51 protein-coding genes (1 of these 51 cut by a window edge) are annotated in these 50,261 nt (G+C 68.1%); 26 read left to right on the top strand and 25 right to left on the bottom strand.

Features of this window, described 5'->3' with window-relative positions; genetic code table 11:
* Positions 1–59: 59 nt before the first annotated feature.
* The 10 genes from nuoH (at position 60) to ABZ004_RS03535 (ending at position 11,019) form a co-directional block, all read left to right on the top strand.
* Positions 60–1,352: an NADH-quinone oxidoreductase subunit NuoH gene (gene nuoH / locus ABZ004_RS03580; RefSeq protein ID WP_355678310.1), complete on the top strand. Its 1,293-nt coding sequence runs from the start codon at positions 60–62 to the stop codon at positions 1,350–1,352.
* A gap of 55 nt (positions 1,353–1,407) precedes the next feature.
* Positions 1,408–1,941, top strand: a complete 534-nt coding sequence (nuoI, locus tag ABZ004_RS03575) for an NADH-quinone oxidoreductase subunit NuoI (protein WP_355678309.1) — start codon at positions 1,408–1,410, stop codon at positions 1,939–1,941.
* Complete coding sequence (locus ABZ004_RS03570; protein WP_355678308.1) at positions 1,941–2,786, top strand: NADH-quinone oxidoreductase subunit J; 846 nt, start codon at positions 1,941–1,943, stop codon at positions 2,784–2,786. The genes nuoI and ABZ004_RS03570 overlap by 1 nt, the downstream gene beginning before the upstream one ends.
* Positions 2,783–3,082, top strand: coding sequence for an NADH-quinone oxidoreductase subunit NuoK (gene nuoK / locus ABZ004_RS03565; protein WP_355678169.1), 300 nt, complete (start codon positions 2,783–2,785; stop codon positions 3,080–3,082). The genes ABZ004_RS03570 and nuoK overlap by 4 nt, the downstream gene beginning before the upstream one ends.
* An 11-nt stretch (positions 3,083–3,093) precedes the next feature.
* Positions 3,094–4,965, top strand: a complete 1,872-nt coding sequence (gene nuoL / locus ABZ004_RS03560; RefSeq protein WP_355678168.1) for an NADH-quinone oxidoreductase subunit L — start codon at positions 3,094–3,096, stop codon at positions 4,963–4,965.
* A complete protein-coding gene (locus ABZ004_RS03555; RefSeq protein ID WP_355678167.1) occupies positions 4,962–6,485 on the top strand; it encodes an NADH-quinone oxidoreductase subunit M in 1,524 nt (507 codons plus the stop codon). The genes nuoL and ABZ004_RS03555 overlap by 4 nt, the downstream gene beginning before the upstream one ends.
* A gap of 11 nt (positions 6,486–6,496) precedes the next feature.
* Positions 6,497–8,092 carry an NADH-quinone oxidoreductase subunit NuoN gene (gene nuoN, locus ABZ004_RS03550; protein WP_355678307.1) on the top strand — a complete coding sequence of 532 codons (1,596 nt, stop codon included), beginning with the start codon at positions 6,497–6,499 and terminating at the stop codon, positions 8,090–8,092.
* 71 nt (positions 8,093–8,163) lie between these two features.
* Entirely contained in the window at positions 8,164–9,105 is a 942-nt protein-coding gene (locus tag ABZ004_RS03545) for a polyprenyl synthetase family protein (protein ID WP_355678306.1), read from the top strand.
* Between the two features lie 85 nt (positions 9,106–9,190).
* Positions 9,191–9,943: a TIM barrel protein gene (locus ABZ004_RS03540; RefSeq protein ID WP_355678166.1), complete on the top strand. Its 753-nt coding sequence runs from the start codon at positions 9,191–9,193 to the stop codon at positions 9,941–9,943.
* A 38-nt stretch (positions 9,944–9,981) separates the two neighbouring features.
* Positions 9,982–11,019: an SAM-dependent methyltransferase gene (locus ABZ004_RS03535; protein WP_355678165.1), complete on the top strand. Its 1,038-nt coding sequence runs from the start codon at positions 9,982–9,984 to the stop codon at positions 11,017–11,019.
* 26 nt (positions 11,020–11,045) lie between these two features.
* On the opposite strand, the gene ABZ004_RS03530 is transcribed toward ABZ004_RS03535, so the two are convergent.
* From ABZ004_RS03530 to ABZ004_RS03515, 4 genes are read right to left on the bottom strand one after another with little or no spacing between them, the layout of a single operon-like run.
* The gene (locus ABZ004_RS03530) at positions 11,046–12,116 is read right to left on the bottom strand and encodes a hypothetical protein (protein WP_355678164.1); all 1,071 of its coding nucleotides are present in this window, start codon (positions 12,114–12,116) and stop codon (positions 11,046–11,048) included.
* On the bottom strand, positions 12,113–12,619 hold the full coding sequence (locus ABZ004_RS03525; protein WP_355678163.1) for a SigE family RNA polymerase sigma factor: 507 nt from the start codon (positions 12,617–12,619) through the stop codon (positions 12,113–12,115). Before ABZ004_RS03525 ends, ABZ004_RS03530 begins: the two co-directional genes overlap by 4 nt.
* A 37-nt stretch (positions 12,620–12,656) precedes the next feature.
* Positions 12,657–14,126: a hypothetical protein gene (locus tag ABZ004_RS03520; RefSeq protein ID WP_355678162.1), complete on the bottom strand. Its 1,470-nt coding sequence runs from the start codon at positions 14,124–14,126 to the stop codon at positions 12,657–12,659.
* Positions 14,123–14,752, bottom strand: coding sequence for a SigE family RNA polymerase sigma factor (locus ABZ004_RS03515; RefSeq protein WP_355678161.1), 630 nt, complete (start codon positions 14,750–14,752; stop codon positions 14,123–14,125). The genes ABZ004_RS03520 and ABZ004_RS03515 overlap by 4 nt, the downstream gene beginning before the upstream one ends.
* A gap of 67 nt (positions 14,753–14,819) precedes the next feature.
* Between ABZ004_RS03515 and ABZ004_RS03510 the strand changes: the two genes are divergently transcribed.
* Complete coding sequence (locus tag ABZ004_RS03510) at positions 14,820–15,572, top strand: D-Ala-D-Ala carboxypeptidase family metallohydrolase (protein WP_355678160.1); 753 nt, start codon at positions 14,820–14,822, stop codon at positions 15,570–15,572.
* Between the two features lie 237 nt (positions 15,573–15,809).
* On the opposite strand, the gene ABZ004_RS03505 is transcribed toward ABZ004_RS03510, so the two are convergent.
* Together ABZ004_RS03505 and ABZ004_RS03500 are read right to left on the bottom strand one after the other, a co-directional pair.
* Positions 15,810–16,778, bottom strand: coding sequence for a hypothetical protein (locus ABZ004_RS03505; RefSeq protein WP_355678159.1), 969 nt, complete (start codon positions 16,776–16,778; stop codon positions 15,810–15,812).
* A gap of 80 nt (positions 16,779–16,858) precedes the next feature.
* The gene (locus ABZ004_RS03500) at positions 16,859–19,618 is read right to left on the bottom strand and encodes a BTAD domain-containing putative transcriptional regulator (protein WP_355678158.1); all 2,760 of its coding nucleotides are present in this window, start codon (positions 19,616–19,618) and stop codon (positions 16,859–16,861) included.
* Positions 19,619–19,695: 77 nt separating this feature from the next.
* Here ABZ004_RS03500 and ABZ004_RS03495 point away from each other — a divergent pair, with 77 nt between their 5' ends.
* Together ABZ004_RS03495 and ABZ004_RS03490 are read left to right on the top strand one after the other, a co-directional pair.
* On the top strand, positions 19,696–20,847 hold the full coding sequence (locus ABZ004_RS03495; protein WP_355678157.1) for an alpha-hydroxy-acid oxidizing protein: 1,152 nt from the start codon (positions 19,696–19,698) through the stop codon (positions 20,845–20,847).
* Positions 20,844–21,500 (top strand): HAD family hydrolase, encoded by a 657-nt coding sequence (locus tag ABZ004_RS03490; protein ID WP_355678156.1) that lies wholly within the window; start codon positions 20,844–20,846, stop codon positions 21,498–21,500. Before ABZ004_RS03495 ends, ABZ004_RS03490 begins: the two co-directional genes overlap by 4 nt.
* Here ABZ004_RS03490 and ABZ004_RS03485 read toward each other — a convergent pair.
* The gene (locus ABZ004_RS03485; protein ID WP_355678155.1) at positions 21,466–22,053 is read right to left on the bottom strand and encodes a hypothetical protein; all 588 of its coding nucleotides are present in this window, start codon (positions 22,051–22,053) and stop codon (positions 21,466–21,468) included. The genes ABZ004_RS03490 and ABZ004_RS03485 overlap by 35 nt on opposite strands.
* A gap of 204 nt (positions 22,054–22,257) precedes the next feature.
* Here ABZ004_RS03485 and ABZ004_RS03480 point away from each other — a divergent pair, with 204 nt between their 5' ends.
* Positions 22,258–23,505 (top strand): MFS transporter, encoded by a 1,248-nt coding sequence (locus ABZ004_RS03480; RefSeq protein WP_355678154.1) that lies wholly within the window; start codon positions 22,258–22,260, stop codon positions 23,503–23,505.
* A 75-nt stretch (positions 23,506–23,580) separates the two neighbouring features.
* Here ABZ004_RS03480 and ABZ004_RS03475 read toward each other — a convergent pair whose 3' ends face one another.
* Positions 23,581–24,039 carry a VOC family protein gene (locus ABZ004_RS03475; protein ID WP_355678153.1) on the bottom strand — a complete coding sequence of 153 codons (459 nt, stop codon included), beginning with the start codon at positions 24,037–24,039 and terminating at the stop codon, positions 23,581–23,583.
* Positions 24,040–24,052: 13 nt separating this feature from the next.
* On the bottom strand, positions 24,053–24,658 hold the full coding sequence (locus ABZ004_RS03470) for a dihydrofolate reductase family protein (RefSeq protein WP_355678152.1): 606 nt from the start codon (positions 24,656–24,658) through the stop codon (positions 24,053–24,055).
* A gap of 180 nt (positions 24,659–24,838) precedes the next feature.
* Here ABZ004_RS03470 and ABZ004_RS03465 point away from each other — a divergent pair, with 180 nt between their 5' ends.
* The 5 genes from ABZ004_RS03465 to ABZ004_RS03445 are packed head-to-tail and all read left to right on the top strand — an operon-like array spanning position 24,839 to position 29,256.
* Positions 24,839–25,909, top strand: coding sequence for a hypothetical protein (locus tag ABZ004_RS03465; RefSeq protein ID WP_355678151.1), 1,071 nt, complete (start codon positions 24,839–24,841; stop codon positions 25,907–25,909).
* Entirely contained in the window at positions 25,906–27,066 is a 1,161-nt protein-coding gene (locus ABZ004_RS03460) for a histidine kinase (RefSeq protein ID WP_355678150.1), read from the top strand. Before ABZ004_RS03465 ends, ABZ004_RS03460 begins: the two co-directional genes overlap by 4 nt.
* Positions 27,063–27,668: a response regulator transcription factor gene (locus ABZ004_RS03455; protein ID WP_355678149.1), complete on the top strand. Its 606-nt coding sequence runs from the start codon at positions 27,063–27,065 to the stop codon at positions 27,666–27,668. The genes ABZ004_RS03460 and ABZ004_RS03455 overlap by 4 nt, the downstream gene beginning before the upstream one ends.
* A gap of 44 nt (positions 27,669–27,712) precedes the next feature.
* Positions 27,713–28,960, top strand: a complete 1,248-nt coding sequence (locus tag ABZ004_RS03450) for a DUF445 domain-containing protein (protein WP_355678148.1) — start codon at positions 27,713–27,715, stop codon at positions 28,958–28,960.
* A gap of 47 nt (positions 28,961–29,007) precedes the next feature.
* Positions 29,008–29,256 carry a type II toxin-antitoxin system prevent-host-death family antitoxin gene (locus tag ABZ004_RS03445; RefSeq protein ID WP_355678147.1) on the top strand — a complete coding sequence of 83 codons (249 nt, stop codon included), beginning with the start codon at positions 29,008–29,010 and terminating at the stop codon, positions 29,254–29,256.
* Positions 29,257–29,428: 172 nt separating this feature from the next.
* Here ABZ004_RS03445 and ABZ004_RS03440 read toward each other — a convergent pair whose 3' ends face one another.
* Together ABZ004_RS03440 and ABZ004_RS03435 are read right to left on the bottom strand one after the other, a co-directional pair.
* Complete coding sequence (locus ABZ004_RS03440) at positions 29,429–30,496, bottom strand: 2-oxoacid:ferredoxin oxidoreductase subunit beta (RefSeq protein WP_355678146.1); 1,068 nt, start codon at positions 30,494–30,496, stop codon at positions 29,429–29,431.
* The gene (locus ABZ004_RS03435) at positions 30,493–32,505 is read right to left on the bottom strand and encodes a 2-oxoacid:acceptor oxidoreductase subunit alpha (protein ID WP_355678145.1); all 2,013 of its coding nucleotides are present in this window, start codon (positions 32,503–32,505) and stop codon (positions 30,493–30,495) included. The genes ABZ004_RS03440 and ABZ004_RS03435 overlap by 4 nt, the downstream gene beginning before the upstream one ends.
* Positions 32,506–32,814: 309 nt before the next feature.
* Between ABZ004_RS03435 and ABZ004_RS03430 the strand changes: the two genes are divergently transcribed.
* The 3 genes from ABZ004_RS03430 to ABZ004_RS03420 all read left to right on the top strand — a co-directional run bounded on the left by ABZ004_RS03430 (position 32,815) and on the right by ABZ004_RS03420 (position 34,586).
* On the top strand, positions 32,815–33,630 hold the full coding sequence (locus ABZ004_RS03430) for a hypothetical protein (RefSeq protein WP_355678144.1): 816 nt from the start codon (positions 32,815–32,817) through the stop codon (positions 33,628–33,630).
* A gap of 174 nt (positions 33,631–33,804) precedes the next feature.
* On the top strand, positions 33,805–34,161 hold the full coding sequence (locus ABZ004_RS03425; RefSeq protein ID WP_355678143.1) for an NADH-quinone oxidoreductase subunit A: 357 nt from the start codon (positions 33,805–33,807) through the stop codon (positions 34,159–34,161).
* A gap of 191 nt (positions 34,162–34,352) precedes the next feature.
* Complete coding sequence (locus tag ABZ004_RS03420; RefSeq protein ID WP_355678142.1) at positions 34,353–34,586, top strand: hypothetical protein; 234 nt, start codon at positions 34,353–34,355, stop codon at positions 34,584–34,586.
* 62 nt (positions 34,587–34,648) lie between these two features.
* On the opposite strand, the gene ABZ004_RS03415 is transcribed toward ABZ004_RS03420, so the two are convergent.
* The 10 genes from ABZ004_RS03415 to ABZ004_RS03370 all read right to left on the bottom strand — a co-directional run bounded on the left by ABZ004_RS03415 (position 34,649) and on the right by ABZ004_RS03370 (position 44,082).
* Positions 34,649–37,564 (bottom strand): AAA family ATPase, encoded by a 2,916-nt coding sequence (locus ABZ004_RS03415; RefSeq protein WP_355678141.1) that lies wholly within the window; start codon positions 37,562–37,564, stop codon positions 34,649–34,651.
* 158 nt (positions 37,565–37,722) lie between these two features.
* Positions 37,723–37,884, bottom strand: a complete 162-nt coding sequence (locus ABZ004_RS03410) for a hypothetical protein (RefSeq protein ID WP_355678140.1) — start codon at positions 37,882–37,884, stop codon at positions 37,723–37,725.
* A 15-nt stretch (positions 37,885–37,899) separates the two neighbouring features.
* Positions 37,900–38,031 carry a hypothetical protein gene (locus ABZ004_RS03405; protein WP_355678139.1) on the bottom strand — a complete coding sequence of 44 codons (132 nt, stop codon included), beginning with the start codon at positions 38,029–38,031 and terminating at the stop codon, positions 37,900–37,902.
* 315 nt (positions 38,032–38,346) lie between these two features.
* A complete protein-coding gene (locus tag ABZ004_RS03400) occupies positions 38,347–38,577 on the bottom strand; it encodes a hypothetical protein (RefSeq protein ID WP_355678138.1) in 231 nt (76 codons plus the stop codon).
* A 44-nt stretch (positions 38,578–38,621) separates the two neighbouring features.
* Positions 38,622–39,551 (bottom strand): PfkB family carbohydrate kinase, encoded by a 930-nt coding sequence (locus tag ABZ004_RS03395; protein WP_355678137.1) that lies wholly within the window; start codon positions 39,549–39,551, stop codon positions 38,622–38,624.
* Positions 39,548–40,657, bottom strand: a complete 1,110-nt coding sequence (locus tag ABZ004_RS03390; RefSeq protein ID WP_355678136.1) for an ADP-ribosylglycohydrolase family protein — start codon at positions 40,655–40,657, stop codon at positions 39,548–39,550. Before ABZ004_RS03390 ends, ABZ004_RS03395 begins: the two co-directional genes overlap by 4 nt.
* Positions 40,654–41,373 (bottom strand): GntR family transcriptional regulator, encoded by a 720-nt coding sequence (locus ABZ004_RS03385; RefSeq protein WP_355678135.1) that lies wholly within the window; start codon positions 41,371–41,373, stop codon positions 40,654–40,656. The genes ABZ004_RS03390 and ABZ004_RS03385 overlap by 4 nt, the downstream gene beginning before the upstream one ends.
* On the bottom strand, positions 41,370–41,903 hold the full coding sequence (locus ABZ004_RS03380; protein WP_355678134.1) for a cysteine hydrolase: 534 nt from the start codon (positions 41,901–41,903) through the stop codon (positions 41,370–41,372). The genes ABZ004_RS03385 and ABZ004_RS03380 overlap by 4 nt, the downstream gene beginning before the upstream one ends.
* Entirely contained in the window at positions 41,903–43,366 is a 1,464-nt protein-coding gene (locus ABZ004_RS03375) for a cytosine permease (RefSeq protein WP_355678133.1), read from the bottom strand. The genes ABZ004_RS03380 and ABZ004_RS03375 overlap by 1 nt, the downstream gene beginning before the upstream one ends.
* Positions 43,367–43,575: 209 nt before the next feature.
* Complete coding sequence (locus ABZ004_RS03370; RefSeq protein WP_355678132.1) at positions 43,576–44,082, bottom strand: hypothetical protein; 507 nt, start codon at positions 44,080–44,082, stop codon at positions 43,576–43,578.
* Between the two features lie 60 nt (positions 44,083–44,142).
* Between ABZ004_RS03370 and ABZ004_RS03365 the strand changes: the two genes are divergently transcribed.
* Genes ABZ004_RS03365 through ABZ004_RS03355 form a run of 3 tightly spaced genes read left to right on the top strand, consistent with a single transcriptional unit; the run spans position 44,143 to position 46,552 of the window.
* Complete coding sequence (locus ABZ004_RS03365; protein ID WP_355678131.1) at positions 44,143–44,994, top strand: alpha/beta hydrolase; 852 nt, start codon at positions 44,143–44,145, stop codon at positions 44,992–44,994.
* 5 nt (positions 44,995–44,999) lie between these two features.
* Entirely contained in the window at positions 45,000–45,605 is a 606-nt protein-coding gene (locus ABZ004_RS03360) for an NADH-quinone oxidoreductase subunit B family protein (protein ID WP_355678130.1), read from the top strand.
* A complete protein-coding gene (locus tag ABZ004_RS03355; RefSeq protein WP_355678129.1) occupies positions 45,602–46,552 on the top strand; it encodes an NADH-quinone oxidoreductase subunit C in 951 nt (316 codons plus the stop codon). Before ABZ004_RS03360 ends, ABZ004_RS03355 begins: the two co-directional genes overlap by 4 nt.
* A 139-nt stretch (positions 46,553–46,691) precedes the next feature.
* Here ABZ004_RS03355 and ABZ004_RS03350 read toward each other — a convergent pair whose 3' ends face one another.
* Complete coding sequence (locus tag ABZ004_RS03350; RefSeq protein WP_355678128.1) at positions 46,692–46,913, bottom strand: ribbon-helix-helix protein, CopG family; 222 nt, start codon at positions 46,911–46,913, stop codon at positions 46,692–46,694.
* 60 nt (positions 46,914–46,973) lie between these two features.
* Positions 46,974–47,807: an NAD(P)H-binding protein gene (locus ABZ004_RS03345; RefSeq protein WP_355678127.1), complete on the bottom strand. Its 834-nt coding sequence runs from the start codon at positions 47,805–47,807 to the stop codon at positions 46,974–46,976.
* Between the two features lie 86 nt (positions 47,808–47,893).
* Between ABZ004_RS03345 and ABZ004_RS03340 the strand changes: the two genes are divergently transcribed.
* The gene (locus ABZ004_RS03340) at positions 47,894–48,844 is read left to right on the top strand and encodes a complex I subunit 1 family protein (RefSeq protein WP_355678126.1); all 951 of its coding nucleotides are present in this window, start codon (positions 47,894–47,896) and stop codon (positions 48,842–48,844) included.
* An 11-nt stretch (positions 48,845–48,855) separates the two neighbouring features.
* On the opposite strand, the gene ABZ004_RS03335 is transcribed toward ABZ004_RS03340, so the two are convergent.
* Both ABZ004_RS03335 and ABZ004_RS03330 read right to left on the bottom strand, forming a co-directional pair.
* Entirely contained in the window at positions 48,856–49,929 is a 1,074-nt protein-coding gene (locus ABZ004_RS03335; protein WP_355678305.1) for an ABC transporter permease, read from the bottom strand.
* 194 nt (positions 49,930–50,123) lie between these two features.
* Positions 50,124–50,261: the 3' portion of an ABC transporter ATP-binding protein gene (locus tag ABZ004_RS03330; RefSeq protein WP_355678125.1), read on the bottom strand. 528 nt of this gene lie beyond the right edge of the window; 138 of the gene's 666 nt are visible here — the last part of the coding sequence; its start codon lies beyond the right edge, outside the window; the stop codon is at positions 50,124–50,126.

Raw genomic sequence — 50,261 nt, 5'->3', positions numbered from 1 at the left:
GCAACTGCAGGCGATGCGCGAGAAGCGTAGGTGCCTCGGCAAGCTCATCCGAGAGCACCCTGAGACCGGCCCGCCGATCCAACGGCTGCTGGCGGGTCGTGGGCATCAAGGTGCTGCTGATCTTCGTCTTCCTGATCGTGCTGACCCTGTTCAACATCTGGTGGGAACGCCGGGTGGTGGCCCGGATGCAGCACCGGATCGGCCCGAACGTGCACGGCCCGTTCGGTCTGCTCCAGTCGCTGGCCGACGGCATGAAGCTGATGTTCAAGGAAGACCTGATGCCGAAGGGCGTGGACAAGTTCGTCTACGTCGCGGCACCGGTGATCGTGTCGATCCCGGCCTTCCTCACCTTCGCGGTGATCCCGTTCGGCCCGACGGTGAAGATCCCGTTCACCGACACCTACACCCGGTTGCAGCTGACCGACCTGCCGGTCTCGGTGCTCTACGTGATGGCGATCGCCTCGATCGGCATCTACGGCATCGTGCTCGGCGGCTGGTCGTCCAACTCGACGTACTCGCTGCTCGGTGGTCTGCGCTCCAGCGCCCAGATGATCTCCTACGAGGTCGCGATGGGCCTGGCGCTGGTGACGGTCTTCCTGTTCGCCGGCTCGATGTCCACCTCGGAGATCGTCGCGGCGCAGGGCTCGCACCAGACCCTGAACCTGTTCGGCCTGGCGCACATCCCGGTGCCGGGCTGGTACGCGTTCCTGCTCTTCCCGTCCTTCGTGATCTACGTGATCTCGATGATCGGCGAGACGAACCGGGCGCCGTTCGACCTGCCGGAGGCCGAGGGCGAGCTGGTGGCCGGCTTCCTGACCGAGTACTCGTCGATGAAGTACGCGATGTTCTTCCTGGCCGAGTACATCAACATGGCGACCGTGTCGGCGCTCGCGACCACCCTGTTCCTGGGCGGCTGGCGGGCCCCGTGGCCGATCTCGCTGTGGGACGGCGCGAACTCCGGCTACTGGCCGGTGCTCTGGTTCGTCGGCAAGATGATGTGCTTCATCTTCTTCTACATCTGGTTGCGCGGAACGCTGCCGCGGCTGCGCTACGACCAGTTCATGAAGCTGGGCTGGAAGGTCCTGATCCCGGTCTCGCTGGGCTGGATCCTGCTGGTCGCCACGGTCCGGGCGGTCGGCCGCCAGTCGGACGGCTCCGACCGGCGCACCTACCTGCTGGTGGCCGCCGGCATCATCCTCGCGTTCGTCGTCATCTCGAGTTTCCTGCCGTCGAAGAAGACCGAGCAGACCGAGCCGGAAGCCGAGGGTGGCGAGTTCGACGCCTTCGCCGGTGGCTTCCCGGTCCCACCACCTCTCGTCGATTCCAAGAGCGAGGAAGTTAGTCGTGGCTAGCGTCAAAGAGTCCCTCTGGGACCCCGTCGCCGGGTTCGGCGTCACCTTCCGGACGATGTTCCGCAAGGTGTTCACCGAGCAGTACCCCTTCGAGAAGAAGCCGACCGCACCGCGGTTCCACGGCCGGCACCAGCTGAACCGCTGGCCGGACGGGCTGGAGAAGTGCATCGGCTGTGAGCTGTGTGCGTGGGCCTGCCCCGCGGACGCGATCTACGTCGAGGGCGCGGATAACGATGAAAGCGCAGCGGGTGGCTCCGGCCGCTTTTCTCCCGGCGAGCGGTACGGCCGGGTGTACCAGATCAACTACCTGCGCTGCATCCTCTGCGGACTCTGCATCGAGGCCTGCCCGACCCGGGCGCTGACGATGACGAACGAGTACGAGCTGGCCGACCGCAGCCGCGAGTCCCTCATCTACGAGAAGAAGGACCTGCTGGCCCCGCTCCTGCCGGGCATGGAGGAGCCGCCGCACGAGATGCAGCTGGGCAAGTCCCAGACCGACTACTACCTCGGGCTGACCGGCTCCGCGGTGGTTCCGGAGAGCGCGTCGATCCACCCCGAGAGCTCGCTCAAGGGGGGTGCTGACCAGTGATGGTTCCGCTCGTCACCGGCGGCCAGGTCGCGTTCTGGATGCTCGCACCGATCATGGTGCTGGCCGCGATCGCGATGATCCTGGTCCGCAAGGCGGTGCACTCGGCGTTGCTGCTGGCAACGGTGATGATCTGCCTGGCGGTCCAGTACGCCGCGCAGGACGCACCGTTCCTGTTCGCGGTCCAGATCATCGTCTACACCGGCGCGATCCTGATGCTGTTCCTGTTCGTGCTGATGCTGGTCGGCGTCGACGCGTCGGACTCGCTGGTCGAGACCATCAAGGGTCAGCGGCTGTGGGCCGGCATCGGCTTCCTCGGGATCGCGGTGCTGCTGATCTTCGCGACCGGCAGCTCGGTCTACGGCGACCCGGTCGGGCTGGGCAACGCGCAGCCGGACGGCAACCCGAAGGGGATCGCGCAGCTGCTGTTCGGCAAGTACGTGTTCGCCTTCGAGGTCACCTCGGCGCTGCTGATCACGGCGGCGCTCGGCGCGATGATGCTGGCGCACCGCGAGCGGCTGACCAAGAAGCTGACCCAGCGCGACCACGCCGAGGAGCGGATCCGCAAGTACGCCGAACTCGGTGTGCACCCCGGCCCGCTGCCGACCCCCGGCGTACTGGCCCGGCACAATGCCGTCGACACCCCGGCGCTGCTGCCGGACGGGTCGATCGCGACGACCTCGGTGTCGCGGGTGCTGCAGGCCCGTGGCACGGTGTTCCCCGAGACCGAGGAACGCGACGAGATCGAAACGGTCCGCAGGATCGCCGACGGCGACGCGGGCGACGAGGTCCCGCCGGAACCCACCGGTACGGACCTGACCGGATTCGGTGAAGGAGACAAGCTGTGAGTACCGAGCCGTACATCGTGCTCTCGGCGATCCTTTTCAGTATCGGGGCGCTCGGCGTACTGGTACGCCGGAACGCCATCGTCGTCTTCATGTGCGTGGAGCTGATGCTGAACGCGACCAACCTCGCGTTCGTCAGCTTCGCCCGCCAGCACGGCAACCTCGACGGTCAGATCGCCGCCTTCTTCGTGATGGTGGTGGCCGCGGCCGAGGTCGTGATCGGGCTGGCGATCATCATGGCCATCTTCCGCACCCGTCGCTCGGCCTCGGTCGACGACGCCAACCTGCTCAAGTACTGAGGTCATAACCGATGAGTCATGAGCTGACGTGGCTGCTGGTCGCGATCCCGGCGGTCTCCGCGGCGATCCTGCTTGTTGGTGGCAAGGCCACCAACAAATGGGGTCACCTGCTGGGGACCGCGGCGTCGCTGGCCTCTTTCGTCTGCGGAGTCCTGCTGTTCTTCCAGATGCAGGGCAGGTCCGGCGAAGAGCGGTCCGAGACGATCAAGCTGTTCGAGTGGTTCTCGGTCGGCAGCATCCATGTGGATGTGACCCTGCTGGTCGACCAGCTGTCCATCCTGTTCGTGCTGCTGATCACCGGTGTGGGTTCGCTGATCCACATCTACTCGATCGGCTACATGGAACACGACCCGCGGCGGCGCCGCTTCTTCGGGTACCTGAACCTGTTCATCGCGTCGATGCTGCTGCTGGTCCTGGCGGCCGACTACCTGCTGGTCTTCGTCGGCTGGGAAGGCGTCGGTCTGGCGTCGTACCTGCTGATCGGCTTCTGGCAGCACAAGCACTCGGCCGCGACCGCCGCGAAGAAGGCGTTCGTGGTGAACCGGGTCGGTGACATCGGCCTCTCGCTCGCGGTGATGAGCATGTGGGCGCTGTTCGGCTCGTCGGCCTTCACGACCGTGAACGCCGGCGCCGACGGGATGTCCAAGACCTGGGCGACGCTGGTCGGCCTGATGCTGCTGCTGGCGGCCTGCGGCAAGTCCGCGCAGGTGCCGCTGCAGTCCTGGCTGCTGGACGCGATGGAGGGCCCGACCCCGGTCTCGGCCCTGATCCACGCGGCGACCATGGTCACCGCGGGCGTGTACCTGGTGGTCCGCTCGCACGCGATCTACGCGGTCACCGACGCGGCCTCCACCGCGGTGGTGATCGTCGGCACGGTCACCGCGCTCGCCGGTGCGATCATCGGTTGCGCCAAGGACGACATCAAGAAGGGTCTGGCCGGCTCCACGATGAGCCAGATCGGCTACATGATGCTCGCCGCCGGCCTCGGCCCGGTCGGGTACGTGTTCGCCATCTTCCACCTGCTCACGCACGGCTTCTTCAAGGCCAACATGTTCCTCGGTGCCGGCTCGGTGATGCACGGCATGAACGACGACGTGAACATGCGGCACTACGGCGGCCTGGCGAAGTACATGAAGGTCACCTTCGTCACCTTCGCCTTCGGCTACCTGGCGATCCTCGGCATCCCGCCGTTCGCCGGCTTCTTCAGCAAGGACAAGATCATCGAGGCCGCGTTCGCGGACAACATCGTGATCGGTCTCTGCGCGCTGCTCGGCGCCGGTATCACCGCGTTCTACATGACCCGGATGATGCTGATGACCTTCTTCGGCGAGAAGCGCTGGGAGAAGGACGTGCACCCGCACGAGTCGCCGAAGGTGATGACGGTCCCGCTGATGATCCTGGCGGCCCTGTCGCTGGGCGGCGGTGCGCTGTACTTCGCCGGGCACTGGATCGTCGACTGGCTCGAGCCGGTGGTCGGGCACGAGGAGGAGCACGCTCCGCTCAGCGCGCTGGTGATGACGCTGATCACCCTCGCGGTCGTTGCCGTCGGCATCGTCATCGCGGTGCTGCTGTACCGCCGCGACATCCCGCGCGAGGCGCCGGTCCGGGTCTCGCCGGTCACCACCTTCGCCCGCCGTGACCTGTTCGGCGACGCGCTGAACGAGGCGGTCCTGATGCGCCCGGGCCAGTACCTCACCCGGACGCTGGTCTGGCTCGACAACCGCGGGGTGGACGGCCTGGTCAACGGGCTGGCCGCACTCTTCGGTGGGCTGTCCGGCCGGCTCCGCCGGTTCCAGACGGGCTTCGTCCGTTCCTACGCACTCAGCATGGTCTTCGGCGCCGCATTCGTGGTCGTCGCCCTCCTCGCGGTGAGGTTGTCGTGAACATCGGTTGGCTGACCCTGACACTGCTCCTGCCGTTCGTGGGAGCCCTGGCGACGATGGCGGTGCCGAAGTCGCGGACGACCCTGGCCAAGCAGGTCGCCCTCGGCTTCGCGCTGATCACGCTGGCGCTGACGATCGTGATCGCGATCGGCTACCACCGCAACGGCCCGGCCGACTACGCCGAGGACGTCACCTGGATCAAGGCGTTCGGCGCGCACTACGCGCTCGGCCTGGACGGCGTCGGGATCGTGCTGGTGGTGCTCACCGCGCTGCTCACCCCGATCGTGCTGATCGCCTCCTGGAACGACGCGAAGACCGGCCGGTGGAGCGAGAAGTCCTTCTTCGCCTGGATCCTCGGCCTGGAGATGCTGTCGATCGGCGTCTTCGCCGCCACCGACGTGTTCCTCTTCTACGTGCTGTTCGAGGCCACGCTGATCCCGATGTACTTCCTGATCGGTGGCTTCGGCGGCGCGCAGCGCTCGTACGCCGCGGTGAAGTTCCTGCTCTACTCGCTGCTCGGCGGCCTGCTGATGCTGGCCTCGGTGGTCGGCCTGTACGTCGTGTCGGCCAAGCACGGCGACCCGTCGTACCTGCTCACCGACCTGATGAAGGTCGACATGAGCCAGAACACCGAGCGCTGGCTGTTCCTCGGCTTCTTCTTCGCCTTCGCGGTGAAGGCGCCGATGGTGCCCTTCCATACCTGGCTGCCGGACGCCGCCGCCGAGGCGACGCCGGGCACCTCGGTGCTGCTGGTCGGCATCCTGGACAAGATCGGCACCTTCGGGATGATCCGGTTCTGCCTGGGCCTGTTCCCGGAGGCCTCCAAGTGGGCCACCCCGGTGGTCCTGGTGCTGGCCCTGATCAGCGTCCTGTACGGCGCGTTGGTGGCGATCGGCCAGACCGACATCAAGCGGCTGATCGCGTACACCTCGATCTCGCACTTCGGCTTCATCGTGATGGGCATCTTCGCGCTCACCTCACAGGGCCTGACCGGGTCGACGCTGTACATGTTCAACCACGGTCTCTCCACGGCGGCGCTGTTCCTGGTGGCCGGCTACCTGATCTCGCGGCGTGGCTCGGCCCGGATCGCCGACTACGGCGGGGTCGAGAAGGTGGCTCCGGTGCTGGCCGGCACCTTCCTGTTCGCCGGTCTGTCCAGCCTGGCGCTGCCGGGTCTGTCGCCGTTCATCTCCGAGTTCATGGTGCTGGCCGGAACCTTCAGCAAGCACAAGGTGATCGCGGTGATCGCCGTGCTCGGGATCGTGTTCGCGGCGCTCTACATCCTGATCATGTACCAGCGCCTGATGACCGGTCCGGTCCGGGACGGCATCGAGAAGCTCAAGGACCTGAACCCCCGCGAGGTACTCGCGATCGCACCGCTGGTCGTGCTGATCATCGGCTTCGGCATCTACCCGAAGCCGGTGGTCGACATCATCAAGCCGGCGGTCGAGTCGACGATGCAGCACGTGGGCGTCACCGACAAGGCCCCGCAGGTTCCCGTGACGGAGGGACAGAAGTGAGTGCAGTACTCATGCCGCTGGTAGCGCAGGCGTTGCCGCTGGCGGACTTCGTCAAGCCGAAGATCGAGTACAACGAGCTGGCTCCGCTGCTCGTCGTGTTCGGTGCCGGCTGTGTCGGTGTCGTCGCGGAGGCGTTCCTGCCGCGGGCCTACCGGCACCTGGTCCAGGTCGCCCTGGCGATCGTCGCGCTGCTGGCGGCCGGCGTACTGACCGGCATCCTGATGCACGACAAGAAGTCCCTGGTCGCCGCCCAGGGCGCCATCTCGGTGGACGGTCCGGCGCTGTTCACCTGGATCATCCTGCTCGCGCTGACGCTGATCAGCGTGCTGCTGTTCGCCGAGCGCTCGATCGACGGCGGCCTGTCCGCCTTCGCCGGCCAGGCGGCCGCCGTACCGGGCAGTGAGGCCGAGCGTGAAGGCACCGCTGCCAAGGTCGAGCACACCGAGATCTTCCCGCTGACGCTGTTCGCGGTCGGCGGCATGATGCTGTTCGCCTCGGCGAACGACCTGCTGGTGCTGTTCGTCGCGCTCGAGGTCTTCTCGCTGCCGCTGTACCTGCTGTGTGGGCTGGCGCGTCGTCGCCGGCTGATCTCGCAGGAAGCCGCGATGAAGTACTTCCTGCTCGGCGCGTTCGCCTCGGCCTTCCTGCTCTACGGCATCGCCCTGCTCTACGGGTACGCCGGGACCATGTCGCTGCCGGGCATCTCCGACGCGCTGGCCACCAAGACCGGTGGCGACGCGATCCTGCTCGCCGGCACCGGCCTGATCGGGGTCGGCCTGCTGTTCAAGGTCGGCGCCGTGCCGTTCCACTCGTGGACGCCGGACGTCTACCAGGGCGCCCCGACGCCGATCACCGGCTTCATGGCGGCCTGCACCAAGATCGCCGCGTTCATCGGGCTGATGCGGGTCTTCTACGTCGCCCTCGGCGGAACCCGCTGGGACTGGGCGCCGATGATGTGGATCGTCGCCATCTTGACGATGGTGGTCGGTTCGATCGTCGCGATCACGCAGACCGACGTGAAGCGGATGCTGGCCTACTCGTCGATCGCGCACGCGGGCTTCCTGCTGACCGCGTTCGTCGGCCTGGCACAGAGCGGTTCGGGTGTCACGCACGGCATCACCTCGACGCAGGCGGTGCTGTTCTACCTGGTCTGCTACGGCTTCCCGACCATCGGCGCCTTCGCGCTGGTGACCCTGGTCCGCGACGCGGGTGGCGAGGCGACGCACCTGTCCCGCTGGGCCGGCCTGGGTAAGAAGTCGCCGCTGCTGGCCGGCATCTTCGCCTTCTTCCTGCTCGGTTTCGCCGGGATCCCGCTGACCGCGGGCTTCACCGGCAAGTGGGCCGTGTTCACCGCGGCCTGGACCGGTGGCGCCTGGCCGCTGGTGGTCGTCGCGGTGCTCTGCAGCCTGGTCGCCGCGTTCTTCTACGTCCGCGTGATCGTGCTGATGTTCTTCTCCGACCTGCCGGCCGACAGCCCGGACGTGGCGCTGCCGGGTTGGCAGACCACGACCGCGGTGGCGTTGGGGCTCGCGGCAACCGTCGTACTGGGCCTGGTGCCCGGGCCGGTGCTCGACCTGGCGTCGCGAGCGGGTGAGTTCATCCGGTGAGCACGTCGCCTGCTGAGAGCCTGGGGTTCGAGTTCGCCGATCCGGCGCTCGAGTCCCGGGTTCGTGCTGGGCTGGAGTCCGTCGAGCGCGCGCTCGCCGACTCCGCCCGGTCCGAGGCTCCGTTCGTCACCGAGGCCGCGCAACACGTGATGTTTGCCGGCGGCAAGCGGTTCCGGCCGTTGCTGGCGCTGCTCGGGGCGGAGTTCGGGCCGGAACCGGCTGCCGCCGAGGTGGTGGACGCGGCCGTGGTCGTCGAGCTCACTCACGTGGCGACGCTGTACCACGACGACGTGATGGACGAGGCGGCGCTGCGGCGCGGTTCGTCCACCGCGAACGCGCGCTGGGACAACTCGGTCGCGATCCTGACCGGTGACTGGCTGTTCGCCCGGGCCTCCGACCTGGTCGCTTCGCTGGGGCCGGAGGCGGTCCGGATCCAGGCCCGCACCTTCGGCCGGCTGGTCGAGGGGCAGATCCGGGAGACGCTCGGCGTCACCGAGGGGCAGGACCCGCTCGCGCACTACCTGTCGGTGGTCGCGGACAAGACCGGCTCCTTGATCGCTACCTCTGTTCTCTTCGGTGCCCGGTTCGCCGGTGCTCCGGAGGAGACCCAGGAGACGCTGCGGGCGTTCGGCGAGGAGATCGGCGTGGCCTTCCAGCTCGCCGACGACATCCTCGACGTCACCTCGGAGTCCGGCCAGTCCGGCAAGACTCCCGGCACGGACCTCCGCGAGGGCGTCCCGACCCTGCCGGTGCTGATCTTCCGCGCCCAGGCCGACCCGTCGGACCCCGCCGACGCTCGGTTGGCGGAGCTGCTCGACTCCGACCTCACCGACGACACCCGGCTGGCCGAAACCCTCGCCGTACTCCGCGACCACCCGTCGCTGCGGCAGGCCGAGGACGACGTCCGCCGCCGGGCCGACGACGCCCGCAAACTCCTCGAGGACCTCCCCGAAGGCTCCGCCCGCGCGGCGCTGGAATCCCTCTGCGACCTGGTCGTCACCCGCTCGGTCTGACCCCGCACCGGACCGGCTGTGGACGGTTGCTGGGGTGGGCTGGGGTGATGAGGTTGGATGGAGGGGTGGACACGAGGAGGCTCGCGTGGGTGTGAGGACCGGTTTGGTCTCGGTGACGTTCCGGCAGCTGGGGGTCGAGGAAGTCGTCGAGGTGGCCGAGCAGGCAGGGCTGGCGGCGATCGAGTGGGGCGGGGACGTCCATGTCCCGCTCGGTGACCTGCCGGCGGCGCGGAAGGCGCGTGCTCTGTGCGAGGACCGGGGGATCGCGATCGCGGCGTACGGATCCTATCTGCGGGCCGGCAGTGTCGACCGGGAAGAGATCCGTACGGCGGTGACGACCGCGGTGGAGCTGGGTGCGCCCAGGATCCGCGTCTGGGCCGGGAGCGTCGGCACGGCTGAGGCCGGCGTGGGGGACCGGATGGCGGTGACGCGTGGGCTGGCCGAGTTGGCCGATGTCGCGGCCGGGTCCGGGATCGAGATCGCGATGGAGTTCCACCGCAACACGCTCACCGACGAGGTCGACTCGACCATCACGCTGCTGCTCGATGTCGGGGCGCCGAACCTCACGACGTACTGGCAGCCGCCGGTCGACCTCAACGATGCCGAATGCCTGCAACAGCTCGAGGCGCTGATGCCCTGGCTGAGCACGGTGCATGTGTTCTCGTGGTGGCCGTCGAACACCCGGCTACCGCTGGCGGCCCGTGAGTCGCTGTGGCGACCGGTCCTCGACCGCCTCGCCGCCGAGCCGCGCGAGATCAACGCTCTGCTCGAATTCGTCGCCGACGACTCGGTCAGCCAGTTCACCACCGACGCCGCGGACCTGCACTCCTGGGTTTAGCATGGCGGGTCCGCAAAGACTCGTGATGTGCAGGAGACATGGCTCAGTACGCGCTACTCATACTTCCGTCGACCAACCGGGTGTACGCCGAGTCGTCGACCGAACTGACGATGGCGGAGCTGGCCCTGTTCGGTCAGACCGCCCTCGACCAGCCGGTCCACGACATCGCCCGTACGACGATCGGCGGCGTCCCGTACGTCACCTTCGAGGCCGATGACCTGACCGAGTCCGACGCGGCCAAGCTCGCCAACCTGTCGTCGATCTACGCGCTCTTCCGGTACGACGGGAAGCTCCTGGAACCCGTGTTCCTGGAGTCCCTGGACCGGCTCGACAGCGACCTGATCACGATCCCGAAGTACCAGGGCAAGACGAATGAGCTGTTCACCAAGCTGCTGCTCAACACCACCTTGCTGTCGTCGGACTTCGCCAAGGACCTGCTGACCCGCAAGTTCTCGGTGATCGATCCGCTCTGCGGGCGTGGTACGACGATGAACCAGGCGCTGATGTACGGGTTCGACGCGGCCGGGGTCGACGTCGACCGGAAGGACTTCGAGGCGTACGGGACCTTCATCCAGACCTGGCTGAAGCGCAAGCGGTACAAGCACGACGCCGAGGTGATCCGGGTCCGGCGCGACGGCCGGGTGGCGGCGCACCGGTTGCAGGTCTCCTTCGCGCTGTCCAAGGAGGACTGGAAGGCCGGCGACAAGCTGAACCTCAGCTATGTCAGCGCGGACACGACCAAGGCGCTGGAGTTCTACAAGCCGGGCAGCTTCGATCTGGTGGTGACCGACGCGCCGTACGGCGTCCAGCACGGATCCCGTACTGCGGAAAGCGGCCTCCATCGCAGCCCCATCGACCTGCTCAAGGCAGCCGCTCCCGTCTGGGCCAGGCTGCTCCGGAAGGGCGGTGCACTCGGCATCGCGTGGAACACGAACGTCGCCAAGCGAGAAGCCGCCGCCGAGATCCTGGCCGACGCGGGACTCGAGCCGCTGAGCGATCCGCCGTACCAGGACTTCGTCCACCGCGTCGACCAGGCGATCGTCCGCGACATCCTGATCGCCCGGCGCCCCGGCTAGTCGCCCGTGCCGGAAGTTCCGTTGCGCTAGTTGGCGGGGACGTACAGGCCGATCGCGAGCAGGCCGCGGCTGGGGGAGTCGCCGACCGGGCGGACCTCGACGTAGCCGGACGCCTGGGGCTTGATCGCGATCGACTTGAAGCCTGCCAGCGGGCCGTCGCCAGGGGCCAGCGTGTAGGTGTGGCCGCCGGAGACGCCCGCGACCTCGAAGGTGCTGATGCCCGGGACACCGACCGACGCGAAGACGACGACGCACGGCGTGAACCCGGGGGTCTGCACGCTGACACCTTGGTCGGTCATCGTCGGGCTGAAGCTCGCGGTCATCAGGCCTTCGTCGATGCGGTACATATGGCCCTGATGCTCGATCAGCTCGGGGAAGGCTACCTCCGGGGTGGAGCCGATCGCCCGGTTGTCCGCGCGGCTGTAGATCCCGAAGCCGACCTGCTGGACGGGTGACGAGGACGGAGCGCCGGAGGGTTCGACGATCTCGGCGGTGATGTTCACCGACTGCGCCGGATGCGGGAACAGCACCTTCTGGTCCAGCAGGCCGGCGACGATCGACCCTGGATCGCTGACCCGGAACCTGCTGCAGGACTCGGTGGTGACGGCCCGGCCGTCGACCTTGAGGACGACCTCGGCGGGCTGGTCGGGACGGGTGCAGAAGACCCGGATGTCGACCCGGCGATCGCCCGGGGTCCACCGCAGCGCGACCGACTGCTCGCCCGGCTTGCCGACGGTCGCCGCCTGCAGGGTGTCTCCGGCGGCCTCGGCGCGGAAGCGGATCCCGTACTGGAGGTGATCCTTGGCGGAGATCGCGGGTTCGGCGTCCGGCAGACCGTCCGGCTCAGCGGCCGGGTACGCCGTCGGCCCGACCGCCGACGGAGTCGACGCCGGTGGCGCGTCGGCGTCGATCCGATAGCCGTTGCTCAAGGCAACTGCGGTGGCGATGACGGCGATCCCGGCCACGCCGGTCGTGGCGATCCGGCGGTGCCGCAGCTGCGCCCGGCGACGCCGTACGGCGGCCAGCGGGACCGGTTGGGCCGGGTCGATCTCGCCGGCCTGCTCCTGCAGGTGGTGGCGCAGGTCGTCGATCCTCATGACTGCTCCCTGACGGCGTCGAGAAGGGCCGGGTCGATCCGGAGTTTCGCCAGCGCGCGGCTGGTCTGGCTCTTCACCGTGCCGACCGAACAACCGAGGATCCGGGCGGCCTCCGCCTCGGGCAGGTCCTCGTAGAAACGGAGCACGATGACGGCCCGCATCCGGCGCGGTAGCCGGCGGAGCGCCTCGCCGAGGTCGGTGCGATCGTCCAGGCCGGCGTGATCGCTGGTGGCGGTGTGCGGGAGCTCGTCGGTCGGGTACTCGTTGTTCCAGCGCCGCCGCCACCACGAGGTGTAGGTGTTCACCAGCGTCCGGTGCACGTACGGCCCCGGGTCGTCGATCCGCCGCCAGACGGGCCAGCATTTCGCCAGCGCCGTCTGGAGCAGATCCTCCGCGAGCACCCGGTCCTGAGTGAGCAGGTAGGCGGTCCGGAGCAAAGAGGCATACCGGGCCGCCATGAAGTCCTCGAACTCCACGCCCTCGTCGCTCACCACGATCTCCACACCACCTACCAGCGGTCGGCCCCCCGAAAAGGTTGCATCACTCCACCGGAAGATAGACGGCGAGGACGTATTTGCCCTTCGTCGGATGCCCGTCCTGCAGCTTGAAGGTGGCGACACCGGGATTTTCCAGCGGGTGTCCGGCCGGTTGGAGAGCGGTTCCGAAGCCGAAGTCGTCGACGGCACCCGGCTGCGAGGGGTCGGTGCTCAGATACATCCCGGTCACGCCGGCCACGTCGCCGGAGACGGCCTTCGAGGCTCCGAGGCTGGTGCTGCCGGCGCCGAAGACGTACGGCTTGTCGGTGGGGACATTGATGGAGAACTGCCGGGTGGTCGCCGCGTCGGCCGTCTTCAGGTCAGCCAGCTTGTAGGTGTAGCCGTTGGCCTCGATGAGCTCGTCCACTGCGACGCTGCTGCCGTCCGGTGCCGTGACGATCTGCTGCGGTCCCTGGAAGTACACCCCGAAGGCGATCCGGGCGTCCTTGACGGTCACCGGCCTGCCCTTCAGATCCACCAGGGTGGCGGTGGCCTGAACCGTCTCGGTCGACGCAGGCCAGGGGAGCGAGGAGCCGCTCGCTGTGCCGACGTCGGTGGTGTCGGCGAAGCAGTTGGTGACCCGCGCCGGGCCGGTCCCGATCCGCACCGAGATCGTGTACGGCGGCTGCTGGTCCTCACCGTTGTTCGCTGTGCAGAAGGCCTTCAGGACCAGAGGCGCACCAGTCGGCTTGAACCGCACCTGGACCGAGTTCTGGCCGGGATCGCCGATGGCAGCCGCTGCCAGGGTGTTGCCACCGACCTTGGCGCGGAACCGGATGCCGTCCTTGCTCTGGTCACCGGGTCCGGCGGCCGGGATCCGGGTCGGCACCAGCTCGTACGGATCGATCGTCGGGATCGGGGTGTCGTAGATCCCCAAGGCCAGTTGGGCGCTCGAGTCGCCTTCCCGGCCGGAGGCCTGGTCGTAGATGGAGACCTTGACCTCGGCCGGCTTGCCGATCGGGGCGTCGACCCAGAGGGCGTTGGCCGGAGTGAGGAGCTGGGTGGCGGTACCGCTCTCGTTGGTGCCGGTGATGCAGTCGAGAGAGGTGACCTTGTGGCCGTTGACCCAGATGCGGATCGACTTCGCGGCGGAGGCGGTCGAGCGGCAGATGCTGCGCAGCGTCACGTTGTTCGTCGCCGGGGTCCAGGTGAAGGTGAGTGGGCTCTGGCCAGGCTTGCCGATCCAGGCTTTCTCCAGGCGGTCGTGGCCGACCGTGCCGTGGAAGGTGATGCCGTCCTTGGTGTAGTCGGCGGGCGGCGGCTGGGCCGGGTCGGGCGTTGTCGAGGTGAGGCTGGGTGCGATCAGGCCGGCCGCCAGCAGGGCGACGACGGCGGTACCGCCGAGGGCGCCGGCGATGCGGCGTTGCTTGGTCCGGCGGATCTTGCGGTAGGCGCCGGAGACCAGGTCGGTGGGGTGGGTGTCGGCCTCGGTGGCGCGGGCTTCCAGCTCGGCGCGTAGGTCGGTGAGGTTCATCGGCTGACCTCCTGGTCGGCAGGGGTGCCCGCGAGCAGGGCGGGGTCGAGGCGGAGTTTGGCGAACGCCTTGCTGGTCTGGCTCTTCACCGTGCCGGCGGAGCAGCCCAGGATCCGGGCGGTCTCGGCCTCGGAGAGGTCCTCGTAGAACCGCAGTACGACGACCGCGCGTTGCCGCCGGGGGAGTCGCTGCAGGGCGCGCCAGATGTCGGTCGGCTCTTCGGCCTGCGCCGGTGCGGGGTACTCCGGGAGCTCGTCGGTGGGCTGCTCCCCGTTCCAGCGCCGCCGCCACCAGGTGGCGTAGGTGTTCACCATGATCTTGCGGACGTAGGGCTCGGGATCACCGCCCTCGATCCGGCTCCAGGCGAACCAGGCCTTGGCGAGCGCGGTCTGCACGAGGTCTTCGGCCAGGGCGTGGTCCGAGGTCAGTAGATAGGCCGTGCGCAGGAGTTTGCGCGATCGGGCCATCACGAAGGCGTCGAAATTCTCCGTTGCGGTCACCTGGCGCCCCGTCCCCCGTGCACGCAGGGTGAGCGTGCTGTCGTCGATGGTCACATGATGGCTGACCATCCGGTCCGCAGAATTGGTTGCCCGTTCGTCGAAAAGTTTCCGCTGAACCCTGGTCAAAGGTAGATAGTGACGCAATTCTGGCCGTGACCACGCGTTCCGTCCCTCGCGTCCGGAGGTAACCCCCATGCTCAGCAAGAGACTTCCCAGGATCCTCGCCGTACTGGCCCTGTTCGCGGCGATGCTCGCGACCGGCGTCACCACCTCGATCGTCACGGCGACCAAGGCGCATGCCGACGGTTGCTACACCTGGAGTCGCACCCTCACCGAGGGCACCAGCGGTGAGGACGTCCGGCAGTTGCAGATCCGGGTGGCCGGCTACCCGGCGTACGGAGCTCATATCGCCACCGACGGGATCTTCGGGCCGGCCACGAAGGCAGCCGTCCAGCGCTTCCAGACGGCGTACGGGCTCACTTCCGACGGGGTTGCCGCCGCTTCGACGTACAGCAAGATCTATGCCCTGCAGGACGACGACTGCACGCCGATCCACTTCACCTATGCCGAGCTCGATGACGGCTGTGGCGGTAGCGGGTACGACGGTGGGCCGCTGTCCGAGGCGGCGACCAAGGCCAACGCGCTGCAGACCATGTGGCAGCTGGAGGCGCTGCGGCATGCCCTCGGTGACCAGGCGCTCAACATCAGCAGCGGGTTCCGCAGCATCCCCTGCAACAACTCGGTCGGCGGCGCGAGCAACAGCCAGCACCTGTACGGGCGGTCGGCCGACCTGACCGGCTCGCACTCGTTCTGCACGATGGCCAAGCAGGCGCGCTACCACGGCTTCGGCGGCATCTTCGGCCCTGGCTACCCCGGCCACGACGACCACACCCACGTGGACATCCGCACCACCAACTCCTGGTCCGCCCCGAACTGCGGCATCTGACCGTCGAACCCCTGTCAACGAGTCCGCCACCCGCACGCCGAAGGCCTGCGGCTGGAAGATGCCGGCCCCGCTCACTGGGCGCGGGAAAGTCGTACGACAAAAGCTGCCCCGGCCTACGCCGGTCCCGCACCGCACCGTTCAGGTACGAGATCCGGGAAGCAAGGTCGGCCAAGGTGGTGGGAGCCTTCGAGTTGAGCAGCGGCCCCCTTGATCCGAAGAGATGCCCGACGTTCACTTTCACCAGCCGTTCGGGCTCCGGGCGCTACTTCGCCGGGCGACAACCAGGAGGACAACTGCGAGGACGGCGAAGATCGCGTTGCCTATGAGGTCGACTGTCTTCGGAGCGTCGAAGACCGGGGACTCGGGAAAGGCATGCCAGGCGTAGGTGAGGAGTGCGCCGCTCGCCAGCGCAAGCACATGCTGCTTGGTCCACGACTCACTGCGAGACCAGTACAGGATCACTAACGTCGCGACCACCCAACCGACCAGGTAGATCGAGGCGGTCAGCCACCCGTTGAGGTCGAGGTTGTCCAGGAGCATGAACGCCGAGGTCACCGCCAGCGAGATCAGGCCGGCGAGCCACACCGCAGGCACCCCTCCGGGCCTGCGGATCGTTTCCTTCGTTCCGAGCCGCGCCGCTAGACCGATCAGCGCGAAGAAGACCAGCGCGACGCCGGTGAACTGCGCCGGCGATGCCACGAAGGAGTCGTTCTTCAACTGGATCAGCGTCGTCGCGGCGACGCCGATCACGAACAGCACGCTCATCACCCACAGACCGACCTTGCCGAGCCAAGGTTCGCGCGGTCGCTTGGACACAGCTTCCACCAGCACGATCGGGACCGTGATGCTCCAGACCGTGTGCAGGGTGAGGACGAACAGCGTCCACGGCGCTCCCATGCCGAGGAAGCCGATGTGCCCGGGATCAAGCAGCCGCAGATCCGCGTAATTCGGATTGAAGAGCGACTGCGTGGTCACGCCTTCCTCCAGTACGCCGTACGCGAGCGCCAGCGCGAGGATGCTCGGATAACCCCAGCCCCGGCGCCGGACGAACTCGCGGATCAGCACCGCGCCACCGCCGTACAGGGGGGCCAGGCCGATCACCGCGAACAGTGCCGTGATCGGCAGATTCCCGAGCAGGAACTCGGCCACCAGCGGCGACAAGAAGAACAACCCGATCGCCGGCCAGAACCGCCGCTTCGTCTTCATTCGGTGACAGCCTCCTCCACTCGGTGACCCCCTCACTCTCGTTGCCGAGAGCCGAGCAGTCCGATGCCGTCCGTCCTGACCTAGGCCTGATGGATGTCATGCCCGCTGGCCGCGAGCAGCCGGTCCGCCTGCTTCAGGAGGCGGGGGAAGCCGGCTGCGTCTGCCAGTTGTCTGGCTTGCCGGAGATCGTCCACTCCGGCCTCGCCGCGGATCATGCCGCGGGTGATCAAGGCCTCTGCTCTGGACCACCGGTTGTTCCCAGCCAGCTCGAGCGCTTCGTTGGCCAGCTCGAGTGCCTCGCCGGGTTCCCCCGTCGCCGCGAGTGAGAGAGCCAGTTCGACTCGCACGCTGACGGCGACCTGCCGGTTGGTCAGCGGCAGCGCGGTGCGCAGGTCGGCCTGCGCCGCCTCGTGATCGCCCATCGCCCGCAAGGCGGAACCACGATTGCCGTACCCCGAGAGCGACTGTCGCTCGGTCACCGCCAGCCCGATGCATTCGGTCGCCGTGGCCACCGCGGCCGTCAACTCACCGGCCAGGTACTGCACGTAGGACAGATTGATCAGAATCGTTGCCGTCAGCACCGGATTGGTGGTCAGCCGCCGCGCCTGGGACAGCACCTTGGCGGCCGGGCCCAGCTCGTCGCGCAGCAGGTGGGCGACCCCGAGATTCGACAGCACTGAAGGCTCTGCGTCGGAAAGGCCCGACCGGCGGTAGCAGTCCAGCGCCTCGTACCACTGCTTCAGACCCGCCTCCGAATCTCCGACAGTGTGCGCCAAGACCCCTAGGCTCTGCAGCAGTATCCCTTCAGCAGCAACGTTCCCGGCCTCTCTCGCCGCTGCGAGTCCGGCTTCGGTCACAGCTCGCCAGGCGCCGGTCGGCAACTCCTCGATGAAGTACTGCCGAAGCAGGTCAGCCAACTGCCAGCTGTGCTCAGGCGAGACGCGAGCGACCGCGACGATGTTGTCCAGCTCCTGGTTGACCCAGGCCCTTCCTGCTGGCCCATCAGCGAACGGCTGATGTTCCACCGGCGCCCGGGGCAACTGCACTGCGTGCGCCAATCCGAACTGCATCGCCGCGTCCGTAGTACTCACGTACCAGTCGAACAAACCCTGTACTGCGGTGTCCGGCTCCTCAGCAGCTCTCTCTGCCGCATAGAGCCTCACCAGATCGTGGAACTGGTACCTGTCGATCGACATCCGCTGCACAAGGTTGGCCGTGACCAGGGCTTCCAGCGCATCGTCCGCATCTCCCCCCGTCAGCGCAGCAGCGGCCGCCGCAGAGAAGTCCGCACCAGGAACCAGCCCGAGCAGGCGGAACAGGTGCTGCGCGTCCGGCTCCAACCCCGCATAGGAAAGATCAAAAGCAGCCCGTACGGCGTTCCGCGGGTCGCCGCTGATCGCCAACTTGCTGAGGCGGTTCCCTCCGCGCAGTTCACCGACATACGCCGAGATCGGAACGCCACGGCGATTGGCCAAGTTCGCAGCCGCGATCCGAAGCGCCAGTGGAAGGTAGCCGCAAAGCTCGATCAGCTCAGCAGCAGCAGCCGGTTCAGCGTGGATCGCCTCCGCGCCCAGGAACCGAGTCAACAGATCATCGGCCTCGCCGGGCGACAGCACCTCGAGTGGCAACAGGGCAGCGCCGTCGAGCACCAGGCCGTGCAGATTCGATCGACTGGTCACCAGTACGACGCTGGTGCCGCTACCCGGCAGCAACTGGCGGACCTGATCGGCGTCAGTGGCGTCGTCGAGCACCAGCAGCACTCTCCGATCGGCCAGCCGTGACCGCAGCGCCGCCGACCGCGCCTCGGCGCCATCCGGAATCGCCTGCCCTGGCAGGCCGGACTGCCGCAGCAGGGCGGCCAGCACATCGCCAGGAGTGGAGTCGCGGAGCCGGACGAACCACTGACCGTCAGGAAAGGCAGCCGCCAACTGGTAGGCGATCCGCACGCCCAGGCTGGTCTTCCCGACACCTGGTGGACCGCTGACCACGAGGATCCGCCGGCCGTCCGCGACCCCATTCAATGCCTCTTCGACCAGCCGGTCCCGCCCGACGAAGCCGACCGTCTGCAGCGGCAGCTGGGCAACGGTCACCCACCCGTCACCAGAGTCGCTGCAGGCCGGTGGTTCGAGTTCGCCGGTGAGCACACCTTGCCGGATCCGGCGGAGTTCCGGGCCGGGGTCGATCCCCAGCTCCTCGGCCAGCGCGTCCGCGAGGCCGTCGTACGCCGCCAAGGCCTCGGCCTGCCGGCCCGACCGGTACAGCGCGATCATCAGCTGACCATGGAAGCGTTCGCGCACCGGATACTCCCGCACCAGCGCAGTCAACGGCGCGATCAGCGTCGTGTGCTCGCCGAGTGCGAGCAGAGCGTCGTGGAGCTGTTCGATCGCAGCCAGGCGTTCCTCGGCCAGCCGGGGCACCTCGTGCCGGCGCAGCGAATCCGACTCGACGTCCGCGAACGGCTCACCCCGCCAGCAGCCGAGTGCCTCGCGCAGCAGCTCGGCCGCGACCTTCGGGTCGTTCGCATCGGTTGCCTCGGCCACCAACCGGTGAAAGGTCTGCAGGTCCGTCGGCTCGACGTTGATCAGGTAGCCGTTGGGCCGGGTCTGGACGACGTCGGCGCCGACGTACTTGCGCAGCCTGGCGACGTAGTTCTGCACCGTCGGCTTCGGATTCGAGGGTGGCGAGTCGCCCCACACGGCGTCGACGAGCTCCGACGCCGAGAGCACCCGGCCAGGCCGGGCCAGCAGCACCGCGAGCAGAGTCCGCACCCGGGCGGGCGGGATCACGATCAGCCCGTCGGCTGCGATCGCCTCGACCGGACCAAGGATCTTGAACTCCACAACACTCCCGTCGACCTTGCCCCTGTCCTATTGTGCCGGACGGTGCGTCCACGCCGGTTCCGTGAAAACATCCGGGCATGGCCAACTACGCCGACCATCAGTTGAGCATCTACGTGCAGGGGATGTTCTCCGACACCCGGCCGGAGATCACCACCGACCTGTCCCGGCTGGAGTCCCAGGCAGCGGCGAACCTGTCCGCCGAGGCGATGGGTTACATCGTCCCGAGTGCGGGCAGTGGCTCGACCGCACGGGCGAACCTGGCCGCCTTCGACCACTGGCGGCTGGTCCCGCGGATGCTTCGCGGCAGCACGGAGCGGGACCTGTCCTGCACGGTCCTGGGCACCAAGATGCCCGCGCCCGTGCTGATCGCGCCGGTCGGCGTACAGACGCTCGCGCATCCCGAGGGAGAGCTGGCGACCGCGCGGGCCGCGAATGCGCTCGGCTTGACCTACACGCATTCGACGCAGGCCAGCCACTCGTTCGAGCAGATCGAGGCGGACAGCAAGTGGTACCAGCTGTACTGGCCGACCGACAAGGACGTCTGCCTCAGCTTCCTGCAGCGAGCCAAGGCCAGTGGGTACTCCGTGCTGGTGCTCACCCTCGACACCGGGACCATCGGCTGGCGCCCGGCCGACCTGGATCGTGGCTTCCTGCCGTTCCTCAAGGGCGAGGGACTGGCCAACTACTTCAGCGATCCCGCGTTCCAGGCGAAGCTGGCCAAGCCGATCGCCGACGACCCGGCCGCCGCGGTGATGCACTGGGCCCAGCTGTCCCAGAACATCGGCCTGGGCTGGGACGAACTGTCCTTCCTCCGGGACAACTGGGACGGCCCGATCGTGCTCAAGGGCATCACCTCGGTCGACGACGCCAAGCTGGCCGCCGAGCACGGTGTGGACGGCATCGTCGTGTCGAACCACGGCGGCCGCCAGGTCGACGGAGCGATCGCGGCCCTGGACGCGCTGCCCTCGATCGCGGACACGGTCGGCGAGCAGGTCACCGTCCTGTTCGACTCCGGCGTCCGCACGGGTGCGGACGCCGCCAAGGCCCTTGCCCTGGGCGCCAAGGCGATCCTGCTCGGCCGCCCGGTGCTGTACGGCCTGGCGCTGGCCGGTCAGGCCGGCGTCGAGCACGTACTACGGTGCCTGCTGGCCGAGCTCGATCTCACCCTCGCCCTCTCCGGCTACGCCAATCATCGCGAGCTGAACCGCGACTCGGTCCGGCCCACGTGAAGGCCGTAGTCTTCGATCTCGACGACACCCTGTTCGACCACACCACCTCGGCCACCAACGCGGTTCGGAGCTGGGTCACGGAACTCGGCGTCACACCGACCGACGAGCTGATCGCGCAGTGGTTCGAGATCGAGCGGCGCAGCTTCGACGCCTGGCTCGCGGGCACCCTCACCCATCAGGGGCAGCGCCGGGCCCGGCTCCGGGAGTTCCTGCCGCTGCTCGGGCAGCCGGTGCCGGCGACGGACGGCGAGCAGGACGAGACCTTCGAGTTTTTCCTCGGCTGGTACCGGCGGAACTGGGCCGCCTTCGCCGATGCACGCCCGGCACTGGAAGTTGCCCAGAGCAACGGTTGGCGGATCGGCGTACTGACCAACGGCAGCACGCTGCAGCAGAACGCGAAGCTCGAGCAGATCGGGTTGGCCGAGTTGGTCGACGTGGTCTGCACCTCACAGAGCCTCGGGTACAGCAAGCCCGCAGTACAGGCGTATCACCTGACCTGCGAGGCGCTCGGGGTGGATCCGTCGGAGACGTTGATGATCGGCGACAACCTCGACCTCGACGTCCTCGGTGCGCGCGCTGCCGGGCTGACCGCGGAGCACTTGGACCGGGCCGCCGGAATCACGTTGGGCGAGCTGATCCGTCGTACGGGGTGAGCAAGGCCGAGACACCGGCCCGGACGATCTCCTCTGTCGGCTGTTCGAGCTGCGGCAGCGACATCGCGAGGAAGAGCGTTCCGTTGAAGAAGTTCATCAGCGCCCAGGCGTCCCGCTCGGTCAGTTCGACGCCGGCTCGCGCGCACAGCTTCACCAGCATCTGCCGCATCGACAGCGCGACCAGGGTGAGTTCCTCCCGCAGCGCCGGCCGGTGACTGCTCTCCAGTAGCAGGGCCATCATCGCCAGTTGCTTGGGGCGGTCCCGGTGCAGCGCGTTGTGGACCGCGACCACGAAGGCTTCGACGAGTTCGGCCCGGTCCAGGCCGTCCGAGACGAGGTCGTCGAGCATCTTCATCCGGATCTCCTTGACCCGGTCGACGACGCCCAGCAGCATCGCCTCCCGGGTCCGGAAGTAGCGCGAGGTGGTGCCGTCGGGCTCACCGGCGGCCGCATCGACCGCCCGATGGGTGAGCCCTCTGATCCCCGTCTCCGCGAGCACGCCGATCGCGGCATCGGCAAGCGCAGCCCGCCGTTCGGTGTTCACCGGCCGCATCGCTCACCTCCCGTCGTGCCGTAACTCAGCTACCCAGCCAGCTGGCCCAAGCCGACCGCTGTCGCAAGTGCTCAGCTGTTCCCCTCGGGTCATGTTACGGACAGCCGAACGGGAAAGCCGCTTCCGGCAACCTGGGAAAGGTTGCGCCCCGTTTGTGCGTGAGGGTTGGCAGCTTCCAGCCTGAGGTGGGTGAGACAATCAGGGGTGATCAGTTCAGTGACTCCTGACGGGCGGGTTGGGGCGCGGCGTGTCGGGTTGGCGTTGCTGGCTCTGGCGACCGGTGGGTTCGCGATCGGGACCACCGAGTTCGTGACGATGGGGCTGCTGCCGCAGATCGCCGACGGGGTGCACATCTCGATCCCGACGGCGGGGCACGTCGTCTCGGCGTACGCGATCGGGGTGGTCGTCGGTGCGCCGCTGATCGCCGCGCTCGGCGCCCGGACCGGCCGGAAACGACTGCTGCTGGGGCTGATGGCGGTCTTTGTCCTGGGCAACGTTCTCTCGGCCGTTGCAGGAAGCTACGAAATGCTGATGGCGGCCCGGTTCCTCACCGGCCTGCCGCACGGTGCGTTCTTCGGGATCGGCGCGGTGGTCAGCTCGTCGATGGTGCCGGCGAACCGGCGGGCCTGGGCCGTCTCGATGATCATGGTCGGCCTGCCGGTGGCGAACATCGTCGGCGTCCCGCTGACCACGCTGCTCGGGCAGCGGTTCGGCTGGCAGCTGCCGTTCCTCGCGGTCGGCGTACTCGGCCTGCTGACCCTGGTCGCGGTCTGGTTCTGGGTCGCGCCGCAACCGGTCGGCAACGACGTCAACGTCCGCAGCGAGCTGAGCGCCCTGGCCAAACCTCAGGTCTGGATGGCGCTGCTGGTCGGCATGGTCGGCTTCGGCGGCATGTTCGCGACGTACTCGTTCATCACCCCGACGATGACGGACCTGGCCGGCTTCAGCGAGGCCGCGGTGACGATCGTGCTGGCCGTCTACGGCATCGGCATGACCGGCGGCACCCTGGTCGGCGGCCGGCTCGCCGACCGGGCACTGATGCGCAGCCTGTACGGCGGGTTGGTGGCGGTCACCATCGTGCTCGGCACCTTCGGGTGGCTTGCGCACTCCAAGGCCGGCGCGCTGGTCGGTGTGTTCGCGATGGGGTTCAGCGCGAGCATCCTGATCCCGGCGCTGCAGACCCGGTTGATGGATGTCGCGCACGAGGGCCAGTCGCTGGCGGCCTCGCTCAACCACTCGACGCTGAACGTCGCGAACGCTCTCGGCGCCTGGCTGGGCAGCATCGTCCTCGGCGCCGGCTACGGCTACGAATGGCCGAGCCGCGTCGGCGCAGTACTGGCTGTCGCCGGACTGGTGCTCGCGGTCGCATCGGGGTTGATGGATCGGCGTACCAGTGCATCCGCGGCAGTGGAGAGCTACCCTCGGCGCCGCGAACGGCAAGCCCCTGACTGAGGGCGACCGCTACATCTACCCACTACAAACCACCGGTAGGACGAAGGTCGGCGTCTCCTCCTACCAGGTCGTGAACTATCCGGCAGCCTCGCCTTGGTCGAGCTGCTCGGACAGCCCGACCAAGATCCCCTCGGGACCGCGGACGTAGCAGAGCCGGAACAGGTCCTCGTACCTGGTGATCTCGCCGACGACCTCGCCGCCCTGCTTGCAGAGGCGGGCAACGGTGTCCTCGATGTCGTCGACGGCGAACATCACCCGATACATCCCCAAGGTGTTGTGCGGTGGTTTCTGCGAGCTGTCGCCGAGCGGTGCGGGGCTCCGGTACTTCGCCAGCTCGAGCCGGCTGTGGCCGTCCGGGGTCTTGAGCATCGCGATGTCACAGCGGACGCCTTCGAGTCCGACACACTGGTCCGCCCAGGAGCCTTCGATCTGCGCTTCGCCCTCCAGCTCCATGCCGAGCTCGATGAAGAAGGCGACGGCGGCCTCGAGATCGTCGAAGACAATCCCGACATTGTCCATCCGTTGAATCGTCATACTGCTTCTCCATTCAGCTGTCGGTGCGGAGGCGGTCGTAGAGGAGGCAGAGAGCGCCGCTCTTTGTGCCGGTCGAGTCGGCCAGGTGCCACGACGTACCGTCGAGGCCGGTGGGGAAGAAGGCGGCGCCGTCGCCGACGATTTCCGGGGCCAGGGTGATCGACAGCCGGTCCAGCTGGTCGGCCTCGAGCAGGTTCTGGATCACGCTTGTGCTGGCCAGCACGATGATGTCCCCGCCGTCGGACTCGCGCAGCTCCTTCACCGTGGTCGCCGGGTCAGCGGTGGCGATCCGGGAGTTCGACCAGCCGGCCTCCTTGAGGGTGGTCGAGAACACCACCTTCTCGACCTCGTTCAGCCAGCGGGAGAACTGCCGGTCGACTGGATCCGCGTCAGGCATCTCGGCCACTGCAGGCCAGAAGCCGCCGAAACCCTCGTAGTTGTTGCGGCCCAGCAGGGCGGTCGTCGCCGTACTCGTCACCCGGATCATGTGCTCACGGGCCGCGGGGGTGGTGGCATGCGGGACGATCCAGCCCATGTCGTACGGGCCGCCCCGGCCGGCCACCCGGCCGTCCAGCGACAGCGTGATGTTCCCGACCACGGTGCGTGCAGGGGTGCTCATGGTGTCCTCCTCCGTACGCCGGACCTCCCGGCGACGTTCACCAGGGTGGTTGCGGAGGCGGTGCGACCGGCAGATGACGATGTGGACAGTCGGAGATGACAGATGTCATCGACGGGTGTGGATTCGCGGATCTACCGGCGTGCGCGGGTGGTCGGGCAGGGTGGCGGGGGAGGAGGGTAGATGGCGATCGTGCTGGATCTCCGGCGGCCGAAGGACGTAGTACGGCCTGCCGGCGGCATAGCGTATGGGGCTGTGACTCCCGACCGGACAGTGAGCCGAGCGGCGTACTCGGACCGCATGGTCCGGTTCATCGCCTTCGCACCGCTGCTCGCTTCGAGCCTGATCGCCTTTGTCCAGGTCACCAATGTCACCGGAAGCCCCGGCCGGGTCGCGACCGTCGTCGCTCTCGCCTGCTGCATGATGGCGGCCAACCTGCACCATCTGTGGGCGCTGGCGCATGCCGAGCGACCGCGAGCGGCAGGCTGGACGCTCGCCGTGGTGTTCGTCGCCTATGCGGTCGGGATGCCACTGGCCGGTGTGACCTGGCCGCTGATGGGCGTGCACTTGCTGGTGTCGGTCGTGATCGTCCTGCGGCGTCCCTGGTCGCTGCTGATCGGCTCTGGGCTAGGGATCGCGATCCTGGTCGTCGTCCAGGTGTTCTACCCAGGGACCAATCCACTCTGGACGACGGTGGTGATCCTCGACCGGTCCGGTGCCTGCCTGGCGCTGGCCTGGCTCTCCGCCGCGCTGCGCCAGCTGCTCGCTGCCCGCGAGGAGCTGGCCGTTCAGGCCGTACTCCGGGAGCGGATCCGGATCGACGCCGAGCTGGCCGAGACCGTCGGCACCGCCCTCGGAACCATCGCCGGCCGGGGCGCCGCCATCAGCCGGCTGGCCGGCCAAGACCCCGCGCTCGCGGCCGAACAGCTCCACGCTCTGGTCGACGGATCGCGGCAGACGCTGGCCGAGACCCGCCGGATGATCAGGACCTATCAGCGCGGGTCGCTCGGCGCAGAGCTCGACACGGCGGTCGCGCTCCTCGGCGCCGCCGGGATCCAAGCCCGGCTTGTGCTTCCGGACGGAGGGCTCATCGAGGGCGCGGACGACGCCTTCGCGGCCGAACTCCGCGCGGTCGTCGACCGCTTGCTGCACGACGGCTCGGTACGCAGCTGCCGGCTCCGGGTGGTCCACGCGGCAGGCGGGCTGCAATTGCTCGTCGACGCCGACGGCTCAGGGCAGGTGGAGTCGGCATGACACCGGACTCGCTGCTCTGGATCACCCGCCGGGCGCCGTGGGTGATGCTCGGCCTGCATCTGACCATCGTGATGCTGCCTCTGGTCCTGGTGACGACCGGTGGGACGGAGGACCACGGCGCTGGGGAGATCGCGTTCGCCGTACCGGCGCTGACCGCGATCGCCTTCCTGCAGCTGCGGCATGTCCAGGCTGCGGCCCGTGGTTCGCGGCCGCGCGGATGGCGGTGGTCGCTGGCCGCTCTCGCCGCCCTGGCCTACCTGCCGATGATCTGGATCGGGGCCGATTGGGCCGCCACCGGCATCCTGCTGGCTTCTTCGAGCATGCTGATGCTTCCCGGGCACTGGCGGTTCACGGTCGGATTCGCCGTGCCCTTCGTGATCAACACCGGCTGGAACCTGGTGCTGGCCTTCGGCCTGCTGGGGACCGGCCGGGGCGCCGTGGTCGGAACCAGCTACCGGCTGGCGGTGATCGGGATCTACTGGGTCGGCATCCAGTTCGTCTTCATCTTCGCCCTGTACGGCGTGGTGCGGCTGGTCCAGCTGGTCAACGAGCTGTACGAGACGCGGTCCGAGCTGGCCCAGCTGGCGGTCGACCGGGAGCGGGTCCGGGTGTCGCGGGATCTGCACGATCTGCTCGGCCAGAGCCTGTCGGCGATCTCGCTCAAGGGCGACCTGGCGATCCGGCTGCTGCCGATCGATGCCGCCGGGGCCGAGGTGGAGGTGGCCGGCCTGACCGAGGTGGCGCGCACGGCGCTGCGCGACGTACGGGCGATCACCCGGGACGAACACGAGGTGTCGTTGCGGGAGGAGATCGCGGCGGCCGCTGCGCTGCTGGCTGCCGCTGGGGTGGATGCGCGGATCTCCGACGGTGGCTACGAGTTGCCGGCGCCGGTCGAACAGGTGGTGGCGTGGGCGGTGCGCGAGGGGACCACGAACCTGTTGCGGCACAGCGACGCGTCGTACTGCGAGATCGGGCTGAGCCGGATCGGCAGCCGGGTCTCGCTGGAGATGGTGAACGACGGCGTACGGTCGGCGGTGAGTGCCGACGGCAGCGGGATCGCCGGACTGCACGAACGCGCGGCGGCGCTGGGTGGACGGGCAAGTATGCAGGCGACCGGGAACACCTTCCGGCTGGCCGTCATTCTGGAGGTCGGATGATCAGGGTCCTCATTGCCGAGGACATGCACATGATCCGCGGCGCACTCGTTGCTCTGTTGTCCTTGGAGCAGGACATGGAGGTGGTGGCGGAGCTCGATCGTGGCGACGAGATCGTCGCGGCCGCACTGCGGACCTTGCCGGATGTGGCGGTGCTCGATATCGACCTGCCCGGGCTCGACGGGCTGACGGCTGCTGGTGAGCTGCACGAGAAGTTGCCGTCGGCAAAGATCTTGGTGCTGACCGGGTTGAGTCAGCCCGGCGTGCTGTTGCGGGCGTTGCAGGCGCATGTCCGTGGGTTCATCGTGAAAGATGCTCCGGCGGAGACGCTGGCGGACGGCGTACGGCGTGTGCATGCGGGCGAGCGGGTGATCGATCCGGACCTCATCGCCGCTGCTCTGGAGACCGGGACGAGTCCGCTGACGGCGCGGGAGGCCGACGTACTGCGGGCCGCCGAGTCGGGGCTGCCCACTGACCAGATCGCGACCCGGTTGTCGTTGTCGTCCGCCACCGTGCGCAACTACCTGTCGAACGCCATCACCAAGGTCGGGGCCCACAACCGTCTCGATGCGATCAGAATCTCCCGCAACGCCGGCTGGCTCTGAGTGTTCTGAAGCGCGACCCTTTGCCGGGTTGGTTGAATCAAGCTATGGCGACGATGGTTTTGAGCGGGGCGGATCTGGTGCGGCGACGTGGGCTGCGGCAGATGCGGATGGTGGCGCTGTCCTTGCTGGTGCTGGCAGCGATCATCTATGTCGCGACGCTGCACCACGGCGGCGCCTGGGGATACGTGAACGCGGCGTCCGAGGCGGCGATGGTGGGTGCGCTCGCCGACTGGTTCGCGGTCACCGCGCTGTTCCGGCGGCCGCTCGGGTTGCCGATCCCGCATACCGCGATCGTGCCGACCCGCAAGGACAGCCTGGCCGAGAGTCTCGAGCAGTTCGTGACGGAGAACTTCCTGTCCGAGGCCGTAGTCGCCGAGAAGATGCGGACCGCCGAGGTCGGCCGGCGGGTCGGCGAATGGCTTGCCGCGGGCAACCACGCGGGACGGATCGTCGAGGAAGGCTCGCGGACGATCGGCGCCGCGCTGCCGAAACTCGGTGACGCCGATGTGAAGGCTTTCGTCCAGGGTTCGCTGCTGCCGCGGTTCGCGGAGGAGCCGCTGAGCCCGATCGCCGGGCATTTCCTCAAGTCGGTCGTCGACGACGGGGCCCACCACGCGCTGTTCGACCTGCTGATGGTCGAGGCGTACGACTGGCTTGCGGAGAACCGCGAGACGCTTGGCGAGGTGGTCGGGCCGCGGGCACCTCGTTGGTCGCCCCGCTGGGTCGACGCGATCGTGATCGACCGGATCCACCGCGAGGCGCTCACCTGGCTGGCCGGCGTACGGGACGACCAGCACCATCCCGCCCGCAAGGCCGTCGACCGGCTCCTCGACCAGCTCGCCGACGATCTCCAGCGCGACCCCGAGATGATGGAACGCTTCGAGGCGTTCAAGCGCCGCATGCTGACCCACCCCGACATGGGCACCAGCCTCACTGCCGTCTGGGACGCTGTCCGTACGGCGTTGATCGGTGCGATCTCCGATCCCGACGGACCCCTCCGCACGCGGGGCACCCAGCTCATCAAGGATCTCGGCGTCCGCTTGCAGACCGACGACGACCTCCGCGGCCGGATCGACACCCGCGCCTCAGAAGCCGTCGGCTACGTGATCCGCACCTACGGCACCGAGATCGTCTCGGTCATCTCCGACACCATCGAACGCTGGGACGGCCGCGAAGCCGCCGAACGCATCGAACTCCACGTAGGCCGAGACCTCCAATTCATCCGCATCAACGGCACCGTAGTAGGCGCCCTGGTAGGCCTCCTCATCCACACCCTCACCCAGCTGCTCTGACGGCAGCGAACAGGGCTTGCAAGAGATAGAAAATGTCCTTCTGAGAGGTGGATGCTTTGGAGCTGCGTGAACTGCGGCAGAACGCGAGTGATCTGGTCCGCCGGGCCGAAGCCGGCGAGCACTTCGTGATCAGCGTGTCCGGCAGGCCGGCGGCCGTGCTCGGACCGATCGAGCGCGACTGCTGGCGACCGTACAACGAGGTTGCCAGCCTTCTGAGCGTCCGCTTCGACGACGACTGGGCGGCTGACGGGGATCTCATCAACGATGATCTGCGGGGTCGCCGGGATAGCCGCTGAGCCACCCGCCGCCTGCGTGCCAATGGCGACTGTTGGAAGAAGCTGTGTCCCGATCGACAGGAAATGGGTAGTTGGGCGGTCGGCTGTCACGCTCAGGGAGGTGACGGCCGGACGCAAAGGAGGGACTATCTCCTGTCGATCGGGACGTTGCCTTTGGCAACTGGTGGTGGGGTTAGTTGACGGTCCAGGTGTCGGTGCCGGTGAGTAGGGACTGGAGGTCGCCTTGGCCTTGGGTGTCTTTGGAGGTGGTGACTTGCTGGCGGACCAGGTCGTCGTAGGCGGGGCGTTCTACTGAGCGGAAGACGCCGATGGGGGCTCGGTGCAGGACGCCGGCGTCGGTGAGACGGGACAGTGCGAAGGCGTACGCCGGGTCGTCGGCGTGCGCGTCGTGGACGACCAGGTCGGCCTCGCCGCCGGGCAACGAGGCGACCTCCTTGACCGCAAGGGAGGCGAAGCCATCGCGGACCACGCCGAGGCGGCCGTCGGTGCCGAACCGGATCGGTTCACCGTGGACGAGCGGGATGATCGCGTCGTCGCGGGTGTCGGGGTTCTTGAACGCGTCGAAGGCGTTGTCGTTGAAGATCGGGCAGTTCTGGTAGATCTCCACGATCGCCGTACCGCGGTGGGCGGCTGCTTCCCGTAGTACCGACGTCAGGTGTTTGCGGTCCGAGTCGACCGTGCGCGCCACGAACGTCGCCTCCGCGCCGAGCGCCAGCGAGACCGGGTTGAACGGGTTGTCGACCGACCCCATCGGCGTCGACTTGGTGACCTTGCCGGGCTCCGAGGTGGGGGAGTACTGCCCCTTCGTCAGCCCGTAGATCCGGTTGTTGAACAGCAGGATCTTCAGGTTCACGTTGCGCCGCAGGGTGTGGATCAGGTGGTTGCCACCGATCGACAGCGCGTCGCCGTCACCGGTCACCACCCAGACGCTCAGATCCGGCCGCGCCACCGCGAGCCCGGTCGCGATCGCCGGCGCGCGCCCGTGGATCGAGTGCATCCCATACGTCGACAGGTAGTACGGGAACCGCGACGAGCAACCGATCCCGGACACCATCGCGACGTTCTCGCGCTTGATCCCCAGCTCGGGCAGGAACCCTTGAAAAGCAGCCAGTACGGCGTAATCTCCGCACCCCGGGCACCACCGGACCTCTTGGTCCGACACATACTCCTTGCGATTCTGCGGCCCATCCGCAGTGGGAACGCCGTGCAGACCGGGCAGCCCCAGATCGATCGTGCTCATCGTGCACCTTCCGGGTTCAAGTGGCCGTTCGCCGAGTGGCCGTTTGCCGAGTGGCCGTTGGTGATCGGGTCGTGCAGTGCTTCGCCGTGGGTGACAGCGGCCGCGTCCGCACCGAGATGCCGCGCGTCGTCGTCGATCCCCTCGGTCTCCTCGACCAGGTTGCCGATCACCTCGGCCAGCTCGGCCGCGCCCAGCGGCATCCCGCGCACCTGCGCGTAGGAAACGACGTCGACCAGGTACTTCGCCCGCAGCAGCATCGCGAGCTGCCCGAGGTTCATCTCCGGCACGAGCACCTTGTCGTAGGAGCGCAGGATCTCGCCCAGGTTCGCCGGGAACGGGTTCAGGTGCCGCAGATGCGCCTGCGCGATCTTGCCGCCCACCTTCCGCACCCGGCGGCACGCGGCCCCGATCGGCCCGTACGTCGAACCCCAGCCGAGCACCAGCACCTTCGCCGTACCGTCCGGGTCGTCCACCTCCAGCGCCGGGACGGTGATCCCGTCGATCTTGGCCTGGCGGGTCCGGATCATCAGATCGTGGTTCGCCGGGTCGTAGGAGATGTTGCCGGTCTTGTCCTCCTTCTCGAGCCCGCCGATGCGGTGATCGAGCCCCGCCGTACCGGGCACTGCCCAGGCGCGGGCGAGCGTCTCGGGATCGCGGAGGTATGGAAGGTAGATCGGCTCGCCCTTGTCGTTGGTCGCGTTGGGCTCTGTCGTGAAGTTGGGATCGATCGTCGGCAGGTCGTCGACCACCGGGATCTGCCACGGCTCGGAGCCGTTCGCCAGGTAGCCGTCGGACAGCACCATCACCGGCGTCCGGTAGGTGACCGCGATCCGGATCGCCTCGACCGCGATCGTGAAGCAGTCCGCGGGGGACTGGGCCGCGACCACCGGCAGCGGCGCTTCACCGTTGCGGCCGAACATCACCTGCAACAGATCCGCCTGCTCGGTCTTGGTCGGCATCCCCGTCGACGGACCGGCACGCTGGATGTCACAGACCACCAACGGCAGCTCGAGCATCACGCCGAGACCGATCGTCTCGGACTTCAGGCTGATCCCAGGCCCGGACGACGTCGTCACACCGAGCGCACCACCGAACGATGCGCCGAGCGCCGCACCGACACCGGCGATCTCGTCCTCGGCCTGGATCGTGGTGACATCGAACCGCTTCAGCTTCGACAGCTCATGCAGTACGTCGGACGCCGGGGTGATCGGATACGCGCCGAGCACCAGCGGCATCCCCGCCCGCTGAGCGCCCGCCACCAGGCCGTACGCCAGCGCGAGGTTGCCGGAGATGTTCCGGTACTGCCCGGTCGCCATCCGGGCCGGCTTCACCTCGTACCGGACCGAGAACTCCTCGGCCGTCTCGCCGAAGTTGTAGCCGGCCCGGAAGGCCGCGATGTTCGCGTCCCGGATGTCCGGCTTGCCGGCGAACTTGGTCTCCAGGAACGAGATCGTCGACTCGACCGGACGCTGGAACAACCAGGAGACCAGGCCGAGCGCATACATGTTCTTCGCTCGGGACGCGTCCTTGCGGGTCAGCCCGAACTCCTTGACCGACTCCACCGTCATCCCGGTGAGGTTCAGCGGCACGACGTGGTAGCCGTCCAGCTCGCCGGTCTCCAGCGGATTCTCGTCGTACCCGATCCGCTTCAGGTTCCGCGCGGTGAAGTCGGCGGTGTCGATGATCAGGGTCGAACCACGCGGTACGTCGGCCAGGTTCGCCTTCAGAGCAGCCGGGTTCATCGCGATCAGCACATCGGGCGCATCACCGGGCGTCAGGATGTCGTGGTCGGCGAAGTGCAACTGGAACGACGACACTCCCGGCAGAGTCCCGGCTGGTGCCCGGATCTCGGCTGGGAAGTTCGGCAACGTCGACAGGTCATTGCCGAACGATGCCGTTTCCGCGGTGAACCTGTCCCCCGTGAGCTGCATCCCGTCACCGGAATCACCGGCGAACCGGATCACCACGCGGTCGAGCTGCCTGACCTCGATGGTCACTGTTCTGTTCATCTCCAAGTCGAGCTTGGGCCGGCTGGATCTCTCGTGGAGACAGCCGATCCCCCCGGTCAGGGCGATACCCCCATATTAGTTCGCCCTTAGTACGGAACCATGGCTGAGCCGGTGCCGTCCACAGCCTGGGATCAACCGGTCCCGGCGGGCCCGGCAGTGGTTTCATACCTCCGTACTGCGGGTCGTCGGCCGGCCGGTGTCGTTCACGCAAAGCAGTCGTTCGCTTGCCTTCTGCGATCATTCCGGGCAGGGTTCGACATGTTTCTGTGATCTATCCCGGGATCCACCCGGGCTCGAGGGAGTTTCACCATGGGCCTTCGCCCGTTCGCCGTCGCCCTGTTCGCCGCAGCCCTGCTGACCGCACCCCTGACCGCCTGCGGTGCGACCGCCTTGCCGGCCGAGAGTTCGATCGGGCTGCAGGCCGGCCAGGCCGTCACGCAGGCGGCCGCACCGGCCCGGATCGTGAAGATCGCCAACATCTGGACCAGCGACTACACCAAGGGCGTCATGACGGTCGCCGGGACGCTCACCCCGGCCCCGGCCGCCGGCTCCCGGGTCGCGCTCCAGCGCTGGTCGCCGACGGCCGGCTGGCAGGAGATCGGCCACGCCAGTCCGTCCGGCACGAAGGTGACGATCTCCTCGACCCAGCCCGGTTCGATCAAGAACTACCGGTTGGCGATCGGCCCGCAGGCTCCGTACGCCGCATCCGCGTCCGCGTCGACCGGGTTCAGCCACTACGTCTGGCGAGGCATCTACAAGAAGCCCCTGCTCGCCAGCGGCGGTCTTCGGCACCCGCAGTACAACGTGGTCCCGGTATCGGAGGCACCGCGCCGGGCCGAGGCCGAGCTGCTCGCTGACAAAGGCGGCATCGTCTGGGGCGACGTGAACAGCGCGGGCTGCAGCTGGGTGAAGAACTGGCTCGGCAACCTCACCGACGGCACGGTCCGGGTGTCACTGCTGAACGGCAGCACCGTGCTCGGCACGCTCAACCAGGCCCAGGAGACCGAGGGCTGGCTGAACCGCAAGATCCTCGGCGTCAACCGGCTGCGCCTCCAGGTCGCCGACGTGAAATCCGGCTACGGCCCCCAGGTCGCCACCGACTCCATGCTGCTCTGCACCAACTAGTGGCCTGAGTCGGAGGTTGGTGCACATCTCCGGCGCCCAGGCACGCACCTCGCGGCACTTGACGAGCATCCACGATGCTCCGCATCGAGGACGCTCCTCAAGCACCGCGATGCACGCACCTGAACACCGGAGCTGAAGCACCAACCTCCGACTCAGGCCACTAAACTAAGGCTCGTGTCTGAGGCCTACGGAGTTGTCGTCGCGATCCTCGTACTGGGGCTCGGCGGCCTGATCGGTGCCTTCGCGCTGAACCGCGCCCTCACCATCACGTATCCGACGGCGGAGAAGCTCACGACGTACGAGTCCGGCGTCGACCCGGTCGGCGAGGGCTGGGCGCAGGTCCACATCCGCTACTACCTCTACGCCTACCTGTACGTCATCTTCGCCGTCGACGCCGTCTACCTCTTCCCCTGGGCCGGCGTCTTCGCCGCCATCGGCATCTCGTCCCTGATCGAGATGTTCGTCTTCCTCGCCTTCGTCACCGTCGGCCTGCTCTACGCCTACCGCAAAGGCGTCCTCTCCTGGACCTGACTCTCATCACAGAGAGTCACCTGCGCCCGCAGCTACCGCTGGTTGCCTGGTCACCCTGAGTCATTGCCTCAGACAACAATCAGGAAAGAAGCCTTGTTTTGTTACTGATTGCGATGAAGCCATCGCCAAGTGGTCAAAACGGAGTTAGAGTGACTACTCGGGGACACGGGGCGGATACGGGGTGGTGAGGTATGTCTTGGCAACTCTGGGTATTGATTGCGGCGGTCGTGGCCGCGATGGTGGGCCTGTTCGTGCTGAAGCTCCGGCATGCCCAGGAGGTCTTCGACGAGATCGTCGCCCATCCGGAGACTCCGACGTCTGACGAGGTGGCCCGCCACCGCCTCGCCCGTACGCCGGCGACGCCCACCCGGCAACGCCTCGTCAGCCATCACCCTCACGTCGCCGGCCACCGCCGCCACCGCTAGCCGGACAACCGGCGGCTGGGCAGCCGCTACGGCATCGCCGGGCAGCTATCCCGGTGCCCTGCCTAGGTCAGCAGGCCGTCGCGGCGGGCTACTGCGGCGGCTTCGGTGCGGGAGCGGACGCCGAGCTTGGCCAGGATGTTGGAGACGTGCACGCTGACCGTCTTCTCGCTGATGTAGAGCTCGCGCGCCAGCTGCCGGTTCGTCCGGCCCTCGGCCAGCAGCGCGAGCACCTCGGTCTCCCGCGCGGTCAACGCCGCAGGACCCTCACCCGCCTCCGCCCCACCGGCCTCGGCCAGCAACGGTTTCGCCCCGAGCCGCCGCGCCACCTCGGCCGCGAGCTGCGACTGCTCGTGCGCCTCGGTGATCCGCCCGGCCGCGCGCAACGCTTCCGAGAGATGCACCCGCGACCGCGCCTGCTCGAAGACATACCCGTACCCGAAGGCATCCACCGTCCGCAGCCAGGTCGCGACGTGTTCGTCGGCCGTCGGCTGATCGATCCCCGCCAGCCAGCGCAGCCGTTCCCACTCCGCTTCCAGCCGGGCCAGCCAAGCGATCCCCTCGACCCCGAGCACCCGCCCCGGCGGCAAGCCCTTCTCCGCCGTCGTCTGCCCATCGGCGACCAACTCCGCCCCGCGCGCGACGAGCTCAGCAGCAGCGCTGGGCTCGCTCACCACCCGATGGCTCAACAACTGCAGCCCGAGCGCCGAGAACCGGATCTTCGCCGTGAACCACTCGGTCTGGAACACCTCCGTCAGCAACGTGGACACATCGGCGATCAGCTTCTCCGCCTCGGCAACCTGATCCAGTGCGCGGTACGCGTCCACGGCCGGCTGCAGCCCGATGATCGGCAGCATCACGTCGAGAGTCCACCATTTGCGCAGCCGTTCCAGATCCTCGGCCACCGCGGTATCGCCCCGGCCACCCCGCACGGCCAGGGCAACACCGCGCAGCGACGCCTCCGCCGCGACCGGTGTCATCGTGTCGACCCTGGCGGTCTCCGCTGCCTCGTCCCACTCGCCCAGCATGAACTGCGTGAGCGCCAGCATCCGCCGGGCATCGAATCCGTAAGCAGCCCATTGCCGGCCGAGCTCGCCCGCCCGATGCATCGTGTTCTCGAGCGAGGCCTTGGCGTTGACCAGGTCGCCCTGCTCGTACTGCGTCGAGCCGAGCAGGAAGCGGCTCCGTACTTCGGCCGCCGAGTCGCCGGCCAGTTGTGCCCGCACGGCAGCCTCCTCGAGCTGCTTCGCGGCGACCAGCGGATCGCCGGCCTGGCGCCGGAGCAGGGCCAAGGTGATCTTGGCGTCGCCGGCAGCAGCCTCCTGACCGATCTCCCGGGCGATCTGGATCGCATCGAGCGCCCAGCGCTCCGCCTCCATCGGGCGGCCGAGCTGGTAGCAGACGTTGGCGTACAGCGAGACCACCTGCGCCTTGAAGACGCTCGCCGGCTCGTCGGAAGTCAGCCGCAAGGCTTGCGAGATGGCTTCGTGCGCCTCTTGATCCGAGTCGATGTACAACGCGATCTCTGCCAAGGGCATCAGCAACTCCGCCCGGGTCACCCGCGGCACGTCCGGCGGCAGATCGGCCAGCGCCTTGCGGAGCAGCTTCAGCGCTCGCGGCTGCTGCGCGGACAACGCCGCTGCCCGGGCCGTCTCCACAACGAGCCAGGTCTTGTTGATGCTGGCCTCCGTCGGCGCGGCCGGGAACAGCTCGAGCGCCATCTCGTAGTGCTTCAGCGCCTCCTGCGGCGCCGCGACGGAGATCGCCTCTTGACCCGCCCGCACCCGCGCTTCGAACGCAGTCGCGAGATCGTGGGATCGCGTGGCGTGCCCGGCCAGCTCCGCCGCAGTACCGGCGACTGTCTGGTCTTTGAGAGCTTTCGCGTACGCCGCGTGTTGGCGAACCCGTTCGCCGGGCAGCAGGTCGTCGTACACAGCCTCGGCCAGCAAAGCGTGCCGGAAGTAGTAGCTCGCGTTGCCCGGGTGCTCGATGATGTGCGCGTCGATCAGCTCCCGGAGCGCCGCGTCGAGCTCGCGATCCGGCAGCCCGGCGACAGCGGTCAGCAGCGTGTGCGGCACCCGGCGACCGGCGACCGCGATCACCCGGGCGACCTGGCGGGCGTCGTCGGACAGCGGGTCGAGCCGGACGAGCAGGAGATCGGCCAGATCCGGTGGCACCATGTCGCCGTCGCCCATCGACGCGGCCGCGACGAGCTCCTCGGTGAAGAACGCGTTCCCGCCGGCTCGCTCGAGGATTCGGCGTACCTCCACGTCCGGCAGCGGCTTGGTGGTCAGCTCGTTGAGGAGCGTCAGCGATTCGTCGGCGTCCAGCGGCGCCACGTTGACCCGGCGTACCCGCGGGATCCGCGACCACTCGGCGATCGGGCGGCGGAGTGGGTGGCGACGGTGCAGGTCGTCGCTTCGATACGAGATCACCAGGGCGAGTCGCTGCGAGGTCAGCCGGGTGAGCAGGAAACCGATCAGGTCCCGGGTCGAGTCGTCGGCCCAGTGCGCGTCCTCGATGATCACCAGCAGCGGCTCGCTGGTCGACAACGCGGTGAAGGCGCCGAGGACGGCGTCGAACAAGGCCGCGCGGTCCAGCTGACCTTCCTGCGGTACGGCGGGCGCACCGATCAGCCGGTGCGTGGGCAGCAGCCGGCCGATCGCTGGGAAATTTGTGAGCACGCTCTCGACCAGGTCGGGGCGCTCCCCGGCCAGCCGGCCGAAGATCTCGGTGAACGGCAGATAGGGCAGCCCGGCGTCGCCGAAGTCGGTGCAGTGCCCGACCAGGACACCGAACCCGCGCTCGTGAGCGCCGGTGGCGATCTCGTCGAGCAACCGGGTCTTGCCGACCCCGGCGTCGCCGGACAGCAGGACGGCACCGGCGCGGCGCGTCTTCGCGTCGTCGACGGTACTGAGCAGGGCGGCCATCTCGGTCGAGCGGCCGACGAGAGGTGTCGAGGTCCAGGGCACGTCGTCCATCTTCGCCCCTGGAGCCGACACAATTCGACGGCATCCCGTCCGCGCGCTCTCCGCGGTCGTGACAATTACTGTCCGAACACCCGTGCGCGGGGTTGCGTCACCGGAAATGACACCGTCCCCGACCTTGGCTAGCTGGTCGGGGACGGTGACTCCCGCGGTCATGCGGCGTGCGTGGGTCGCAGGGCCCGGCGAGCGTGCCGGGGAGCGGGCTTCGCAGCCTGCTCCTGGCTCTCGTTCCGGGGAGTGCGCCGGAACTCGCGCTTGGTCCGCTCCTGCCGGTAGGCGGTCTCCGCCTTGATCGAGTAAGTCGTGAAGTTCATGGTGTGTACCTCCCCTCAGACGTTCTTGGTGAACAGGTGGACGAGGTGCCGGCGGGCGGCGTGGCGACGGGCCGTACGCCCGTAGTCACGGCTCAGCCGCTCGCGGCGGTAGCTGACCTCGGCCTTGACGCTGTCGGTGGTGAACATTTCGGTTGCCTCCTGGCTGTTTTCTCGGCCCCTTGCCGATGCCCCTAATCTGCTCGCCTGAGGACCCCCCGCACATCGGACTTCCTCCCTATCCCCACCCCTAGGCACTCACTAGGTACTCGCCGTCCCCCCAATTGCCCGCCTAAGGCCCTCCCCGTACGCCGGGCTGCCCCACAGCTGAGCTGAGGAAAGCGAGGAGCCGACCGACCCGATCGACCTGGTGGTGTGAGGGGTGGGAACGCGGCAGCGCGGCCGGTTCCGGGAGGGGAACTCGGCCGCGCTGGGGTGGATGGGGGTTCGGGGGTGGGCGGGCACTCACATCGCGTGCCGGGCCTGGACCGCCGGGCGGCAGGCCTGCTGCGGCGCGGGCTGCTTGGCGGGCTTGGTCTTGAAGAACCAGAGCGGGCGCTGGAAGTCGCGCTTGATCCGCTCCTGGCGGTAGGCGATCTCCGCCTCGATTGATTGGGGAGAGTAGTACAACATCATGATCTCCTCCGGGAGTTTGTCGATGCCCAGACTCTGCGCGTCTGAGGACGACAGGCACATCCGCACAACTCCCTATCCCCGCACCTACACCCGCGAACGGCTCCCTAGTACGCCCTTAGGAACGCCTCCAACTCGCTCCGAGTCGGCCCAGTAGCCGGCCCGCGCCGCGTCACCGCAAGAGCCGCCGCCGCATTCGCCCACCGCGCCGCCTCCACCGGTTCCTTGCCCTCGGCAATCCCCGCCAGAAACGCCCCCGCATGAGCATCCCCCGCCCCATTCAAATCCACCGCCTCCACCCCAAACCCCGCCACCTCAACCACCCCACCACCCCGTACGCCGAGCACGCACCCATTCGCTCCATCCCGAACCACCACCCCACCCACCGGGGTGACGGCGGCCGGTTGGGGGCGGTTTGCGAGGGTTTCGGCGGCTGCGGTGGGGTCCGTTCGACCGGTGAGGGTAGTTGCTTCGGTGGCGTTGCAGCTGAGCCAGGTGGCGCGGCGGAGGACGGGTTCAAGGGCGGTCGAGGGGATGTCAGCAACTAGCGGGCCTGGGTCGAAGAAGACTGGGATTTCGGGTGGGATGCTTGCTAGCCACGGGATGAGCGCAGCTCGGTTGGAGTCGTGCAGGAGGCTGTAGCCGGAGAGGTAGATGAGGTCGTCGGGTTCGGGGGCAGGTAGGTCCTGAGGGGTGAGGGTGGCTTCGGCGCCTCGGGTGGTGACGAAGGTGCGTTCGCCGGAGGGGTCGACGAGGGTGACGACGAAACCGGTGTCCTGGTCGGGTCTTGGCGGGAGCGAGCACTGGATGCCGGCGGCGAGCAGGGCTGCTCGTGCCTTGTCCGCGAAGGGGCCGGTACCCAGCGGACCGGCGTACAGGGTGGGCAGACCGAGGCGCGAGGCGGCGGCCATGACGTTGAAGCCGCCGCCGGGGGAGGTGGTGCTGCTGGTGGCGATCGTGTCGCCGCCGCGGACCGGGAGGGCGTCGACGGTGAGTACCAGGTCGACGACGACGTTGCCGAGATGGACCAGTCTCATGCGTCCCGGACTTCGAGCAGTCGCGCGGCGAGGCCGTCCAGTCGCAGATTGTTGACTTTGGCAACGGTACGCCGTGCGTCGGGCGGGAACGCGTCGACGCCGTGGCAGGCGCCGGCCACCGCACCGGCGATCGCCGCGATCGTGTCGGTGTCGCCCCCCAACGATGCCGCCAATCGGCAGACGAGCCAGGGGTCGTCCGGGTACGCGGCGAGCACAGCAAACGCAGCCGGCACAGACTCCTGACTGGCAAGACTGGTCCCAACAAGGTCATAAAGCAGCGCAGCCACAACGCCCGGCCGAGGAGAGGTACCGCCAGACGCCGCGTCGTCCAGAGGAGGGCCGCCGGTCGTCGAAGCGCTCGTCCGGAGAGCGCCGGTTGGAGATACGCCGGTCGAGGTGCTGCCGGGTGGGGTCGTGGTGACCAGGGAGGTGGCCCATTGGATTCTGGTGGCGACGTCGGCGCCGGCTACCCAGTGACCGGAAGATGCCGCGTTGGAGGCGGCTTGGATTGCGATGGGGATCGCTTCGAGCACCGTTGCGCCGTCGATGCCGGCGCTGACCGCGGCGGCGACGGCGGCGGCGGCTGAGAGGGCGAGGCCGGTGTTGTGGGTTGCAGCGCTTGCCGCGATCACCCGATCGAGGAGCAATCCCTCAATCTCGAGGGAGGTGGCGATGCCGACTGGGGTGATGCGCATGGCGGCGCCGTTGGTGGTGCCTTGGCGGCCGGATTCGGTGATGTCGGTGCCGGCGAGGAGTTCGTCGATGGCTCGTTTGGTGGAGGGGCCGAGGAGGTCGAGTGAGCCGCGGGCGCGCATCGAGTCCTCCCAGGCGAGGAGTTTCCGCGCCAGCTCGTGACCGTCGATCTTGCCGCCCGAGGAGACGAGCAACTCGCCCAGCAGCACGGCTTGTTCGGTGTCGTCGGTGATCGCCCCCGCCGGCATCCCCGCCGCCAATGGTTGGTCGGAAGGAGCAGGGTGGAACCCGTCGAGCACCTCGCCGTACCGCGAGAAGATAAGGGCCCTAGGCAACGATTGGGTCGGCATCCCGAGCGCGTCACCGATCGCCAAACCGTAAAGGGCTCCGGCGGCACGCGCAGTACGGGTCATCGCTCTGTCCCGCCGTAGTTCAGGCTGAGTTCGAAGTGCTGGGGATCGAGGAGGCTGTCGATCTGTTCCGCGAACCGGTCGTCCGCGGTCCAGCTCGTACGCCGGGTGGAGAGAAACCACGTGCCGACAGGCCGGTCCAGCAACGACGCCTCCTCGGCATCGAGCGGCCGGCCGCGGAGCCGTTGCCGACCGTGATCGAGATGAAACCCGGCCTGGCTGAGAGTCGCCGTGATCGAGCCGTCCACCAGTCCCCGGGAAGGCACGTCGCGGAGTTCGCCAACCGCCGGGATCCGGCTGCGTTCGATCGAGATCGCGGCGCCCCCGACGATCACCCGGAGGCGTTCGATCACCACGAAGTCGGGCGATTCCAGGCCGACCCGGTCGGCGAACGCGGCATCCGGGACGAGCGCGAGCCGTAGTACGCGGAGCTCGGTCTCGACGCCCTGCTGCGCGAGCGCCTGGGTCCAGCCGAGCCGGTCGTCGAGCGGCCGGCCGTCGAAGAGGACGAACGATCCCTTGCCGGTCCGGGTCGTGATCAGCCCGTCCTCGGTCAGTACGGCGAGCGCTGAGCGGACCGTGTTCCGGCTGACCGCGAACCGCTTCGCCAGTTCGATCTCACCGGGCAGCTGATCGCCGTGCCCGACCCGGCCGGACCGGATCTCCCGGGCCAGGATCGACGCGATCCGCTCGTGTTTCAGGTCCGCACCACGAATCACTGGGCCCCCGCGCGGTTCACCAGCTCGTCGACCGTGACGACTTCGAGCATCGGGGCGTAGAGCCGCATGATGTCGAGCGCCTTCTGATGGCTCGCCTCGTCCACACCGGCGCACGCATCCGAGACCACCTGTACGGCGACGCCCGCGTCCACTGCAGCCAGCGCTGTCGTGAGCACGCAGCAATCGGTGGTGACTCCGCTCAACACGAGTCGCCCATCCGCAGCCGAAGCCAACTCAGGTCCCCACTTGCCGAAGGTCGGCTTGTCGAGAGTAGGCGCACCGCGGAACTCGTCGATCAGCTGGTAGGCGTACGAATCGGGCGGCTGGAGCGCGAACGGCCACTGCTCGTAGTACGGGATCCACGAGCCGGTCGGCTCCGATGGGGCGACGAAACGGGTGAAGACGACGTCATCACCGAACAGCTCGACCAGTCGCTGCGTCGGCTTCACCACGCGCTGGAAATCAGGTGTCGCCCAGCCGCTGTCGGGGTCGGCGAAGATCCGTTGCAGGTCGATGATCGCCAGCACCATCAGGCCTTCGCCTCCTGGGCCTGCACACTCCGGTAGCCCGCGGCCAGCTGGACAACGAAGGCGACGACGAGCGCGAACAGTACGCCGAGGTTGGCGAACGCCCAGTTGCCTTGCTTGCCACCGAGGCCGAGCGGGTCGAGCAGGTAACCCTGCCAGGTGAGCCAGTGCGCGCTGGCGTTGGTCACCAGTCCCCACCCGATCGCGGTCGTCACCGCAACCGTTGCCACCGGCAACCAGCGGACGTCGCCGTACCGGCCGGTGCGGTCGAACAGATCGGCCTCGGCGTAATCACGCCGGCGGCTCGCGATGTCGGCGAGCATGATGCCGCACCAGGCCGCGACCGGTACGCCGAGCGTGATCAGGAAGCCGGTGAACTGGCCGAGGAACTCGTCGCCGAAGAACACCACGTAGATCGTGCCGGCGATCATGATGATGCCGTCGACGAAGGCGGCCAGATACCGCGGTACGGGCAGTCCCACCGAGAGCAACGCGAGCCCGGAGGAATAGATGTCCAGGACCGCGCCACCCACCAGGCCGAGCACGGCCACGATCACGAACGGCACCAGGAACCAGGTCGGCAACGCCTCCGCGAGCGCACCGATCGGATCCGCGGCGATCGCGGTCGACAGATCGCTCGAGGAGCCGGCCAGCAGCAGGCCGAAGATCAGCAGGACGATCGGCGCGATCGACGAACCGAACGTGGTCCAGCCGATCACGCCGGAGCTGGACGCGGACCGCGGCAGGTAGCGCGAATAGTCGGCCGCCGCGTTCACCCAGCCGAGGCCGAAACCGGTCATCAGGAAGACCAGCGCGCCGATCACCGCCTGGGTCGAGCCGTTCGGCAGGTCGCTGACCTTGCTCCAGCTGACCTGGTCCGCGACAAGGATGATGTAGACGACAGTCAGTACGCCGGTGACGATCGTGATGACCGTCTGCATCCGCATGATCAGGTCGAACCCGAGTACGCCGCCGCCGACGATCAGCGTGCCGACGACGACCAGTGCGATCACCTTGGTCACCCCGCCGCCGCCCCAGCCGAGCCGCTCGAAGACGGTCGCCGTCGCGAGGGTGGCGAGGATGGTCAGCACGGTCTCCCAGCCGACGGTCAGCAGCCAGGAGATCAGCGACGGCAGTTTGTTGCCCCGTACGCCGAACGCGGCCCGGCTCAGCACCATGGTCGGCGCGGAGCCGCGCTTGCCGGCCAGCGCGATCAGGCCGCAGAGCAGGAACGAGAAGACGATCCCGGCCACACCGGCGATCACCGCTTGCCAGAAGGAAATGCCGAAACCGAGCGCGAAGGCGCCGTAGCTCAGGCCGAGCACCGACACGTTGGCGCCGAACCACGGCCAGAACAGGTGGTTCGGTTTCCCCTTCCGGTCGGCGTCGTCGATGACGTTCAGCCCGTTGAGCTCCACCTGCAAGGGCTTGACCTCGCCCGGCTGCACCTGCACCTGATCGGCCATCTGTTGTCTCCCAGCCCGCGGACTGAACCTGTTCAGTCCTGTTCAATCAAGCTACGACCGCGCGCTGCCTTGGTCAAGGCAGTGGACTTGACCTAGACCTTCCTCTAGCACCTAGCGTCGGGTCCCTGACCTGAGGAGATTGCTGTGAAGAGGTCTCCGAAGACGCCTCCCGCCAGTGTCAGCTTCTGGAAATGATCGGCTGAGGTTGGTCAGGGGGTGCAGCCGGCGTACTGCTCCAGGCGTTTCTCGGCCGCAAGGGTGGTCTTGCGGAGGATCGGCTCGATGACCTTGGCCGGTGGATGCCCGGGCTTCAGATGCGCGGCTGACGCGGACACCGCCTGGACGACGAGGAGGAGGTCCTTCCGCACATCGGCCGGGGCAGTCCGGAGGAGCTGTCGACCCAGGTCCACTGCGATGCCGGAGACGCGTTTCAGCTCTGCGAGCGGCACCGGTTCACCCCTCCCGAGAGCCGTCGTCACGGCGTCGGCGCTGTACTTCACCACGGCGTAGTCCAGCGTGACGAGATCCTGACAGAACGCCTTCGGTGCCTTGGACTGGCTCGGCGTGGTCGCCGGGGTGGTCGGGGTGGTCGAGGCGGTCGGTGTCGAGGTGGGTGGCTTCGAGTCGGCGGTGGGCGACGAGCCGCCACAACCGGTGAGGAGGACACCGGCGACCAGGATGCTGGTAAGCAGGGCACACCGCGGGGCTTGGGTCATGCTGGTGATTGTTGAGGCCTGGCGGTTCCAGTGGCGGCGGATGTCATCGAGAGGACAAAGATGCCGATCAGCGCGGCGGTGGACGGGTTCCAGCTGGCTTACGACCGGGAGGGTGAAGGTCCGGCCGTGGTGTTGTTGCATGGGTGGCCGGGGGATCGGACGGACTACCGGTTGCTGGTGCCGTTGCTGGTGGAGCAGGGGTATGAGGTCGTCGTACCGGATCTGCGGGGGTTCGGGGAATCCGACAAGCATGCGGTCGACCCGGCTTCGCAGTACGGGGTGGCTGGTCAGGCGCGGAGCGTGCTCGGGCTGATCGAGGAGTTGGAGCTGGATCGGCCGGTGCTGGCTGGGTACGACATCGGCAGCCGGATTGCGCAGGGGATCGCTCGCAGCAGGCCGGAATTGGTGGACGGGCTGGTGGTTGCGCCGCCGCTGCCGGGGATCGGGAAGCGGGTGTTCTCGGAGCAGGCGCAGGCGGAGTTCTGGTACCAGGCGTTTCACAAGTTGCCGGTGATCGAGCAGCTCGTCGATGGGAAGCCTGACGCAGTACGTGCCTATCTCGAACATTTCTGGACGCACTGGTCAGGCCCGGGCTTCATCGCGGAGCTGGATCATCTGGTCGAGGTCTACTCGGCGCCTGGTGCGTTCACCGCGTCGATCAACTGGTACCGCGCGGGTGCGGGGGCCGTCGCGACGTCGGCGGCCGAGACGGCACCGGCGATCTACGACCGGATCGGCGTACCGACCGTCGTGTTGTGGCCCGAGTTCGATCCGCTCTTCCCGCGGGCCTGGTCGGATCGGCTGGACGACTTCTTCAGCGACGTGCGGCTGCGGCGGGTCGACGGGGCCGGACACTTCGCGCCGCTGGAATACCCGGAGATCCTCGCGGAGGAGATTGTCGGACTAGGCTGAGCGTCATGCCTGACAGTCCCGTCCACCTGCCGACACCGACCGTGCGGCCGGTCGCCGGCGCGCTGGCGAAGCTGGCACCCGAGCCGGTCCGGTACCTGCTCAACTGGGGCCGCAAGTACTCGCTCTGGGTCTTCAACTTCGGGCTCGCCTGCTGCGCGATCGAGTTCATCGCGGCGTCGATGGGGCGGCACGACTTCATCCGGCTCGGCGTGATCCCGTTCGCGCCCGGGCCGCGGCAGGCCGATCTGATGGTCGTCTCGGGCACGGTGACGGACAAGATGGCGCCGGCGATCAAGCGGCTCTACGACCAGATGCCGGAGCCGAAGTACGTGATCTCGTTCGGCTCCTGCTCGAACTCGGGCGGACCGTACTGGGACTCGTACTGCGTGACGAAGGGCGTCGACCAGATCATCCCGGTCGACGTCTACGTACCGGGTTGCCCGCCGCGCCCGGAGGCGTTACTCCAGGGCATCCTCAAGCTCCAGGAAAAGATCGCCACCGAAAACGTCACCACCCGCTACGAACCGTCCACTGCAGCCCTCACCCGAGAGTTGGTGCTCCCACCCCCTGCGGCGTCGTCGGGGGAGCCTGGTGTTGGGGTGGTGGAGTGAGCGAGGAGGTGCTGGCTGCGCTGGGGGCGGCGGGGATCGAGGTGACGGTTCCGGACAGCTTCGGCCCGGCGACGTACGACGTACCGGCTGCTGCCTGGGTCACCGCGCACGAGATCCTGCGCGACGAAGTGGGGCTGACCTTCTTCGACTTCCTCACCGCCAGCGACGAACTCAACGACGGCTTCCGCATTGTCACCCACCTCGCCGACTTCTGGGGCGGCTCGCACGTCGATCACCTGATGGTCCGCACGCTGATCCCGCGCGCAACGCCTTCCCTGCCGACGCTTTCCAGCCTGTACGCCGGCGCGAACTGGCATGAGCGCGAGACCTCCGAGATGTTCGGCATCACCTTCGACGGCCACCCGAACCTCATCCCGCTCCTCCTCCCCGACGGCTTCGAAGGCAACCCCCTCCGCAAGGAGTTCGTCCTGGCGTCCCGCGTAGCCAAGCCCTGGCCCGGCGCCAAAGAACCCGGCGAATCCGACCACGCCCCCGCTGCCAAGGCAGGCGCCCCCAGCCGCCGCCGCACCCTCCCACCTGGCGTCCCCGACCCCGAAGCCTGGGGCCCTCGCCCACCCGACTCCCCAACCCCAGACCCGCTGGCCCCCGCCCTGACCGCCGCCACCCCCGCCCGCCCCCGCCGAGCCGCCGGCGAACGCCGACCCCGCCCCACAACCCCCTCCGGCGCCATCCCCGCAACCGGCGCCACGTCCACACCCGACTCCGGCGCCACCCCCGCAACTGACGCCAGTACGTCAGCCGCGGCACCCCCAGCCGAGCCCAGTGCTGGGTCCGCCACACCCCCAGCCGACGCAAGCCCCCCGCCTGCCGCGGAGCAAGACAACGCGAAGCAAGACAACGCGAAGCAAGACAACGCGAAGCAAGACAACTCCGGTACGTCGGCCCCCGCGGACCCTCCCGCGACACCCGGCACCCCCGATACCTGACCGGGATCCCGCTCAAAACCGCCCATCGTCCGGTAAATCCTCGGACACCCAACTGAGCCCTCGGCCATGTCATTCCGTGTCCAAACCCCCAACACGGTGTCCCAGCCCTCCGGTGCACACCCGAGCGATGCACAAGCGGTCATCCCCAGGCATCGTTCCTGACGCCTGGATCAGCAAGATCCGCGAGCAGGCGCGACAGCCGCGCGAGGTCAGCGGCCTCGACGCGTCCGTCGTCCCGCGCTGCTTCCTGGCTCAGTAGGCGTCGGACGTATTCACCCCGCGAAAGCCCGAGACGACTCGCATGCCGATCGATGGCCGCGAGCACGTCGTCCGGAAGGTCGCTCACCAGAACGTCCGCCATGGCAGCCTCCAGCATCCCGAAATCGACTGATGGGCCTCCTACCTACCGCGTTCGCATTGGTCAGTTGCGGAACTTGTCGGCGTGTTCTTCGGCCCATTCGCTGTAGGTGAGGGCGCGGCGGTGGAGTAAGGCGGGGATGGTGGTGGTTACTGGTTCGGGGTTGTCGACCAGGGAAGCCCAGTAGGTGACTGAGCTCTCGGCTAGGAGTGGGTCGGCGCCTTGGTCCAGCATTTGCTGGCGGGCTTGGGTGGGGGTTAGTTCTTCGATCTGGATCGGTTTGCCGAGGGCTTTGCTCAGAATGGCGATCTGTTCGGTTTGGGTGAGGGTTTCGGGGCCGGTGAGGGTGTACTTCTGGCCGATGTGTTTGTCGTCCAGCAAGGCGAGGACGGCGACGGCCGCGATGTCGCGTTCGTGGATGAGCGACCGCCCGGCCTCCGGCGAAGACACCCGTACGACGTCTCCGCGGCGGACGTCGTCGGCCCAGTTGAGCGTGTTCGCCGCGAACCCGCCGGGCCGGAGGAAGGTCCAGTCGGAGCCGATCAGCAGGTCCTCGATCTCACCCCAGACCCCGTTCGCGGCCGGTGGAAGATCGTCGCGCACCCCCATCGAGGACAGATAGACCACCCGCGGCACCTGCTCGGTCAACGCCGCGACAACCGGTTGCGCACCGGCGGCGCTGAACGACGGCCACAACAGGAACGCGGCGTCCATACCAGCCGCAGCACGCTCGACCGTCGGCTCGTCATAGATGTCGCCCTGGACAAACTCGATACCCGAGGGAAGCGCAGCCGGATCGCGCACCAGCGCGCGCACCGTCGTACCGGCTTCCAGCAGGCCCTGTACGACGTGGCGCCCGACGCGCCCGGTCGCTCCGGTGACAAGGATCGTGGTCATTCAAAACTCCTGACGAACGGTTGTTTCGCACCACCCTCCGACCTCAACAACACTTCAGGTCAAGTGGGACTCGATAGGCTGCGCTCATGCTCGAGTTCTTGGTGCGGGTCGTCGGGGTGCTGGTGGCGTTCCTGGTGACCCCGTTGCTGGTCGGCCAGGCCGAGCACAAGGTGATGGCGCACATGCAGTCGCGGCTCGGGCCGATGTACGCCGGAGCGTTCCACGGCTGGGCGCAGCTCGTTGCCGACGGGGTGAAGTTCGTCCAGAAGGAGAGCGTCACTCCCGCCGCCGCAGACAAGCGCGTCTTCGAATGGGCACCGATCGTCGCGATCCTGCCGTACATGGCCGCAATGGCCGCGATCCCGATCGCCCCCGGCGTCGTCGGCGCCGATCTCGACTCCGGAGTGTTCTTCGTCCTCGCGGTGATGTCCGTCGGCGTGCTCGGTTCGCTGATGGCGGGCTGGGCGAGCGGCAACAAGTACAGCTTGCTCGGCGGTCTCCGTGTCGCCGCCCAGCTGATGAGTTACGAGCTGCCGTTCGTGCTCTCGGCCGCGAGCGTCGCCGTCGCCGCGGGCACCCTGAGCCTGAGCGGGATCGTCCACCAGTGGAACCCGTGGTGGTTGCTCTGGCAGCTCCCGGGCCTGGTCGTCTTCTTCATCGCAGGCCTCGCCGAATTGCAGCGCCCGCCGTTCGACATGCCGGTGGCCGACTCCGAGGTGATCTTCGGTCCCTACACGGAGTACACGGGTCTTCGTTTTGCGATGTTCCTGCTCGCCGAGTACGCCGGAATCGTGGTGCTGGCCGGCCTGACCACCGTGCTGTTCCTCGGTGGGTGGAGCGGTCCAGGCCCGGACAGCATCGGCTGGATCTGGACCGTCCTCAAGGTCGCGGTCGTCTCTCTCCTCGTCATCTGGGTCCGCGTCGCCTTCCCCCGGATGCGCGCCGACCAGCTGCAGAAACTAGCCTGGCAAGGCCTCGTCCCGCTCTCCCTCCTCCAGCTGGCCCTCACCGGAATCGGCGTCGCGATCTTCTACTGATCAGGCCGGTACTACGGTGTCGCGAGCGCCTCGGTCGGCGAGAGCCGCGACGCCCGGATCGCCGGATAGAGCCCGGCCAGACCGCCGATCGCCAATGTCGACGCGAACCCACCGAGCAACGCCCAGACCGGTATCACCGTCAACCAGTCCTGGTACGCCGCGTAGCCGGCCGTCACGCCACTTCCGAGCACGGCTCCACCGGCACCACCCAACGCGGACAGCAGCAGCGACTCGGTCAGGAACTGCATCCGCACCTGCCCGCGAGTGGCGCCCAGCGACCGCCGCAGCCCGATCTCGGCCCGGCGTTCGAGCACCGAGATCACCATGATGTTGGCGACGCCGACCCCGCCGACGAGCAGGGCGACCGCGCCCAGCCCGAGCAGCAACCCGGTGAACGCCGCACCGGCCGCCTGCTTGGCCGCGAGCGCGTCGGACGGCCGGGAGACCTCGACCTCGTTCGGTGCCTCGGGGTTCGCGGTGGCGCCGAGCACGTCGCGGACCGCTTCGACCTGCGCGTCGCGCGACCGGGTGTAGATCCGGGTCGGGTGACCGTCGAACCCGAGGGTGGTGCCGGCTGCGGGCCAGCCGATCAGCGCGGCGCTGTCGAGTTCGGGCGCGAGCGCGGCCGGTGCGAGGATGCCGATCACCGTGAACCACCGGTTGCCGATCAGGATCTTGGTCTCCGGGCCGGACCGGCTGATCCCGAGCCGTTCGGCCGCCGCGGAGCCGAGCACGGTCGCCGGATACGACCCGGTCGCGGCATCGAGCCAGCGGCCGCTCCGGATCGTCCCACCGATCGTGGCGAGCAGGTCGGCGCGCGCGGCGTACGGGACGATGCCGTTGGTCTCGACCGTGGGGATCTTGTCGGTGCGATACACATTGGTGTCGTCGACCCGGCCGATCGCGGACAGGGCCTGGACCGGGCCGATCCGGCGCACCATCGACTCGGCGGCGAGCGGCAACTCGGCCTGCCCGCCGGTGAGCGTCGTACCGGGTGTGACGGTGAGCAGATTGGTGCCCAGAGCATCGAGCGTCTCGTTCAGCTCTGCCTGCGAGGACGAGGAGATCCCGACAACGGAGACCATCGCCCCGATCCCGATCGCGATCCCCAGCGCCGACAAGAACGCCCGCAACGGGCGCGTCCGCAATCCCACCGCACCCACTCGCAGCACGTCCCCCGGCCAGAGCCGGGACGGCTGCAACTCAGCCGCCGGCCCCTGCCGAGCCGGGTGAGGTTCCGTACGCCCGTTCCCCCCGGCCCGAGTGCTTGCTTCGGTGCTCATCGTGAGGCCTCCGGGAGCAGGCGACCGTCGCGCATCGGGAGTTGGCGGGGGAGGGAGGCGGCGATGTCGCGGTCGTGGGTGATGATGACGACCGTCGTACCGGCCGCGTTCAGGTCGCGGAGCAGTTGCATCAC

Source organism: Kribbella sp. NPDC006257 (assembly GCF_040613535.1).
Taxonomy (GTDB): Bacteria; Actinomycetota; Actinomycetes; order Propionibacteriales; family Kribbellaceae; genus Kribbella.
This window is presented reverse-complemented; position numbering and strand designations above follow the sequence as displayed.

Excerpts from the sequence above, each read along its gene's own strand:
- ABZ004_RS03395 (WP_355678137.1), bottom strand. The coding sequence starts at position 39,551 with ATGAGACTGGTCCATCTCGGCAACGTCGTCGTCGACCTGGTACTCACC.
- ABZ004_RS03430 (WP_355678144.1), top strand. The coding sequence starts at position 32,815 with ATGGGCCTTCGCCCGTTCGCCGTCGCCCTGTTCGCCGCAGCCCTGCTG.
- nuoN (WP_355678307.1), top strand. The coding sequence starts at position 6,497 with ATGCCGCTGGTAGCGCAGGCGTTGCCGCTGGCGGACTTCGTCAAGCCG.
- ABZ004_RS03415 (WP_355678141.1), bottom strand. The coding sequence starts at position 37,564 with ATGGACGACGTGCCCTGGACCTCGACACCTCTCGTCGGCCGCTCGACC.
- ABZ004_RS03455 (WP_355678149.1), top strand. The coding sequence starts at position 27,063 with ATGATCAGGGTCCTCATTGCCGAGGACATGCACATGATCCGCGGCGCA.
- ABZ004_RS03450 (WP_355678148.1), top strand. The coding sequence starts at position 27,713 with ATGGCGACGATGGTTTTGAGCGGGGCGGATCTGGTGCGGCGACGTGGG.
- ABZ004_RS03475 (WP_355678153.1), bottom strand. The coding sequence starts at position 24,039 with ATGACGATTCAACGGATGGACAATGTCGGGATTGTCTTCGACGATCTC.
- ABZ004_RS03390 (WP_355678136.1), bottom strand. The coding sequence starts at position 40,657 with ATGACCCGTACTGCGCGTGCCGCCGGAGCCCTTTACGGTTTGGCGATC.
- ABZ004_RS03505 (WP_355678159.1), bottom strand. The coding sequence starts at position 16,778 with ATGAAGACGAAGCGGCGGTTCTGGCCGGCGATCGGGTTGTTCTTCTTG.
- ABZ004_RS03435 (WP_355678145.1), bottom strand. The coding sequence starts at position 32,505 with ATGAACAGAACAGTGACCATCGAGGTCAGGCAGCTCGACCGCGTGGTG.
- ABZ004_RS03375 (WP_355678133.1), bottom strand. The coding sequence starts at position 43,366 with ATGGCCGATCAGGTGCAGGTGCAGCCGGGCGAGGTCAAGCCCTTGCAG.
- ABZ004_RS03530 (WP_355678164.1), bottom strand. The coding sequence starts at position 12,116 with ATGAGGATCGACGACCTGCGCCACCACCTGCAGGAGCAGGCCGGCGAG.
- nuoL (WP_355678168.1), top strand. The coding sequence starts at position 3,094 with ATGAGTCATGAGCTGACGTGGCTGCTGGTCGCGATCCCGGCGGTCTCC.
- ABZ004_RS03400 (WP_355678138.1), bottom strand. The coding sequence starts at position 38,577 with ATGTGCCTGTCGTCCTCAGACGCGCAGAGTCTGGGCATCGACAAACTC.
- ABZ004_RS03510 (WP_355678160.1), top strand. The coding sequence starts at position 14,820 with ATGCTCAGCAAGAGACTTCCCAGGATCCTCGCCGTACTGGCCCTGTTC.
- ABZ004_RS03460 (WP_355678150.1), top strand. The coding sequence starts at position 25,906 with ATGACACCGGACTCGCTGCTCTGGATCACCCGCCGGGCGCCGTGGGTG.
- ABZ004_RS03405 (WP_355678139.1), bottom strand. The coding sequence starts at position 38,031 with ATGTTCACCACCGACAGCGTCAAGGCCGAGGTCAGCTACCGCCGCGAG.
- ABZ004_RS03345 (WP_355678127.1), bottom strand. The coding sequence starts at position 47,807 with ATGACCACGATCCTTGTCACCGGAGCGACCGGGCGCGTCGGGCGCCAC.
- ABZ004_RS03440 (WP_355678146.1), bottom strand. The coding sequence starts at position 30,496 with ATGAGCACGATCGATCTGGGGCTGCCCGGTCTGCACGGCGTTCCCACT.
- ABZ004_RS03420 (WP_355678142.1), top strand. The coding sequence starts at position 34,353 with ATGTCTTGGCAACTCTGGGTATTGATTGCGGCGGTCGTGGCCGCGATG.
- ABZ004_RS03535 (WP_355678165.1), top strand. The coding sequence starts at position 9,982 with ATGGCTCAGTACGCGCTACTCATACTTCCGTCGACCAACCGGGTGTAC.
- ABZ004_RS03570 (WP_355678308.1), top strand. The coding sequence starts at position 1,941 with ATGGTTCCGCTCGTCACCGGCGGCCAGGTCGCGTTCTGGATGCTCGCA.
- ABZ004_RS03350 (WP_355678128.1), bottom strand. The coding sequence starts at position 46,913 with ATGGCGGACGTTCTGGTGAGCGACCTTCCGGACGACGTGCTCGCGGCC.
- nuoI (WP_355678309.1), top strand. The coding sequence starts at position 1,408 with ATGTTCCGCAAGGTGTTCACCGAGCAGTACCCCTTCGAGAAGAAGCCG.
- ABZ004_RS03370 (WP_355678132.1), bottom strand. The coding sequence starts at position 44,082 with ATGACCCAAGCCCCGCGGTGTGCCCTGCTTACCAGCATCCTGGTCGCC.
- ABZ004_RS03380 (WP_355678134.1), bottom strand. The coding sequence starts at position 41,903 with ATGGTGCTGGCGATCATCGACCTGCAACGGATCTTCGCCGACCCCGAC.
- ABZ004_RS03495 (WP_355678157.1), top strand. The coding sequence starts at position 19,696 with ATGGCCAACTACGCCGACCATCAGTTGAGCATCTACGTGCAGGGGATG.
- ABZ004_RS03340 (WP_355678126.1), top strand. The coding sequence starts at position 47,894 with ATGCTCGAGTTCTTGGTGCGGGTCGTCGGGGTGCTGGTGGCGTTCCTG.
- ABZ004_RS03485 (WP_355678155.1), bottom strand. The coding sequence starts at position 22,053 with ATGCGGCCGGTGAACACCGAACGGCGGGCTGCGCTTGCCGATGCCGCG.
- ABZ004_RS03360 (WP_355678130.1), top strand. The coding sequence starts at position 45,000 with ATGCCTGACAGTCCCGTCCACCTGCCGACACCGACCGTGCGGCCGGTC.
- ABZ004_RS03365 (WP_355678131.1), top strand. The coding sequence starts at position 44,143 with ATGCCGATCAGCGCGGCGGTGGACGGGTTCCAGCTGGCTTACGACCGG.
- ABZ004_RS03470 (WP_355678152.1), bottom strand. The coding sequence starts at position 24,658 with ATGAGCACCCCTGCACGCACCGTGGTCGGGAACATCACGCTGTCGCTG.
- ABZ004_RS03410 (WP_355678140.1), bottom strand. The coding sequence starts at position 37,884 with ATGAACTTCACGACTTACTCGATCAAGGCGGAGACCGCCTACCGGCAG.
- ABZ004_RS03520 (WP_355678162.1), bottom strand. The coding sequence starts at position 14,126 with ATGAACCTCACCGACCTACGCGCCGAGCTGGAAGCCCGCGCCACCGAG.
- ABZ004_RS03335 (WP_355678305.1), bottom strand. The coding sequence starts at position 49,929 with ATGGTCTCCGTTGTCGGGATCTCCTCGTCCTCGCAGGCAGAGCTGAAC.
- ABZ004_RS03465 (WP_355678151.1), top strand. The coding sequence starts at position 24,839 with ATGGCGATCGTGCTGGATCTCCGGCGGCCGAAGGACGTAGTACGGCCT.